Annotated in this window: 53 protein-coding genes, 2 tRNA genes and 1 pseudogene (1 of these 56 cut by a window edge); 18 read left to right on the forward strand and 38 right to left on the reverse strand. The window is 68.6% G+C overall.

Annotation, left to right across the window (positions count from 1 at the left end):
- Window positions 1-361: 361 nt before the first annotated feature.
- From murA to ACFYTS_RS34370, 5 genes and pseudogenes are all read right to left on the reverse strand, one after another.
- On the reverse strand, window positions 362-1624 hold the full coding sequence (murA, locus tag ACFYTS_RS34350; protein ID WP_357289633.1) for a UDP-N-acetylglucosamine 1-carboxyvinyltransferase: 1263 nt from the start codon (window positions 1622-1624) through the stop codon (window positions 362-364).
- Window positions 1625-1634: 10 nt separating this feature from the next.
- Window positions 1635-2228: a cob(I)yrinic acid a,c-diamide adenosyltransferase gene (locus ACFYTS_RS34355; protein WP_357289635.1), complete on the reverse strand. Its 594-nt coding sequence runs from the start codon at window positions 2226-2228 to the stop codon at window positions 1635-1637.
- A gap of 29 nt (window positions 2229-2257) precedes the next feature.
- Window positions 2258-2680 (reverse strand): DUF2550 family protein, encoded by a 423-nt coding sequence (locus tag ACFYTS_RS34360; RefSeq protein WP_387309461.1) that lies wholly within the window; start codon window positions 2678-2680, stop codon window positions 2258-2260.
- 266 nt (window positions 2681-2946) lie between these two features.
- Complete coding sequence (locus tag ACFYTS_RS34365; RefSeq protein ID WP_387309462.1) at window positions 2947-3300, reverse strand: MspA family porin; 354 nt, start codon at window positions 3298-3300, stop codon at window positions 2947-2949.
- A 29-nt stretch (window positions 3301-3329) separates the two neighbouring features.
- Window positions 3330-3788, reverse strand: a pseudogene (locus ACFYTS_RS34370) (MspA family porin); the annotation flags it as partial.
- Between the two features lie 262 nt (window positions 3789-4050).
- Between ACFYTS_RS34370 and ACFYTS_RS34375 the strand changes: the two are divergent.
- Window positions 4051-5142: an NAD(P)-dependent alcohol dehydrogenase gene (locus ACFYTS_RS34375; RefSeq protein WP_387309463.1), complete on the forward strand. Its 1092-nt coding sequence runs from the start codon at window positions 4051-4053 to the stop codon at window positions 5140-5142.
- A gap of 121 nt (window positions 5143-5263) precedes the next feature.
- Here ACFYTS_RS34375 and ACFYTS_RS34380 read toward each other — a convergent pair whose 3' ends face one another.
- The 11 genes from ACFYTS_RS34380 to ACFYTS_RS34430 all read right to left on the reverse strand — a co-directional run bounded on the left by ACFYTS_RS34380 (window position 5264) and on the right by ACFYTS_RS34430 (window position 15048).
- Complete coding sequence (locus ACFYTS_RS34380; protein ID WP_357289646.1) at window positions 5264-5644, reverse strand: F0F1 ATP synthase subunit epsilon; 381 nt, start codon at window positions 5642-5644, stop codon at window positions 5264-5266.
- 6 nt (window positions 5645-5650) lie between these two features.
- Window positions 5651-7081, reverse strand: coding sequence for a F0F1 ATP synthase subunit beta (gene atpD, locus ACFYTS_RS34385; protein ID WP_357289649.1), 1431 nt, complete (start codon window positions 7079-7081; stop codon window positions 5651-5653).
- Between the two features lie 18 nt (window positions 7082-7099).
- Window positions 7100-8071 (reverse strand): F0F1 ATP synthase subunit gamma, encoded by a 972-nt coding sequence (locus tag ACFYTS_RS34390; RefSeq protein WP_357289651.1) that lies wholly within the window; start codon window positions 8069-8071, stop codon window positions 7100-7102.
- Window positions 8072-8128: 57 nt separating this feature from the next.
- Window positions 8129-9766: a F0F1 ATP synthase subunit alpha gene (gene atpA / locus ACFYTS_RS34395; RefSeq protein WP_387309464.1), complete on the reverse strand. Its 1638-nt coding sequence runs from the start codon at window positions 9764-9766 to the stop codon at window positions 8129-8131.
- 89 nt (window positions 9767-9855) lie between these two features.
- Window positions 9856-10665, reverse strand: coding sequence for a F0F1 ATP synthase subunit delta (locus ACFYTS_RS34400; RefSeq protein ID WP_357289656.1), 810 nt, complete (start codon window positions 10663-10665; stop codon window positions 9856-9858).
- 19 nt (window positions 10666-10684) lie between these two features.
- On the reverse strand, window positions 10685-11242 hold the full coding sequence (locus ACFYTS_RS34405; protein ID WP_357289658.1) for a F0F1 ATP synthase subunit B: 558 nt from the start codon (window positions 11240-11242) through the stop codon (window positions 10685-10687).
- A gap of 26 nt (window positions 11243-11268) precedes the next feature.
- The gene (locus ACFYTS_RS34410) at window positions 11269-11514 is read right to left on the reverse strand and encodes an ATP synthase F0 subunit C (protein ID WP_357289659.1); all 246 of its coding nucleotides are present in this window, start codon (window positions 11512-11514) and stop codon (window positions 11269-11271) included.
- Between the two features lie 75 nt (window positions 11515-11589).
- Window positions 11590-12315 (reverse strand): F0F1 ATP synthase subunit A, encoded by a 726-nt coding sequence (atpB, locus tag ACFYTS_RS34415; RefSeq protein WP_357098873.1) that lies wholly within the window; start codon window positions 12313-12315, stop codon window positions 11590-11592.
- 419 nt (window positions 12316-12734) lie between these two features.
- Entirely contained in the window at window positions 12735-13172 is a 438-nt protein-coding gene (locus ACFYTS_RS34420; RefSeq protein WP_357289662.1) for a hypothetical protein, read from the reverse strand.
- A gap of 2 nt (window positions 13173-13174) precedes the next feature.
- On the reverse strand, window positions 13175-14371 hold the full coding sequence (locus ACFYTS_RS34425; RefSeq protein ID WP_357289665.1) for an MraY family glycosyltransferase: 1197 nt from the start codon (window positions 14369-14371) through the stop codon (window positions 13175-13177).
- Between the two features lie 11 nt (window positions 14372-14382).
- A complete protein-coding gene (locus tag ACFYTS_RS34430) occupies window positions 14383-15048 on the reverse strand; it encodes an L-threonylcarbamoyladenylate synthase (RefSeq protein ID WP_357289668.1) in 666 nt (221 codons plus the stop codon).
- A 452-nt stretch (window positions 15049-15500) separates the two neighbouring features.
- On the opposite strand from ACFYTS_RS34430, the gene ACFYTS_RS34435 reads away from it, so the two are divergent.
- Window positions 15501-15794 carry a DUF427 domain-containing protein gene (locus tag ACFYTS_RS34435; protein WP_357289670.1) on the forward strand — a complete coding sequence of 98 codons (294 nt, stop codon included), beginning with the start codon at window positions 15501-15503 and terminating at the stop codon, window positions 15792-15794.
- A gap of 3 nt (window positions 15795-15797) precedes the next feature.
- Here the strand turns inward: ACFYTS_RS34435 and prmC are convergent, their stop codons facing one another.
- The 9 genes from prmC to argS all read right to left on the reverse strand — a co-directional run bounded on the left by prmC (window position 15798) and on the right by argS (window position 27759).
- Window positions 15798-16676, reverse strand: coding sequence for a peptide chain release factor N(5)-glutamine methyltransferase (prmC, locus tag ACFYTS_RS34440; protein WP_387309465.1), 879 nt, complete (start codon window positions 16674-16676; stop codon window positions 15798-15800).
- Between the two features lie 196 nt (window positions 16677-16872).
- The gene (prfA, locus tag ACFYTS_RS34445) at window positions 16873-17952 is read right to left on the reverse strand and encodes a peptide chain release factor 1 (RefSeq protein ID WP_357289676.1); all 1080 of its coding nucleotides are present in this window, start codon (window positions 17950-17952) and stop codon (window positions 16873-16875) included.
- 81 nt (window positions 17953-18033) lie between these two features.
- Window positions 18034-18255 (reverse strand): 50S ribosomal protein L31, encoded by a 222-nt coding sequence (gene rpmE / locus ACFYTS_RS34450; RefSeq protein ID WP_357098869.1) that lies wholly within the window; start codon window positions 18253-18255, stop codon window positions 18034-18036.
- Window positions 18256-18898: 643 nt separating this feature from the next.
- Window positions 18899-20971, reverse strand: coding sequence for a transcription termination factor Rho (gene rho / locus ACFYTS_RS34455; RefSeq protein ID WP_387309466.1), 2073 nt, complete (start codon window positions 20969-20971; stop codon window positions 18899-18901).
- Window positions 20972-21271: 300 nt separating this feature from the next.
- Window positions 21272-22225 carry a homoserine kinase gene (thrB, locus tag ACFYTS_RS34460; RefSeq protein WP_387309467.1) on the reverse strand — a complete coding sequence of 318 codons (954 nt, stop codon included), beginning with the start codon at window positions 22223-22225 and terminating at the stop codon, window positions 21272-21274.
- Window positions 22226-22250: 25 nt separating this feature from the next.
- Window positions 22251-23342, reverse strand: coding sequence for a threonine synthase (gene thrC / locus ACFYTS_RS34465; RefSeq protein ID WP_357282059.1), 1092 nt, complete (start codon window positions 23340-23342; stop codon window positions 22251-22253).
- A complete protein-coding gene (locus ACFYTS_RS34470) occupies window positions 23339-24682 on the reverse strand; it encodes a homoserine dehydrogenase (protein WP_357282060.1) in 1344 nt (447 codons plus the stop codon). The genes thrC and ACFYTS_RS34470 overlap by 4 nt, the downstream gene beginning before the upstream one ends.
- On the reverse strand, window positions 24679-26100 hold the full coding sequence (gene lysA, locus ACFYTS_RS34475) for a diaminopimelate decarboxylase (protein ID WP_357097785.1): 1422 nt from the start codon (window positions 26098-26100) through the stop codon (window positions 24679-24681). The genes ACFYTS_RS34470 and lysA overlap by 4 nt, the downstream gene beginning before the upstream one ends.
- Entirely contained in the window at window positions 26101-27759 is a 1659-nt protein-coding gene (gene argS / locus ACFYTS_RS34480; protein WP_357282062.1) for an arginine--tRNA ligase, read from the reverse strand.
- A 122-nt stretch (window positions 27760-27881) separates the two neighbouring features.
- Between argS and ACFYTS_RS34485 the strand changes: the two genes are divergently transcribed.
- From ACFYTS_RS34485 to ACFYTS_RS34500, 4 genes are all read left to right on the forward strand, one after another.
- Window positions 27882-28841 (forward strand): DUF3105 domain-containing protein, encoded by a 960-nt coding sequence (locus ACFYTS_RS34485; RefSeq protein ID WP_387309468.1) that lies wholly within the window; start codon window positions 27882-27884, stop codon window positions 28839-28841.
- 11 nt (window positions 28842-28852) lie between these two features.
- Window positions 28853-29566: a DUF305 domain-containing protein gene (locus ACFYTS_RS34490; protein WP_357282065.1), complete on the forward strand. Its 714-nt coding sequence runs from the start codon at window positions 28853-28855 to the stop codon at window positions 29564-29566.
- 113 nt (window positions 29567-29679) lie between these two features.
- Window positions 29680-29755 (forward strand) — tRNA-Arg (locus ACFYTS_RS34495).
- Window positions 29756-30035: 280 nt separating this feature from the next.
- On the forward strand, window positions 30036-31313 hold the full coding sequence (locus ACFYTS_RS34500) for an alpha/beta hydrolase family protein (protein ID WP_387309469.1): 1278 nt from the start codon (window positions 30036-30038) through the stop codon (window positions 31311-31313).
- Between the two features lie 2 nt (window positions 31314-31315).
- Here the strand turns inward: ACFYTS_RS34500 and ACFYTS_RS34505 are convergent, their stop codons facing one another.
- The 6 genes from ACFYTS_RS34505 to ACFYTS_RS34530 all read right to left on the reverse strand — a co-directional run bounded on the left by ACFYTS_RS34505 (window position 31316) and on the right by ACFYTS_RS34530 (window position 37703).
- Window positions 31316-31915, reverse strand: a complete 600-nt coding sequence (locus ACFYTS_RS34505; protein ID WP_387309470.1) for a TIGR03086 family metal-binding protein — start codon at window positions 31913-31915, stop codon at window positions 31316-31318.
- Window positions 31916-31924: 9 nt separating this feature from the next.
- The gene (locus tag ACFYTS_RS34510; RefSeq protein WP_387309471.1) at window positions 31925-33313 is read right to left on the reverse strand and encodes a hypothetical protein; all 1389 of its coding nucleotides are present in this window, start codon (window positions 33311-33313) and stop codon (window positions 31925-31927) included.
- A gap of 176 nt (window positions 33314-33489) precedes the next feature.
- Window positions 33490-33843, reverse strand: coding sequence for a hypothetical protein (locus ACFYTS_RS34515; protein ID WP_387309472.1), 354 nt, complete (start codon window positions 33841-33843; stop codon window positions 33490-33492).
- 123 nt (window positions 33844-33966) lie between these two features.
- The gene (locus tag ACFYTS_RS34520) at window positions 33967-35100 is read right to left on the reverse strand and encodes an ABC transporter ATP-binding protein (protein ID WP_387309473.1); all 1134 of its coding nucleotides are present in this window, start codon (window positions 35098-35100) and stop codon (window positions 33967-33969) included.
- Complete coding sequence (locus ACFYTS_RS34525; RefSeq protein WP_387309474.1) at window positions 35097-36680, reverse strand: ABC transporter permease; 1584 nt, start codon at window positions 36678-36680, stop codon at window positions 35097-35099. The genes ACFYTS_RS34520 and ACFYTS_RS34525 overlap by 4 nt, the downstream gene beginning before the upstream one ends.
- Window positions 36681-37703: an iron ABC transporter substrate-binding protein gene (locus ACFYTS_RS34530; RefSeq protein WP_387309475.1), complete on the reverse strand. Its 1023-nt coding sequence runs from the start codon at window positions 37701-37703 to the stop codon at window positions 36681-36683.
- Between the two features lie 110 nt (window positions 37704-37813).
- Here ACFYTS_RS34530 and ACFYTS_RS34535 point away from each other — a divergent pair, with 110 nt between their 5' ends.
- On the forward strand, window positions 37814-38257 hold the full coding sequence (locus tag ACFYTS_RS34535; protein WP_387309476.1) for a hypothetical protein: 444 nt from the start codon (window positions 37814-37816) through the stop codon (window positions 38255-38257).
- 7 nt (window positions 38258-38264) lie between these two features.
- Entirely contained in the window at window positions 38265-39659 is a 1395-nt protein-coding gene (locus ACFYTS_RS34540) for a metallophosphoesterase (RefSeq protein ID WP_387309477.1), read from the forward strand.
- Window positions 39660-39724: 65 nt separating this feature from the next.
- Here the strand turns inward: ACFYTS_RS34540 and ACFYTS_RS34545 are convergent.
- Window positions 39725-39798 (reverse strand) — tRNA-Cys (locus tag ACFYTS_RS34545).
- 107 nt (window positions 39799-39905) lie between these two features.
- Here ACFYTS_RS34545 and ACFYTS_RS34550 point away from each other — a divergent pair.
- Window positions 39906-40448 carry a MarR family transcriptional regulator gene (locus ACFYTS_RS34550; RefSeq protein ID WP_357097750.1) on the forward strand — a complete coding sequence of 181 codons (543 nt, stop codon included), beginning with the start codon at window positions 39906-39908 and terminating at the stop codon, window positions 40446-40448.
- 76 nt (window positions 40449-40524) lie between these two features.
- A complete protein-coding gene (locus ACFYTS_RS34555; RefSeq protein ID WP_387309478.1) occupies window positions 40525-41577 on the forward strand; it encodes a hypothetical protein in 1053 nt (350 codons plus the stop codon).
- A gap of 187 nt (window positions 41578-41764) precedes the next feature.
- Here ACFYTS_RS34555 and ACFYTS_RS34560 read toward each other — a convergent pair whose 3' ends face one another.
- Genes ACFYTS_RS34560 through ACFYTS_RS34580 form a run of 5 tightly spaced genes read right to left on the reverse strand, consistent with a single transcriptional unit; the run spans window position 41765 to window position 47202 of the window.
- Complete coding sequence (locus tag ACFYTS_RS34560; protein WP_387309479.1) at window positions 41765-42541, reverse strand: enoyl-CoA hydratase; 777 nt, start codon at window positions 42539-42541, stop codon at window positions 41765-41767.
- Window positions 42538-43440 (reverse strand): 3-hydroxyisobutyrate dehydrogenase, encoded by a 903-nt coding sequence (gene mmsB, locus ACFYTS_RS34565; RefSeq protein WP_387309480.1) that lies wholly within the window; start codon window positions 43438-43440, stop codon window positions 42538-42540. The genes ACFYTS_RS34560 and mmsB overlap by 4 nt, the downstream gene beginning before the upstream one ends.
- Window positions 43440-44537 carry an enoyl-CoA hydratase/isomerase family protein gene (locus ACFYTS_RS34570; protein ID WP_387309481.1) on the reverse strand — a complete coding sequence of 366 codons (1098 nt, stop codon included), beginning with the start codon at window positions 44535-44537 and terminating at the stop codon, window positions 43440-43442. Before ACFYTS_RS34570 ends, mmsB begins: the two co-directional genes overlap by 1 nt.
- Window positions 44534-45673, reverse strand: coding sequence for an acyl-CoA dehydrogenase family protein (locus ACFYTS_RS34575; protein WP_357282084.1), 1140 nt, complete (start codon window positions 45671-45673; stop codon window positions 44534-44536). Before ACFYTS_RS34575 ends, ACFYTS_RS34570 begins: the two co-directional genes overlap by 4 nt.
- A gap of 5 nt (window positions 45674-45678) precedes the next feature.
- On the reverse strand, window positions 45679-47202 hold the full coding sequence (locus ACFYTS_RS34580; RefSeq protein WP_357282085.1) for a CoA-acylating methylmalonate-semialdehyde dehydrogenase: 1524 nt from the start codon (window positions 47200-47202) through the stop codon (window positions 45679-45681).
- A gap of 124 nt (window positions 47203-47326) precedes the next feature.
- Here ACFYTS_RS34580 and icmF point away from each other — a divergent pair, with 124 nt between their 5' ends.
- The 4 genes from icmF to ACFYTS_RS34600 all read left to right on the forward strand — a co-directional run bounded on the left by icmF (window position 47327) and on the right by ACFYTS_RS34600 (window position 53349).
- The gene (gene icmF, locus ACFYTS_RS34585; RefSeq protein WP_387309482.1) at window positions 47327-50536 is read left to right on the forward strand and encodes a fused isobutyryl-CoA mutase/GTPase IcmF; all 3210 of its coding nucleotides are present in this window, start codon (window positions 47327-47329) and stop codon (window positions 50534-50536) included.
- Window positions 50537-50728: 192 nt separating this feature from the next.
- Window positions 50729-51106 (forward strand): hypothetical protein, encoded by a 378-nt coding sequence (locus ACFYTS_RS34590; protein ID WP_357282087.1) that lies wholly within the window; start codon window positions 50729-50731, stop codon window positions 51104-51106.
- A gap of 112 nt (window positions 51107-51218) precedes the next feature.
- Window positions 51219-52295, forward strand: a complete 1077-nt coding sequence (locus tag ACFYTS_RS34595) for an amidohydrolase family protein (RefSeq protein WP_387309483.1) — start codon at window positions 51219-51221, stop codon at window positions 52293-52295.
- Between the two features lie 70 nt (window positions 52296-52365).
- A complete protein-coding gene (locus ACFYTS_RS34600) occupies window positions 52366-53349 on the forward strand; it encodes a methyltransferase (protein WP_357282090.1) in 984 nt (327 codons plus the stop codon).
- Between the two features lie 18 nt (window positions 53350-53367).
- Here ACFYTS_RS34600 and ACFYTS_RS34605 read toward each other — a convergent pair whose 3' ends face one another.
- A complete protein-coding gene (locus ACFYTS_RS34605) occupies window positions 53368-54036 on the reverse strand; it encodes a TetR/AcrR family transcriptional regulator (RefSeq protein WP_387309484.1) in 669 nt (222 codons plus the stop codon).
- Window positions 54037-54140: 104 nt separating this feature from the next.
- Between ACFYTS_RS34605 and ACFYTS_RS34610 the strand changes: the two genes are divergently transcribed.
- The 4 genes in view from ACFYTS_RS34610 to ACFYTS_RS34625 are tightly spaced (at most 22 nt apart) and all read left to right on the forward strand, a layout consistent with a single transcriptional unit that may run on beyond the window.
- Entirely contained in the window at window positions 54141-54977 is an 837-nt protein-coding gene (locus ACFYTS_RS34610; RefSeq protein ID WP_387309485.1) for an SDR family NAD(P)-dependent oxidoreductase, read from the forward strand.
- A 22-nt stretch (window positions 54978-54999) separates the two neighbouring features.
- Window positions 55000-55926, forward strand: coding sequence for a ferritin-like domain-containing protein (locus ACFYTS_RS34615; RefSeq protein ID WP_387309486.1), 927 nt, complete (start codon window positions 55000-55002; stop codon window positions 55924-55926).
- The gene (locus ACFYTS_RS34620; protein ID WP_387309487.1) at window positions 55923-56582 is read left to right on the forward strand and encodes a hypothetical protein; all 660 of its coding nucleotides are present in this window, start codon (window positions 55923-55925) and stop codon (window positions 56580-56582) included. Before ACFYTS_RS34615 ends, ACFYTS_RS34620 begins: the two co-directional genes overlap by 4 nt.
- On the forward strand, window positions 56576-56980 hold the beginning of the coding sequence (locus ACFYTS_RS34625) for a flavin-containing monooxygenase (protein WP_387309498.1). Its footprint extends 1134 nt past the window's final position; 405 of the gene's 1539 nt are visible here — the first part of the coding sequence; its start codon is at window positions 56576-56578; its stop codon lies beyond the right edge, outside the window. Before ACFYTS_RS34620 ends, ACFYTS_RS34625 begins: the two co-directional genes overlap by 7 nt.

Genomic DNA, 56980 nt, shown 5'->3' on the forward strand with positions numbered 1-56980 from the left:
CACCCTCACGGGGGTGAGAATGATTGGAACCAAATATATTATTTGGCACTGACATTCATCGACACACTATTGAGTTCTCAAAGAACACACGCACACACCAACATCCCGGAACTTTCATCCCGCTTGTCGGTGAGGCTGCTTTTGAAGCTTAGCTCAGCCTTCCCAGCAGAACCAAATCCGCTGATCTTGCAGAACCAATGTGATCATCAGGCGCTCCTCGTACTACCTCGTTTCCCTAGCCTCTGGGGCCCGGGTCGGTGTCCGTGTCGCTCTGACCTGGAATAAGTTACGTGTTGGTTGTTCTCATGTCAAATCGCCTGTTCAGGACGGGTTTTCGTGAACACGTCCCGACACCGGCCGTTCAGTCGGAGGTTCCGACGCGTTCGATTTCCGCTCCGAGCCCGCGCAGGTTCTCCACGAAAGACGGGTAACCCCGGTCGATGTGGAAGACATCGTGGACTTCGGTGACGCCGTCGGCCACCAGGCCCGCGAGCACCAGACCCGCGCCGGCCCGAATGTCGGAGGACCACACCGGCGCCGAGGACAGTCGCGGAATACCGCGCACCACAGCGTGATGCCCGTCGGTGCGGGCGTCCGCGCCGAGCCGGATCATCTCTTCGACGAAACGGAAGCGCGCCTCGAAGATGTTCTCGGTGATCATCGAGGTGCCGTCCGCGATCGCGGCCAGGCCGATGGCCATCGGCTGCAGGTCGGTGGGGAAACCCGGGAACGGCAGGGTCGAGAAGTTCACGGCGCGAGGGCGATCCGCCTGCACCACGCGAAAACCATCCGGTTCGAACGAGATTCGGGCGCCCGCCGAGCGCAGCTTGTCCAGCACCAGGGACAGGTGCTTGGGGTTGATGCCCGTCACCCGCACGTCGCCGGTGGTCATGGCGGCGGCGATGCCCCAGGTCGCGGCGACGATGCGGTCGCCGATCACCCGGTGGGTGGTGGGGGCCAGCTTCTCCACGCCCTGGATGGTCAGCACCGAGGTGCCGGCGCCGGCGATCTTCGCGCCCATCCGGTTCAGCATGTTGCAGAGATCCACGATCTCCGGCTCACGCGCGGCATTGTCGATGACGGTCTCGCCCTCGGCAAGCACCGCGGCCATCAGGATGTTCTCGGTCGCGCCGACCGAGGGGAAGTCCAGCCGGATCCGGGCGCCCTGCAGTTCCTCGGCCCGGGCCACCAGGCAGCCATGCTCGATCTCCGAGGTCGCGCCGAGTAGGCGCAGACCCTGCTGGTGCATGTCCAGCGGACGCGAACCGATCGCGTCACCGCCGGGCAGCGCCACCACGGCCCGCTTGCACCGCGCCATCAGCGGACCCAGCACGCACACCGAGGCGCGGAACTGGGTGACCGCCGGGAAGTCCGCGTGGTACTTCGGTTCCGGCGGGGTCGCGATATGGACCGTGCCGCCCTCGATGACCACATCGCAGCCGAGACCGCGCAACACGTCCGCCATCAACGGCACATCCAGGATGTCCGGGCAGTTCGTGATGGTGGTCGTACCCTCGGCCAGCAACGCGGCAGCCATCAGCTTGAGGACGCTGTTCTTCGCGCCGCCCACCGCGACCTCACCGACGAGCCTGCTGCCCCCGGTCACCAGAAACCGTTCACTCACGGGGGTCAGCCTAGTGGTCCTCTCCCGCACTCGCGGCGTCTCCGCCCGGCCGCCACAGTATGTCGCCGTCCGGGTTGGCGACCCGGCCGAGGATGAACAGCAGGTCGGACAGGCGGTTGAGGTATTTGGCGGGCAGAACGTTGGTGTCGTCCGGGTGCGCCGCCACCGCGGCCCAGGCCGCACGCTCGGCGCGTCGCGCCACGGTGCGTGCGGTGTGCAGCAGCGCGGCCAGCGGGGTGCCACCGGGCAGGATGAACGAATTCAACGGCGGCAGAGGCTCATTGAACTCGTCGCACCACTTCTCCAGGCGGTCGATGTAGTCCTGGGTGATGCGCAGCGGCGGGTACTTGGGATCGGCCACGACGGGGGTGGAGAGGTCCGCGCCCGCGTCGAACAAGTCGTTCTGTATCGAACGCAACACAGTCAGAATCCGCGTGTCCGGACTGCCGAGCGCGATGGCGACCCCGAGCGCCGCATTGGTTTCGTCACAGTCGGCATACGCGATCAGCCGCGGGTCGGTCTTGGCCACCCGCGAGAAATCGCTCAGTCCGGTGGTGCCGTCGTCGCCGGTTCGCGTGTAGATCCGCGTCAAGTGAACGCTCACAGGGTCACACTATCGCTCTCGGTATCGGGCTATCCGGCGCGGCGGCGGCGGATGCGCTCGGACGGGCGCGATTCCACCCAGGACAGGAAGGCCGCCATGGCGCCGCGGTCCAGGGCCAGCTCGTACTTGCCGTCACCGTCGGACACCATGACGATGACCTCGTCGGTCATGATGTCGTGCTCGTCGTCGGCCGGGGAGCGTCGCCGGCCCACCTCGATGGTGAGCCGCCGCATGGTGGAGTCCGGGCCGAGTTTCAGGCTGGAGAGTTTGTAGAAGAGGAGCGTGTCCTCGTCGTAGCGGATCAGGCCGTGCCGCCAGCCGCCGCCGTGTCCGCGCGCGGGCAGGACCCGCAGCAGGGCGGCGGTGCCGCCGCGACGCAGCATGACGAGGCGATAGGTCGAGGCCAAGGCCAATCCGACCAGCAGCAATACCAGAATGATCAGAAGCCACATCCCGGTTTGCAATGCCGCTCCGTCCCTTCACATCCGCGTTGCTGTCGATCACCGACCGGCCAGAAGCCGGGCCCCGCTTTCGGTCGATAGTAGCGACCGCGGAAACGCGGAGTCCGGCCATCCACCGAATGTGATGAATGCGCTGTTCAGCGAGGCGTCGAAGATATATGTCAGCCGATGGTGAACGGCTCCCCGTAGAGCACCGGATTGCCGATGAAGGTGGCGGTGTCGACCTCGGCCGCGACGTACGCCCGTGCCTGGGCGTATCAGCCGCAGCCGTCCACCGAGAAGGTCTCATCGGTCCAGCTCACGCTGGCGTGCGGACCCGGAACCTTCTTGTAGCGCTTGTGCGATTCCTGGCCGTAGTCATCGGGCCGTTCCAGATCCAGCATCGGGAGCGCGGCGGCCTGACCGGGTCCGAGCGTGATGCCGCTGCCCATCTGCTCGTTGGCGCCCAGCGTGCCCAGGGTCGTGCCGGTAAGGTCCGGGTTATAGCTCTCGCCGCCGTTATTGTTCGCGGTGATCCCGCTGATGTAGACCTGGCAGCCCACGATGTAGCCGGGGCTGATCTCGAGCGTCGAGTTCGAGGCGCTCGGGCCGTCGAGGTCGATGCTGGCCACCGCCCCCCCAGTGAGAGCGGGAAGCTGAATCCACCGGTCAGGGCGGGCGTGGAGCTGACGAGGACCGCGGCGTTCGCGCTCAACTGCCCCAGCGCGACCTGACAGCCGACGATGTAGCCGGTGGTGAGCTTGGACGATCCGTGCGTTCCCGAGTTGTTGGTGCCGGGAAAGTTCAGCGGACCGTTGTTGGGACCGATATCTCCCTCCGGGGTCTCCACCTCGGCGGTGACATTGCCCGTCACCCACGAGGTCCGGCCCGCGCCGTTGGAGGCCAGCGACGGCGAAATGATCGCGCGCTCACCGACACTCGTGATCTTGACCCCCGGGCCCTCGATATGCCCGTCGGGCAGCGGGACCGTGACATCCGCGACAGCTGTACCCGGTGCGAGGACTCCGACCACGACCGTGACGACGGCGACGGCGACGGCGACCCCCATGTGCCAATTCGAAGCCTGCTCATCAACCCCTCGCTCATCGTGCTGTTGCATCGTGGAGGTAAGGCTGAGAATGCGGGAATTGCCGACCCATTGCCGGGTGCTTCAGATCACAACCCGGTGACCGGCGATTGCATTCAACCACACCGGGTTGACGCGAGAGCTATTGCCGGGCGAACGGTCCGGAATCCGCAGCGCCTACAGGTCCGCCGTCCACGAGACCACCCACGGGACCACTGAGCGGGATCGCCGATGGCCGTAAACTGGAACACGTTCTTATGCTCCCGACAATTGGGATGTCTTGGAAGGAGATTCCGTGGAAATTACCGCTGCGGTGGCCCGAGGAGCCGATGCGCCCTTCTCGATGGAGACCCTCAGCCTCGAGGAACCCCGTCCGGGCGAGGTGCTGGTGCGCATCGTCGCGACCGGCGTCTGCCACACCGACCTGGTCTCCAAGAGCGTGTTTCCCGCCGAGCTGCCGATCGTCCTCGGACACGAGGGCGCGGGCATCGTGGAGCAGATCGGCTCGGAAGTAACCGGAATCGAAGTGGGCGATCATGTTCTGCTCACCTACGCCAGTTGCGGTACGTGTTCTCGATGCACCAACGGGCTTCCGCCCTATTGCGAGAATTTCGTCATTCTGAATACCTCGGGCGGCCGCTCCGATTTCACCTCGCCGCTGAGCAACAATGGCGAGCGCGTCATGGGCGCGTTCTTCGGGCAGTCGAGTTTCGCCACCCACGCGCTGGTGTCGGCGCGCAGCATCGTCGTCGTGGACAAGGATGTCGACCTGGTCGCCACCTCCCCGTTCGGCTGCGGCGTGCAGACCGGTGCCGGCGCGGTCGCCAATGTCATGAAGCCGGGCCCGAACGACTCGATCGCCATCTTCGGCGTGGGCGGCGTCGGCATGGCGGCGCTCATGGCGGCGCGGGCCATCGGCGCGGGAACCATTGTGGCGATCGACCTTTCCGCGGACCGCCTGGCCGTGGCCAAGGAGCTGGGCGCGGACGTCACCATCGACGGCGCGGCCGACGACGTGGTGGCACAGATCATCGCGGCCACCGGCGGCGGCGCGAACTTCGCGCTCGACACCACGGCGGTCAATGCCGTGATCGCCAAGGGCCTGGAAGCCTTGGCGCCCATGGGCACCCTGGTGCTCGTCGGACTCGGCGAGGCCAGCATGGACCTCGAGATCGGCCACCTCACCGGCAACGGCAAGGCCGTTCGCGGATGCATCGAGGGCAGCGGCGATCCGCAGCAGTTCATTCCGCAGCTGTTGCGGTGGCATGCCGAGGGCAAGTTCCCGATCGAGAAGATCAGCAAGACCTACGCGTTCAGCGACATCGACACCGCGCTGGCCGACGCCCACCACGGCACCACCATCAAGCCGATTCTCACCTTCCAGTGAGAAGCGGCACGCGCGCCCGGCTGATGCCGGGCGCGCGTGTGGTTCTCGGAATGTAGAAGCACGAAAACAGCGGCGGCCCCGGGGATTTCCCCGAGGCCGCCGCTGTTGTCTCAGCGTCGAGCTAGTGGGCCGCAGCGGCCTTCTCGACCGCCCGCAGCTGGCCCTGTGCCTTGGCCAGCGCGGCCGGGCTCGCGTCCGGATCGGCGGCGACGGCCTTGGCGGCCGCCTCGTCGATGTCGAAGGCGAAGTCGGCGGACTCGGCCAGCACGCGCACCGAAGTGGCGGTGACGGAGAAGAATCCGCCGTGCACGGCCACGACAACACGCTCGTTGTCGTCGGACACGATGGTCACGGTGCCGCCCTCGACCAGCTGGCCGAGCAGCGGCTCGTGGCCGGCGAGGATGCCGATCTCACCCTCCGTGGTCTGGGCCGACACGAAGGACGCGCGGCCCGACCACAGCAGTCGCTCGACGGCGACCAGGTCAACGGACATATCAGCCATGGGTGACTACTTCCCGGCGATCTTCTTCGCAGCAGCCTCGACGTCGTCCAGGCCACCGCAGGAGTTGAACGCCTGCTCGGGCAGGTGGTCGAACTCGCCCTTGCAGACCCGATCGAAGTCGTCGATGGTCTGCTCCAGCGGCACGACGGAACCCTCCTGGCCGGTGAACTTCTCGGCCACGATGAAGTTCTGGCCCAGGAACTTCTCCAGGCGACGGGCGCGACCGACGAGGACCTTGTCCTCTTCGGAGAGCTCGTCCATACCCAGAATCGCGATGATGTCCTGGAGTTCCTTGTACTTCTGCAGGATTCGCTTGACCTCGTTGGCCACCCGGAAGTGACGCTCGCCGACGATCGAGGCCTCGAGGATTCGCGAGGTCGACGACAGCGGGTCGACGGCCGGGTAGATGCCCTTCTGCGAAATCGGACGCGACAGCTCGGTGGTGGCGTCCAGGTGCGCGAAGGTGGTGGCCGGCGCGGGGTCGGTGTAGTCGTCCGCGGGCACGTAGATCGCCTGCATCGAGGTGATCGAGCGGCCACGGGTCGAGGTGATGCGCTCCTGCAGCTGACCCATCTCGTCCGCCAGGGTCGGCTGGTAACCGACGGCCGAAGGCATACGACCCAGCAGGGTCGAGACCTCGGAACCGGCCTGGGTGAACCGGAAGATGTTGTCGATGAACAACAGCACGTCCTGGTTCTGGACGTCGCGGAAGTACTCGGCCATGGTCAGGGCCGAGAGGGCGACGCGCATACGCGTGCCCGGCGGCTCGTCCATCTGGCCGAAGACGAGGGCGGTGTCCTGGAGGACGCCCATCTCTTCCATTTCGAGGTGGAGGTCGGTGCCCTCACGGGTGCGCTCACCGACGCCCGCGAACACGGACGTACCGGAGAACTCACGCGCGATACGGGTGATCATCTCCTGGATCAGAACGGTCTTGCCGACACCGGCACCACCGAACAGACCGATCTTGCCGCCCTTGACGTACGGGGTCAGCAGGTCGATGACCTTGATGCCGGTCTCGAGGATCTCGGTCTTGCCCTCGAGCTGGTCGAAGGCGGGCGGCTGGCGGTGGATGCCCCACTGCTCGCCGTCGCGGCCCAGACCGGGGGTGTCGAGGCAGTCACCGAGGGCGTTGAACACGTGGCCCTTGACGACGTCACCGACGGGCACCGAGATCGGCTTGCCGGTGTCGCGCACCTCGGCGCCACGGACCAGGCCGTCGGTCGGCTGCATCGAGATGGTGCGAACGATGTTGTCGCCCAGGTGCTGCGCGACCTCGAGGGTCAGGGTCTTGGCCACGGACGCGAGCGCGATGTCCACGTTCAGGGCGTTGTACAGGTCGGGAATCGAACCGCGCGGGAACTCGACGTCCACGACGGGTCCGATGACGCGGGCGACACGGCCAGTGCCGACCCGGGTTTCAGTAGCTGCGGTCATTGGTTCTCTTCCTGGGCCTTAGTCGAGGTCCGAGCTCGCCGCCAGTGCATTGGCACCACCGACGATTTCCGTGATTTCCTGCGTAATCTGCGCCTGGCGCAACGAGTTCGCGGTTCGGGTCAGCGAGTTGACCAGATCCGTGGCGTTGTCCGTCGCGGCCTTCATGGCGGTGCGGCGCGCAGCCGACTCCGATGCCGCTGCTTCGAGCAGCGACGAGTAGATCCGAGTGTTGACGTACTTCGGCAGCAGCGCGCCCAGCAGGCGATCCGCGTCCGGCTCGAACTCGTACTGCGGCTTGATCTCCGCAGACTCGGAGTCGGAGAAGCTGTCCGGACCCATGTCGAAGTTCTCGTCCACGAACGTCACCTGGATCGGGGCCAGGCGACGCACCTCGGGCTGCTGCGACAGCATCGACACGAAACGCGTGTAGACGATGTGCAGTTCGTCGACGCCGGCCATGGTCTCGCCCCCGCGGGGGTTGACGACCTCGCCGTCGGACCCGGCCATGAACGCTTCCACCAGGTGGTTGCAGGCGGCCGAGGCGTCCACGTAGTTGGGCTGCTGCGAGAAGCCCAGCCAGGACCCGTTCACCGTCCGCTTGCGGAAGGTGTAGTAGGTCAGGCCCTTCGCGCCCATCACATACAGCACCGGCTCCTTGCCCTCGGAGCGCAGGGTGGTCATGAGCTCCTCGGCGCGCTTGAGCACGTTGGAGTTGTAACCACCGCACATACCGCGGTCGGAGGTGATGACCAGAACGGCCGCGCGGCGGGCGTTCTCACGCTCGGTGAGCAGCGGGTGATTGAGATTCCCACTGGCGCTCGCCAATTCGGCGAGCACCTTGGTGATCTCCTCCGCGTACGGCTTGGCCGCGGCAACTCGGGCCTGCGCCTTGCTGATTCGCGAAGTGGCGATCAGTTCCTGAGCCTTGGTGATCTTCTTGATCGAGCTCACGGAACGAATGCGGGAGCGCAATTCGCGCACGCTTGGCATTAGCGGTTCACACTCCCTTCATTCGTCGATTCGGTCAGTCGCATGTGCTCGTCTCGATTACTTCTCGACGTGCTTGCGGGTGACCGAGAGGGACTCGACCTCTTCGTGGTCCAGCTGACCGGCCTCGGCCTCGACGACCCGCGAGCCGTCGGAAGCCAGGAAGCCCTGCTTGAACTTGTCGGTCGCGGCCTTGATGGCGTCGGCGGCCTCGCCCTCGAGCACCTTGGCGCCGCCCTGCAGGGCGTCGAAGGAGGACTGCACGGAGGCGTGCAGGTTCTCGAGCAGCTCGGCGTTGAAGCGACGGATGTCGCCGACCGGCACGGAGTCGTAGTAGCCACCGTCGACCAGGTACAGCGAGACGACCTGGTCCTCAACGGAAACCGGGGCGTACTGGTCCTGCTTCAGCAGCTCGACCCAGCGCGCGCCACGCTCCAGCTGAGCCAGCGAAGCGGCGTCCAGGTCGGAGGCGAAGGCGGAGAACGCCTCGAGCTCACGGTAGGAGGCCAGCTCCAGACGCAGCGAACCGGAGACCTTCTTCATGGCCTTGGTCTGCGCGGCGCCACCGACTCGGGACACCGAGATACCGACGTTGATGGCCGGGCGGACACCCTTGTTGAAGAGGTCCGACTCCAGGAACACCTGGCCGTCGGTGATGGAGATGACGTTGGTCGGGATGAACGCCGAGACGTCGTTGGCCTTGGTCTCGATGATCGGCAGACCGGTCATCGAGCCCGCGCCCAGCTCGTCGGACAGCTTCGCGCAACGCTCCAGCAGACGCGAGTGCAGGTAGAAGACGTCACCCGGGTACGCCTCGCGGCCCGGCGGGCGACGCAGCAGCAGCGAGATGGCGCGGTAGGCCTCGGCCTGCTTCGACAGGTCGTCGAACACGATCAGGACGTGCTTGCCCTGGTACATCCAGTGCTGGCCGAGGGCCGAACCGGTGTACGGGGCCAGCCACTTGAAGCCGGCGGAGTCGGAGGCCGGGGCCGCGACGATGGTGGTGTACTCCATCGCGCCGTGCGCCTCGAGGGCCGACTTCACGCCCGCGATGGTGGAGCCCTTCTGGCCGATCGCGACGTAGATGCAGCGCACCTGCTTCGACGGATCGCCGGTGGCCCAGTTGGCCTTCTGGTTGATGATCGCGTCGATGCAGACCGCGGTCTTGCCGGTCTTGCGGTCACCGATGACCAGCTGACGCTGGCCGCGGCCGATGGCGGTCAGGGCGTCGATGGCGGTGATGCCGGTGGCCATCGGCTCACCGACCGGCTGACGCTCCAGCACGGTGGCGGCCTGCAGCTCGAGCACGCGGCGCTCGTCGGCCTCGATCTCGCCCAGGCCGTCGATCGGGGCGCCCAGCGGGTCGATGACGCGGCCGAGGAACTTGTCGCCCACGGGGACCGAGAGCACGTCGCCGGTGCGGCGGACCTGCTGGCCCTCTTCGAGGGTGTCGAACTCACCCAGGACGACGGCACCGATCTCGGTGTCCTCCAGGTTCAGCGCCACGCCGAGGACGCCGCCCGGGAACTCCAGGAGCTCGTTGGCCATCGCGGACGGCAGGCCGCTGATGTGGGCGATACCGTCGCCGGTGTCGGTGACGACACCGACCTCTTCGATGGAGGTCTCGGGGGTGTAGCTCTGGGTGTAGCTCTCGATCGCGCTACGGATCTCATCGGGGGAGATCGTCAGCTCCGCCATGTTCTTCCTGCTCTCGCTGTGGTCTCGAATGTCGGTGTGTTACTGCGCTCTTCGGCGGAGCCGAAAATCAAACTCCGTGCGTTTGTCTCTTAAGCGAGAGACTGACGCAAGCGCTGGAGGCGGCCGACGGCGCTGCCGTCGATCAGGTCGTCGCCGACGCGCACGACGACGCCGGCCAGCAGGCTCGGGTCTTCCTGCACGTGCACCGTGACGGGCTTGTCGTAGATGCGCTGCAGCGAAGCAGCCAGGTGCTCGCGCTGCTGCGGCGTCAGGGCCACCGCGGCACGGACGTGCGCCACGATCTGCTCCCGGAGCGAAGCCGCCAGGTCGGACAGCTCGTCGATGGCGCCGCCGACATCGCCCTTGTGGCGCAGCACGGCCTGGTCGACCAGCTGCCGGGTGATGTCCTCGACCTTGCCGGCGAGCAGACGCTGCACCAGGGCCAGCTTGGCTTCCGCCGGCTTGCCGTGGTCCTGCAGCGCCTGCTCCAGGTCCGGGTTGTCGTCGATGATCCGGGCCAGCCGGAACAGCTCGTCCTCGACCGCGGTCAGGCGGCCACGCTCGTCCGCGGCGCGCAGCAGCGCCTCGCGTCCGAGCAGAACCAGCGTGTCGACCAGATCCCGGGCGCGCGACCAGTCCTGGGCCACGGCCGTGGTCAGCACGGCCAGCGTGGTACCGCTGATCTTGCCGCCGAAGACGCGTTCGGCCAGCTCGGCGCGCGCCGAGCTCGACACCGACTTATCCGCGAGCGCCACACGCAGCGAACGCTGGTCGTCGAGGACGGCGACAACGGCGAACAGTTCCGACCCCGTAGTAGCCGCGACGGTGTCGCTACCGGTCAGAGCGGCCCGAAGAGCTTCCCGCGCACGGGAACTCGCCTCGCGGCTCGCTGCGTACATGCTTCCCACTTTCGGTTCGTTACCTTCCGACCCCGATGCCGGCGTTCGCGTCCAGCTCCGCGAGGAACCGGTCGATCGACGCCGCCTGCTTGGCCTCGTCGGCCACCGACTGACCGATGATCTTCTCGGCCAGGTCGACCGCGGTACGGCCCAGTTCGGACCGCAGCTCGGTCACGATCTGCTGGCGCTGTGCCTCCAGCTGCGAGTGGCCGGCGGCCACGATGCGGTCGGCCTCGGCCTGCGCATCGGTGCGCATCTGCGACAGGATGGCCGCACCCTGGGTGCGGGCTTCCTCGCGGATGCGAGCGGCCTCGAGGCGAGCCTCGGCCAGCTGCTCCTGGTACTGCTGCAGGGTGGCCTGCGCCTCGGCCTGCACGGCCTCGGCCTTGGCGATACCGCCCTCGATCTTCTGCGAACGCTCGTCCAGCACCTGGGTCAGGCGCGGGACGACGTACTTGGCGAAGACGAAGGCGATAACGATGAAGACGACCGCAGACCAGAAGATGTCGTACGGCTCAGGGATGAGGGGGTTGACTTCGTCGGACCCCTCAGCCGCAAGCAGATAGGTGCTGTTCATCGTTGATTCCTAGTCTTTGGCCGGAATCAGAAAATGAAGCCGGCGACGAGACCGATCAGCGCCAGGGCCTCGGTGAACGCGATACCCAGGAACATGTTGGTCCGGATGGTGCCCATCAGCTCGGGCTGGCGGGCGATGCCCTCGATGGCCTTACCGACGACGATGCCCACACCGATGCCGGGGCCGATCGCAGCGAGGCCGTAACCGATGGCGCCGAAGCCCTTGGACTTGGACTCGGCAACTTCAGCAGCCAGGTACGAGAGGGTGCTCATGTGTGTTTCATTCCCTTTCTGTCGCCCACCCGCCGGGCGGCGTGGAAGGCAGGTTTATGGAGTTGGTGCGGTCGGTCAGTGAGAGTCGGCGTGCTGCGCCAGACCGATGTAGACAGCGGTCAGCAGCGCGAACACGTACGCCTGCAGGAAGACCACCAGCAGCTCGAAGAGGGTGAAGCCGAAGCCCGCGAGCAGCGAGAACGGCGAGAACACCTTCATCCAGGAGGCGGCATCGAACAGGAAGAACTGGGTGGCACTGAAGAACAGCACCAACATGATGTGGCCTGCCAGCATGTTCGCCATGAGACGGACGGTGAGCGTGAACGGGCGCAACACGAAGGTCGAGATGAACTCGATGGGGATCAGCAGCACGTGCAGCGCGGCCGGCACATTCGGCACCACGATGGACGAGCGCATGTATTTCAGGAAGCCGTACTTCTTGATGCCCACGTAGTTGAAGGTGACGTAGGCGACGACGGCCAGCACCAGCGGCATGCCGATGCGCGCGTTCGACGAGATGTTCAGACCCGGAATAACGCCCGAGATGTTCAGGAACAGCACGGTGAAGAAGATCGACGCGATGAGCGGGAAGAACTTCTTACCGGATTCCTTGCCGAGCACCTCGTCGCAGATCTGCTCCTTGACGAACACCAGACCGGATTCGGCGACATTCTGCAGTCCGCGCGGAACCAGCTGAGGCCGACGGAAAGCGGCGAACATGACTGCCACGAGAACGACCGACATCAGGATGCGAATGAGCATCAAACGGTCGAGCTCGAAAGGCGTCCCCTCGAACAGCACTGCTGGAGGGAAGAAGTCGTTGAGTGACGGCGCGTGGAACTCGCCTGCCAAAATGGTGACGCTCAGCGTTCTCTCCCGTGGTCGGCCGCCAGGAGATAGTTTTCTCCTGCGGTTCGATCGGACATTGACGATCTGGTGGGTCGACTCAGGTCGGCTCGAAGTTCGTCAGCAGCTGTGGCAGTCACGCCCTGGCGTCTGTACGCGCGTCGGCGACATCGTCGACGGTGCAGAACCGTGACCCGAAAGGGTCCGGTACGGCTGTAAGCATAACCTGCTCTCAGGCGGGTCTCAGACGACCCCCCCTGTTGATTCGGTTGGCTACAGGTAAAGAGTTTATCAAGTTATCTACGACAATGCGTAGGGGGTCGTGGAAACGCCGGATGAACGGTGTTTCGACGGCCGTGCCGGAGGGTCTCCGGCTACAGGTCGCGGTCGACGTGAACGGTCGGAACCCGTTGGCGCAGAAGGCCGTAGGTCTCCGCGCCGAGCACGATGAGCAGGGCGCCGACCACGGTCAGGAAGAGCGCGCCGCGGCTGTAGAAGTCGTAGTTCTGCAGCACTGCGACGACAATCACTGCCAGCAGCAGCTTTCCGACCCAGCTGCCCAGCAGCACCAGGCCCTGCAGGCCCGTTTCGATCTTGGCGCTGAACAGCACCGAGGCTGCGGTGGTCAGGATGAACGCGCCACCCAGGGCGGAGCCGATGAGGGCGCCCCACAGGCCGGGCAGACCGGCGAAGATCGACGACAGAATCGCCGAAACCACAACCAGCACAGCCAAACCGGCGATGCCGTAGCGCAGTGCCGCGCGCAGCGGGGCGTCAGGACCGGGATCGGAAGGCGTGCTCACGGACAGCAACTCTACCCGGCGGCGCGATCGCGCCCACGCGGCGGTTTGCGAACCGAGTTGATCCTCAGTTCCCGCCAGGACGGCACCGCGGTGACGATCAGCGCGAAAACCAGCCCGGCCGCGAACAGCAGCACCACCAGGCGGCGATCGGAGATCAACGAGGTGCCGACCGCGCCGAATGCGAACACGCTCACCCACAGATAGATCACCAGCACCACGCGGCGCTGCGAATGCCCGATCTGCAGCAAACGGTGATGCAGATGCATTTTGTCGGGGGTGGAGAAACTCACACCCGCGCGCACTCGGCGCACCACGGCCAAGACAAGATCAAGTACCGGAATGAACATCACCGCACCCACCAGCAACAACGGTGACAACAGACCCACGATGTCGCGCGGGCCGTAACCCTGCAGCGGAATTCGTCCGGACGCGCCGGTCGACACCGCCGCCAGCATCAATCCGATCAGCATGGATCCGGTATCCCCCATGAAAATGCGGGCCGGTGAGAAATTGTGTGGCAGAAATCCCAGGCACGCGCCCGCGAGGGCGGCCGCCAGCAACGCGGGCGGATACGTATCGGTGGAACCGCCCACCTCGTAGAGCAAACCCACGGTGAACACGAAAACCGCGACCGCCGCGATGAACCCCAGGCCCGCGGCCAATCCGTCCAGACCGTCCACGAAATTCATGGCGTTCACCACGGTCACCGTGATGCCCACCGTCACCAGACCGCCCTGCAGCGGATCCAGCACCACCGTCTCGTTGGTGAACGGGTTGTAGATGGCCACCCAGCTCAGGCCCATCACCGCCATCACGCCCGCCGCGGTGATCTGCCCCACCAGCTTGGTCAGCCAGTCCAGGCCCCAGCGGTCGTCGATGATGCCGACCAGCACGATCAGCGTCGCCGCGGCCAGCACCGCGGGAATGTCCTTGGGATAGTCGAAGCCCCGGCGCAACGCGGGCAGCTGATGCGCGAACAGGACGGCCGCCACCAGACCCAGATAGATGGCCAGGCCGCCCATCCGCGGAATCGGCTTCACGTGCACATCGCGTTCCCGCGGAATCGCCACCGCGCCGAAGGCGATGGCCAGCACCCGGATTCCGCCAGTGCTCAGGAAGGCGATGACCGCGGCGGCCAGCAGCACCAGCAGCAGCTCCCGCAGCGGGACGACCGCGCCCTGGCTGAATACGCCCTGACTCAGAAGCATCCAGCTGGCCGTCAGCGCGCGCCGGCCTGACGGAGTTCCTCGGGCGACATGCCGAGCACCTCCGCGATCTTCTCGATCGGCACCGCGCCCTCACGCAACACCCGCGGCGTGTCCGCGGTCAGATCCACGATGGTGGACGCCACCGCGTGATCGGCCGGACCGCCGTCCAGATACACGCCGACCAGATCGCCCAGCTGCGCCTGCGCCTCCCCCACCGTGGCGGCCGGCGGCTGCCCCGACACGTTCGCGCTCGACACCGCGAGCGGGCCCACCTCGCGCAGCAGCTCCAGCGCCACCGGATGCAGCGGCATGCGCAGCATCACCGTGCCGCGCGCGTCACCCAGATCCCAGGCCAGCGAAGGCGCTTGCTGCACAACCAGACTCAGGCCACCCGGCCAGAACGCGCGGATCAGTTCCCGCGCCTGGGGACGCACCGAATACACCAGCCCGTCGATCGTGGTCCAGGACCCGACCAGCACCGGCACCGGCATATCGCGACCGCGCCGCTTGGCGGCCAGCAACGCGCCCACCGCCTGACTGTCGAACGCGTCGGCAGCGATTCCGTACAACGTGTCGGTCGGGATGACGGCCAATCGACCGCTCTTCAGCGTGCTGCGCGCGGCACTCAGACCGGCGGCGCGGGAGTCGGGATCGGCACAGTCGTAGACGGTACTCACGGCTGACATCTTGGCATGAATCAACTCGCGACAGCTCGCGGCTCCCCCTCTCGGCCCCGGGGCAAGCCCGCCCCTGAAACCCCGAGCACTCCGGGGGCTGCGCCCCCGAACCCCCGCCAGGACTTCCCCGGTGCCGCGTACCAAGCCCCCGCCAAGACTTCCCGGGTGCCACACACCGAGCCCCCGCCAAGACTTCCCCGGTCCGGCACACCGAACCTTCGCCAGGACTTCCCGGGTACCGCGCCGACCTAACTGCCGAGAACTTCCCGGGCTCGACCAGGACCACCCGGACTCCGTCACCGTGCAGCGCGCCGTCGGGCACATGTTCGAGGCCCAACCTGACCGCCGCCGATATCACCGACCTCGCGCGGGACCCGGCGAGACCCGGCAACCGCCCGGGCGGCGGGCTCGCAACGGGCATAGGCTCGCGGGGACGAAGGAGGTACGGACTCATGATGCGTGCGATCTGGAACGGGACGGTCATCGCCGAGGCCGCCACGACCGTGGAGGTCGAGGGCAATCAGTACTTTCCGGTGGAGTCCCTGAAGAGCGAGTACTTCAGCGAGAGCGTCAAGCACACCGTGTGCCCGTGGAAGGGCACCGCGAGCTACTACACCGTCACGGTCGACGGCGCGGAGAATCCGGATGCGGCGTGGTACTACCCGCATCCGAGCCCGCAGGCGCGGAAGATCGAGAACCATGTCGCCTTCTGGCACGGCGTCACGGTCGAGGGCGAGCCCGGCTAGCGGTCAGTCCACGATGCGGCGGGCGACCACGAAACGGGGTTTGCCCGCGAGGTCGGGGTGCTCGATCACGTCGGTGAAGCCGCCGTGCGCGGTGAAGAGGGCGGCTACGCCGGAGCCGTTGGTGTCGTCGTGTTCGACTGCGGCCGCGCCGTTTTCGCGGAGCAGGCGGCCGATGGTGGCGACCATCGGGCGGATGACGTCCAGGCCGTCGGGGCCGCCGAACAACGCGCGGTGCGGGTCGTGGTCCATGACCTCGGGGTCGAGCCGGGCGTCTTCGGGGATGTAGGGCGGGTTGGAGACGACCACGTCGACGCGGCCGTTCAGGTGGTCGAGGATGTCCGGGTCCGTGACGTCGCCCGCGTGCAGGTCGATGGGGGTATCGCCCTCGTCGGCCAATTGCTGGGCGTTGCGGCGGGCCCACGCGAGCGCCTCGGGATCGAGTTCGACCGCGTGCACCTCGGCGTCGGGGCGGGCATGGGCGATGGCCAGGGCCAGGGCCCCGGAGCCGGTGCACAGGTCGACGACGATCGGCGGGTGCTCGTGGCCGATCTCCTCCAGCCGGGCCAGCGCCCAGGCGAAGACCAACTCGGTTTCCGGACGGGGCACGAAGACGCCGGGACCGACCGCCAGATCGATCTCCCCCATGGCGGCGGTGCCCGTGAGGTGTTGCAGCGGAACGCGTTCCGCGCGGCGTGCGACCAGCTTGCGGAATTCCTCGAGCTGGTCGGGGGTGAGCATGGGCATCAGGACCAGGCGGCCGCGATCGACGCCCAGCACGTGGGCGGCGAGGTGTTCGGCGTCGGCGTGCGGGCTGGGGACCCCCGCCGCGGCCAAGATGTCGACGGCCTCCCGGATGGCCGGCCGCAGTGGTGCACGACTCACTGTGCTCCCCCGCCTCTCCGGGACTGCAGCGGACGGCTGAGAGCCGTTGACCGCCATGCACCCGCGCCTGTGGTCGGGCGCCGAACCGATTCTGGACGTACCCGAGGGATTATCCCGACCGTCACGACATCAGTTGTCACGGTGGGAAACGATCCTCCGGTCACGGACTCCCGTCCATGGCGGTTCGGCGCGCCGCTCATTCAGCGGCCAGGCGGGCCGCGCGGTCGGCCTCGCCGAGCGCGTTGAACAGGTCGTCGAGGTTGCCGTCCAGCACGGAATCCAGGTTGTGTGCCTTGAAACCGATGCGGTGGTCGGCGATGCGGTTCTCCGGGAAGTTGTAGGTTCGGATCCGCTCGGAACGGTCCACCGTCCGGATCTGCGAAGCGCGTCCGGCCGCGGCGTCGGCGTCGGCCTGCTCCTCGGCCAGGGCCTGCAGGCGGGCCGCGAGGACCTGCTTGGCGCGGATCTTGTTCTGCAACTGCGACCGCTCGTTCTGACAGGTCACCACCAGGCCGGTGGGCAGGTGGGTGATGCGCACCGCGGAGTCGGTGGTGTTGACGCCCTGGCCGCCCTTGCCGGAGGACCGGTACACGTCGATGCGCAGATCCTTCTCGTCGATCTCGACTTCCTCGACCTCGTCGGGTTCCGGATAGACCAGTACGCCCGCGGCCGAAGTGTGAATGCGCCCTTGGGATTCGGTGACCGGCACGCGCTGCACGCGGTGCACGCCGCCCTCGAACTTGAGCTTGGACCACACGCCGTCGCGGGAGGCCTCCTTGCTCTTGATGGAGAAACTGGCGTCCTTGTACCCGTCCAGATCGGAGTAGGTGACGCCGAGCACCTCGACCTTCCAGCCGTGCCGCTCCGCGTACCGGATGTACATGCGGGCCAGGTCGGAGGCGAACAGCGCCGACTCCTCGCCGCCCTCGCCGGACTTCACCTCGAGGATGACGTCGTCGCCGTCGTGCGGGTCGCGCGGCGCGAGCAGGTCGGTGAGCTGCTTGTCCAGCTCCTCCACCTGCGCCTGCAGACCGGGCACCTCGGCCGCGAAGGACGAGTCGTCCGCGGCCAGCTCCTCGGCGGCGGCGAGGTCCTCGCGCGCGGAGGTCAGCTTGTTGTAGGTCGACATGATCGGGCCGAGCTCGGCGAACCGCTTGCCGACGCGACGGGCCGCGCCCGGGTCGTTGTGCAGCGAAGGGTCGGCGAGCTGGGTCTCCAGCCCCTGGTACTCGGCCAGGATGTCGTCGATCGCGTTGGGGGCCGTCTTGTCGGCCATCGCGGTTACTCCCGTCTTAGTAGGTCCATAAACGCACCAACGCCCGGCCTGCGGAGCGCAGGACGGGCGTCGGGGGGACAGCTACTTGGCAGCCTTGTCGCGCTTGCCGTAGCGGGCCTCGAAGCGGGCCACGCGGCCGCCGGTGTCCAGAATCTTCTGCTTGCCCGTGTAGAACGGGTGGCACTGGGAGCAGACCTCGACCGTGATCTGGCCCGACTCCTTGGTGCTCTTGGTCTGGAAGGTGTTGCCACAACCGCAGACCACGGTGGTGTCCACGTAAGTGGGGTGAATTCCTGCCCTCATTGGGTGTCCTTTCAATGGTCGCCGGGTCGCCTTCGAGAAGACGTGAACCGGAACCGACTAGAGGCATGGTTGCCGACGGAACAGTCTATGCGCTGCTCCCGCGTGGTCACCACGAGGGGTGACATGGGGCAGAACAGGCACCCCGAGCCATTTGTTCCCGACCGCGACGCGGAAGACCACGCGAGCAAACCCGAAAGTCGAGTAGCGCGCTACTCAGGAATGCGAACACCCGTGTTCATAGAGTTCTTGTCAGGTGAAGGCCACGCGAGCGACCGGAAGGCGACATGGTGACCAGGAAGGAAGCGACAGCTGGGGGAATCCTGGCGCTGCTCGGCTTGCTGGTTCTCGCAGGCTGGTGGATGGCTCCCGGAGAGTCCGGCAACGCGGTGGGATCCGTGAATCCGGCCCCACTCCCGCCGCGGGGGGACGACACCCTCACCTATCGAGCGGTCACGGCATCGGAGAACACCGGTGCCGTGACCGCGCTCGTTCTCGGCTTCATGATCGGCGGCGCGGCATTGATCGGACTGTTCTTCTTCGGTCCCGACCCGGGTCCGGACATACGGCGGCGGCCCCGCCGAAGCGGGGCCGCCGTCGTGGTTCGCTGCGGGCGCGAGGCAATCGATTGCCTTGCGCCACAGGCTTATTCGTCGATCGCGCCCGGGGCGGTCTTGGAGACCGTCATCAGGAACTCGATGTTGGACTTGGTCTTCTTCAACCGGTCCACCATCAGGTCGATGGCCTGATGCGAGTCCAGGCCGGACAGCACGCGACGCAGCTTGTGCAGCACGGCCGCCTCGTCCGGGGACATCAGCAGGTCATCGCGACGGGTGCTGGACAGGTTGACGTCGACCGCCGGGAACACGCGGCGCTCGGCGATCTTGCGATCGAGCTTGAGCTCGGCGTTACCCGTGCCCTTGAACTCCTCGAAGATGACCGTGTCACCGGTGGAACCGGTCTCCACCAGCGCGGTGGCGATGATGGTGAGCGAGCCGCCGTTCTCGATATTGCGGGCCGCGCCGAGGAACCGCTTGGGCGGGTACAGCGCGGTGGAATCCACACCACCGGAAAGGATTCGGCCCGAAGCCGGGGACGAGTTGTTGTACGCGCGGCCGAGACGAGTGATCGAATCGAGCAGCACGACGACGTCCTGACCGGCCTCGACCAGCCGCTTGGCCCGCTCGATGGCGAGCTCGGCGACCGAGGTGTGGTCGCTCGGCGGGCGGTCGAAGGTGGAGGCGATGACCTCGCCGCGCACGGAGCGCTGCATATCGGTCACTTCCTCGGGACGCTCGTCCACCAGCACCACCATCAGGTAGCACTCGGGGTTGTTGGTCGCGATCGCGTTGGCGATGTCCTGGATGACCATCGTCTTACCCGCCTTGGGCGGGGACACGATCAGCGCACGCTGGCCCTTACCGATCGGCATGATCAGGTCGATGATGCGCGTGGTCAGCTTGTTCGGCTGGGTCTCCAGCCGCAGGCGCTGGTTCGGGTACAGCGGGGTGAGCTTGTTGAATTCCGGTCGGCGCCTGGCGCTTTCGACGTCGCCGCCGTTGACCGTGTCCAACCGCACCAGCGGATCGAACTTCTGACGCTGGTTGCTCTGGTCGCCGTCGCGCGGGGCGCGCACCGCACCGACGATGTGGTCACCGCGGCGCAGGCCGTTCTTGCGGACCAGGTTCATCGACACGTACACGTCGTTCGGGCCGGCCAGGTAGCCGGAAGTGCGGACGAACGCGTAGTTGTCGAGGACATCGAGGATGCCCGCGACCGGCTGCAGGATGTCGTCCTCGCGGATCTCCATCTCGCGGGCCTCGCCGCCGCCACCGGCACCGCCGTCGCGGTCCCGCCCACGGCGACGCTCACGGAAGCGGCGACCCCGACGGCCGCGGCCCTCTTCGTCGTCACCACCGCGGTCGTTGCGGTCATTGCGACCGGCGCCGTTCTGCTGGCCGGCGTTCTGGTTGCGCTCGCCCTGGTCGCCGCGCTGACCGCGCTCGCCCTGGTTGCGCTCACCCTGGTCGCCGCGCTGGTTGCGCTCGCCCTGGTTGCGCTCGCGGCGACGCTCGCCGCCGTCCTGCTCGCCCTTGTCGGCGGCGGGGGCCTCGGCATTGTCGGCCGCGCCGCGCTGCTCGCGGCCCCGGCGCTGGCGGCCGCGGCCACGCTGGCCGCCGTCGCGAGTGTCCTCGCCACCCTCGGCGCGGGCGGTCTCGCCCTCCTCGCGCTTGGCCTCACGGGACTCCGCGCCCTTGGATTCGCGCGTCTCCGAAGCGTTTTGGCGGGACTCGGCCTTCTCGGCGCGGTCGGCCTTCGCCTCGGCCGGCGCCGCATCAGCGGACCGGGCGGACTTCTTCACGGACTCGGTGTCGGCGGCCGACACGGACTCCCCGGCAATCGACGCGTCCTCGGCCTTCGCCTTGGCCTTCCCCGTGGTCTTGCCACCACTGGTCGCGGGCGCCTTGGTGGTGGCCCCGACCTGGTTCTCCTTGATAGCGGCGATGAGATCACCCTTACGCATCCCGGAAGTGCCTCGGATACCGAGCTCTCCCGCAAGCGCACGCAACTGCGGCAACAACATTCCAGTCAGCCCCGATCGTGCGACGTCAGTTTGTTCGCTCATCTTCGAAATCTGTCCGGAGTCACTTTCGCGGCTCCCCGAGGACGCTGGATCACTGTCCACCCCGGGTGTCGCGAGCAGGTCCGTATCTGTCACGGAAATCCTTTCCTTCCCTCGACCGCCGTGTGCCAGTTCGAGGGTTCCTCCTGCAGTCCGGACTCCTGCCGGACTCGGATGCCGTATCGCCTGTCCCGCCGGACCGGTGGGCTCGCCAAATGGTGGGAGAGATCATTCCAGTTGACTGGCTACCCCCAAGTTTCGAGCCTCAAGCCTCGAGCCCGAGCAAGGAGCCTCTGGAGCGATTTGCCCTGATGAAGCACCGGCGTCTGACGCGCACGATGTACGGACTCGCTCAGGATAGCTCCCACCTTTTGCATCGGCAAGGCAGGCGCGCTGTCAATCCACCAAGACGCCGTCGGCGATGCCGGGCTCGAGCACGCGCAGTCCGTCGGCGATCGCGAGTTCACGCAGTTCCTCTGGGAATTCGCTGGTCGCGAAGGCCAACACGGTCGGACCGGCGCCCGACACGGTCGCCGGGATGCCGGCCGCGCGCAGCCGTTCGATCCACTTCGTGGTGAGCGGCAGCGCCGAGGCGCGGTAGCCCTGATGTAGCCGGTCGGCCGTGGCGGGCATCAGCAGGTCAGGGCGCTGTGTCAAGGCGACTACCGCCAGCGCGGCCCGGCTGGCGTTGAACGCCGCGTCGGCGTGCGGCACCGTGTCCGGGAGCAGGCCGCGGGTGTGCGCGGTGGAGGAACGCTCCTCGGGGATGAGCACCACCGGGCGCAACGAGGTGTGCGGTTCCAGCCGCACCGCGCGGTAGGCGCGGCCATGAAGCTCGGCCGTGCCGTTTCCGTCTGCGGGACCGTCGGTTTCGGACCAGGACACCACGATCCCGCCCAGGATGCTGGCCGACGCGTTGTCCGGGTGGCCCTCGAATTCCGAGGCCAGCTGCACCATCACGTCATCGCCGTAGGCCAGTCCGGCGTCGAATTTCGCGGCCAGGCCGCGGCCGGCGGCCAAACCGCCGACCACCGCCGAAGCCGACGAGCCCATGCCCCGCGAATGCGGAATCACGTTGCGGCACACCACGTCCAGGCCGTCCGCCCACACGCCCGCGGCCTGCAGGCCGCGTTCGATGGCGCGCACCACCAGATGCGAAGGGCCCCAGGGCACGTCATCGGCGCCCTCCCCCTCGACCCGGATGGTCAGGCCGGTGCCGGTGGTGGACACCATGATCTCGTCGTAGAGACCCAGAGCGATTCCCAGGGAATCGAATCCCGGACCCAGATTCGCGCTGGACGCCGGAACCCGCACGGTGACGGAGATTCCGGCGGGCAGCGTCCGCGTCATGAGCTGTGCGTCGCGCGCGATCAACTCAGGCCAGCTCGAGCTCGTGGGCCACGGCGACCGGGTCCACCGCGATCGGCTTGACCTCGGGCATCCCCTTGAGCGCGTTGTCCGGGTCCTTGAGACCGTTGCCGGTCACGGTGCAGACCACGGTGAGGCCGGAATCCAGCCAGCCCTCGGCGCGCGCGGCCAGCAGACCGGCGACCGACGCGGCGGAGGCGGGCTCCACGAAAACGCCCTCGGTGGCCGCGACCAGGCGGTACGCGGCGAGGATCTCCTCGTCGGTGGCCGCGCGGAAGGCGCCGCCCGACTCCTCCTTGGCGTTCATCGCACCGTTCCAGGACGCGGGGGCGCCGATCCGGATGGCGGTGGCGATGGTCTCCGGGTTCGACACCGGAGCGCCGTTGACCAGCGGCGCGGCGCCCGCGGCCTGCACGCCCAGCATGCGCGGGCGCGAGGTGGTGACGCCGTCGGCGAAGTACTCGCTGTAGCCCTTCCAGTACGCGGTGATGTTGCCCGCGTTGCCGACCGGGAGCACGTGCACGTCGGGCGCCTTGCCCAGCGCGTCGGCGATCTCGAAGGCGGCGGTCTTCTGGCCCTCGATGCGGGCCGGGTTCACCGAGTTCACCAGGCCGACCTCGGGGAAGTCGGAGGTGACCTTGCGGGCCAGCTCCAGGCAGTCGTCGAAGTTGCCGTCCACCTGGATGATCTTCGCGCCCAGCATGACCGCCTGGGCCAGCTTGCCCATGGCGATCTTGCCCGACGGGATCAGCACCGCGCAGTGCAGTCCGGCGCGGGTGGCGTACGCCGCGGCCGAGGCCGAGGTGTTGCCGGTGGAGGCGCACAGCACGGCGGTCTTGCCGTTGTACTTGGCGTCGGTCATGGCCATGGTCATGCCACGGTCCTTGAACGAGCCGGTCGGGTTCGCGCCCTCGACCTTGAGGTACACCTCGCAGCCGGTCAGTTCCGACAGGTGGTGTGCGGGCACCAGCGGGGTGCCGCCCTCGAAGAGAGTGACGGCCTTCCAGTCGGCGGGAATCGCGAGACGATCGCGATACGCGTCGATCAAACCCGGCCACGGCGTGTGCACAGGTGCAGCAGCGCGTGCGGTTGCACTCATTCCTCGGTGCCTTCCAATCTCAGAACACTGGTCACGGACGTGACGGAGTCCAGTTCGGCCAATGCGGCAACGGTATCCGCCAGCGCGGACTCCAGCGCGTGGTGGGTCACCACAACCAGGCGCGCACCCTCGTCGTGTCCCTCCTGGCGGACCGTCGAGATGCTCACACTGTGCTTGGCGAATTCCCCGGCGACCGCTTCCAGCACACCGGTGCGGTCGGCGACCTGCATGTTCACGTGGTAGCGGGTCGGGGTGTCGCCGATCGAGGCGATCGGCAGCTCAGCATAGACCGATTCGCCCGGGGCGCGGCCACCGTAGAACTTGTTGCGCGCCGCCATCACCAGGTCACCCATCACGGCCGACGCGGTGGGAGCGCCGCCGGCGCCCTGCCCGTAGAACATCAGGCGGCCGGCGTTCTCGGCCTCCACGACCACGGCGTTGAACGCGCCGCTGACCGAGGCGAGGGGGTGCTTGCGCGGGATGAGAGCGGGGTAGACGCGCACGGAGATCTTCTCCTTGCCGCCCTCGTCGGTGACGCGCTCGGCCATGGCCAGCAGCTTCACCGTGCAGCCCACGGCCGCGGCCGTCTCCAGATCCTCGGAGGTGATCTTGGAGATGCCCTCGCGGTAGACGTCGCCGGAGGTGACGCGGGTGTGGAAGGCGACCGAGGCCAGGATGGCGGCCTTGGCGGCGGCGTCGTAACCCTCGACGTCGGCGGTCGGGTCGGCCTCGGCGTAGCCCAGGCGGGTGGCCTCGGCCAGCACGTCGTCGTAGTCGGCGCCGGTCTCGGCCATGGCCGAGAGGATGAAGTTGGTGGTGCCGTTCACGATGCCCACCACGCGGTTGACCCGGTCGCCGGACAGCGACTGGATGAGCGGGCGGACCACCGGGATGGCGCCGGCGACGGCGGCCTCGAAGTAGAGGTCGGCGCGGTGATTCTCGGCCGCGGCGGCCAGCTCGCCGGTGTAGTCCGCGAGCAGCGCCTTGTTGGCGGTGACCACGGACTTGCCCGCGTTCAGGGCCGCGGAGATGAGGGCGCGGGCCGGGTCGATGCCGCCCATCACCTCGACGACGATATCGACGTCGTCGCGGGTGACCAGGGCCTCGGCGTCGGTGGTGAGCAGGTCGGCGGACAGGCCGCGGTCCTTGCTCAGATCGCGCACCGCGACCCCGCGCAGCACGACGGGGGCGCCGACACGGTTGCACAGGTCGTCGGCGTGGTCACGAATGATACGGACCACCTCGGTGCCGACCGTGCCCATGCCGAGGACCGCGACACCGATCGGGTGATCCGATCCCCACACGCCGTTCTTCGCAGCGTTGTTCGCCACCTCGGTCATGCCTTCACCTCCAAGCTGAGTAGGTCCTCCACCGTTTCACGGCGGAGGATCAAGCGCGCCTTGCCGTCTCGCACCGCGACCACCGGGGGCCGGGTGAGCATGTTGTAACGGCTCGACATCGAGTAGCAGTACGCGCCGGTCGCGGCCACCGCCACCAGGTCGCCCGGGCCCACATCGGCCGGGAGCCAGGTATCGCGGATGACGATATCCCCACTCTCGCAATGCTTTCCGACCACTCGGGCCACCACCGGACCGGCCTCGCTGGACCGCGAGACCAGACGGCAGTCGTACTCGGCCTGGTACAGGGCCGGACGAATGTTGTCGCTCATGCCGCCGTCGACGCTCACATAGCGTCGGCGATTGCCGCCGTCGAGCACAACATCTTTGATGGTGCCCACCTCGTAGAGGGTGACGGTGCCGGGACCGGCGATGGCGCGGCCCGGCTCGACGGCGATGGTCGGCATCGGCAGCCCGGCGCGCTCGGCCTCCTCGGCCACGATGCGGCGCAGGTTGGCGGCGAAACCGTCCAGGGCGGGCGGGTCCTCGTGCGGCAGGTACGAGATGCCCAGGCCGCCACCGAGATCCAGGATCCGCATCTGCTCGGCGCGCTCCATGCCGAACTTGTCGGCGACCTCGCGCAGCAGGCCCAGCATGCGGCGGGTGGAGATCTCGAAGCCGTCGATCTCGAAGATCTGCGAGCCGATGTGCGAGTGCAGGCCGAGCAGGCGCAGGTTGTCGGATTCGAAGACCCGGGCGATGGCCTGCATGGCGTCGCCGCCCGCGATGGAGAAGCCGAACTTCTGGTCCTCGTGCGCGGTCGAGATGTACTCGTGGGTGTGGGCTTCCACGCCGACGGTGACGCGCACCAGCACGTCGACGACCTTGCCCGCGCGCTTGGCGACGGCTTCCAGGCGCTCGATCTCGATCAGCGAGTCGACGACCACGTCGCCGACGCCCGCCTCGACCGCCATCTCCAGTTCGGGCACCGATTTGTTGTTGCCGTGCAGCGCGATTCGCTCGGCCGGGAACCCGGCGTGCAGCGCCACCGCGAGCTCGCCGCCGGAGCAGACGTCCAGGTGCAGGCCCTCGTCACGGATCCAGCGGGCGATCTCGCCGCACAGGAACGCCTTGGAGGCGTAGTGGACTCGCGCGCCGTCGCCGAAGGCGCGGACCATGTCGCGGCAGCGGGAACGGAAGTCGTCCTCGTCGATGACGAACAGCGGGGTGCCGTACTCGGCGGCCAGCTCGTGCACCGGCACACCGGCCAGCCGCACCACGCCGTCGGCGTCGCGGGAGGCGTTGCGCGGCCACACGTTCGCGGGCAGCTCGATCATCTGGGCGGGCGCGCTGGGGCGCTCGGCCAGGGTGGGCGCGTGCGGAATGTCCGCGTGGCGGGGACCGGCGGGGTGGGCACTCATCTACATACGCTCCGGAGCACTGACGCCTAGCAGGCCGAGGCCGTTGGCGAGAACCTGACGGGTGGCTTTGACCAGCTCGAGGCGAGCGGCATTGAGCGGGGTGACCTCGTCGTCGCCCTGCGGGATGACGCGCAGCGTCTTGTCGGACTGGAAGGGGTGGTACGCGCCGGCCAGCTCCTCGAGGTAGCGGACGACGCGGTGCGGCTCGCGCATGTCGGCGGCGGTGGCCACCACGCGCGGGTACTCGCCGAGGGTGCGGATCAGCTCGCCCTCGCGGTCATCGGTGAGCAGCGCGAAATCCGGTGCGACCGAGGCGTAGTCGAACGCGGCGGCATTGCCGATGATCTGGTTGGTGCGGGCGTGCGCGTATTGCACGTAGTAGACCGGGTTCTCGCTGTCCTGGCGGGTCCACAGGTCCAGGTCGATGTCGATGCTGGAGTTCACCGAGGAGCGCACCAGCGAGTAGCGGGCGGCGTCGACGCCGATCTGCTCGACCAGGTCGTCGAGGGTGACGACGGTGCCCGCGCGCTTGGACATGCGGACGGCCGCACCGTCTTTCACCAGGTTCACCATCTGGCCGATGAGCACCTCGACGGTGTCGGGGTTGTCGCCGAACGCCGCGGCGGCGGCCTTCAGGCGGCCGATGTAGCCGTGGTGGTCGGCGCCCAGCATGTAGATGCACAGGTCGAAGCCGCGCGAACGCTTGTTCTGGAAGTAGGCGATGTCACCGCCGATGTAGGCGGACTTGCCGTCGCTCTTGATGACGACGCGGTCCTTGTCGTCGCCGTACTCGGTGGAGGCGATCCACCAGGCGCCGTCCTTCTCGTACAGATTGCCCGACGCCTTCAACTCGTCGAGGGCCTTCTCCACCGCGCCGGAGGCGAACAGCGAGCTCTCGTTGAAGTACACGTCGAAGTCGGTGCCGAATTCGTGCAGCGTCTTCTTGATGTGCGCGAACATCAGCTCGACGCCCTCGCGGCGGAACAGCTCGTGGCGCTCGGTCTCCGGGAGTTCCAGCACGCCCGGGTTGGCCTTGACCACGGTGTCGGCGATGTCGTCGATGTAGTCGCCCGCGTAGCCGTCCTCCGGGGTCGGCTGCCCGAGCGCGGCGGCGACCAGCGAGTTGGCGAAGCGGTCGATCTGCGCGCCGTGGTCGTTGAAGTAGTACTCGCGGGTGACGTCGGCGCCCTGCGCGGCCAGGATGCGGCCGAGCGCGTCGCCGACCGAGGCCCAGCGGGTGCCGCCCAGGTGGATGGGGCCGGTGGGATTGGCGGAGACGAACTCCAGGTTGATCCTGGTGCCGCCCATGGCGTCCGCGGTGCCGAACTTCGCGCCCGCTTCCAGGATCTTCTCCACGATCGCACCCTGCGCGGCCTTGGCCAGGCGGATGTTCAAAAAGCCAGGTCCCGCGACTTCGGCGGCGTCGATGCCCTCGGCGGCGGTCAGCGCCTCGGCGAGCAGCGTGGCGAAATCGCGCGGGTTCATTCCCGCCTTCTTACCTACCTGCATGGCCACATTCGTGGCATAGTCACCGTGCTCGGGGTTGCGGGGACGCTCCACCTTGACCTCGTCGGGCAGGACCGAAGGGTCGGATCCACGTTCGACAAGTACCTTCGCCGCGGTAGCACGAAGGAGATCTGCAAGGTCAGCTGGAGTCACGAGTCACTATCCTATGGTCTGAGCAGGTGAACGCCGCGAGCGGGCACCACCGGGCAGGTGCCCAGCAAACGATGCGGCCGCGTCGTTTGATTGTCCGACACGTCGAAAAGAGCACAACAAGCATGCCGAGCAAGACCAGTGCCAAATCGGCCAAGGCCATCAAGGCCGCGGGCAAGTCCGCCGGGTCGTCCCGCAGGGGCGGTGGCGGCGGACTGGGCGGAAAGCGCCAGATCCCGTGGCTCATGATCGGGGCCGTCGTCTGCGTTTTCGCCCTGATCGGCGGCATCGCCTGGGTGCTCGTGCCGAAGATCCAGGACAAGCAGGAGCAGAACAAGTACACGCCGTCCGCGCAGAAGAAGGATCCCTCGGATCAGATCTCCGGCGTGGTGAAGAAGGACTACGCGGCGGGCCTGCACATCGCCGCGACCCAGCGGGTGGCCTACGACCAGGCCCCGCCCTTCGGCGGCCCGCACGACAGCTCGTGGGCGGCGTGCACCGGCGTCGTGTACCCGACGGCGATCCGCACCGAGAACGCGGTGCACTCGCTCGAGCACGGCGCGGTCTGGATCGCCTACAACCCGGACAAGCTCGACAAGGCGGGCGTCGACACGCTGTCGGCCAAGGTCAAGGGCAAGCCGTACACCCTGATGTCGCCGTACCCGGGCCTGGATTCGGCCATCTCGATGCAGTCGTGGGGCCACCAGCTCAAGCTGGACAGCGCCGATGACAAGCGCGTCACCCAGTTCATCACCGCGCTGCGGCTGAACCAGTACGCCTACCCCGAGGTCGGCGCGGACTGCGCGAACCCGACCTTCAAGACCGACAACCCGCCCGCCTTCGACCCGAGCGCCCCCGGTCCCGACGCGGTCCCGATGGACGGCACCGGCGCGACCAAGGCGCAGAACGAGATCGGCGGCACCCCGGGCATGCCCAGCATCCCCGGCTTCCCCGCCGGTATCCCGAGCCTGCCCGAGGGCACCCCGGCGCTGCCGACCGACGCCAATCTGCCCGGCGGCATCCCGACCATCCCGGCCCCGACCGACGGCCCGACGCAGCCGGAGCAGCCGGCTCCGACCCAGTAGTGCCGCCGTTCATGGCCGACGTCCCCGATCGCAGCTCCGAGCCGGATCCCGCCGCCGAGCCCGCCCAGCAGCCGCGCCGCAATCAGCGGCAGCTGCTGGCGATCCTCGGCGTGGTCGGGGTGCTGCTCGTCGGTTTCCTGGCCGGGCTCCTGGTCGGCAATCCGCTGCGGCATCAGACCGAAACGCCCGGCGCCGTGGATGTCGGCTTCTCCCAGGACATGTCGGTGCACCACACGCAGGCGGTGCAGATGTCGAGTCTGGCGCTGTCCGGGTCGGCCGACCCGGCGGTGAAGCGCCTGGCCTATGACATCCTGACCACGCAGGCCAATCAGGCCGGGCGCATGCAGGGTTGGCTGCAGCTGTGGGACAAGCCGCTCATCGCCCCCGACGGCTACATGGGCTGGATGACCGACATGTCGGCGCACCAGCATTCGGGCACGTCCATGCACGCGGGCGCGGTGCAGACCATGCCCGGTATGGCCTCGGATCAGGAGATGGCCGCGCTCGGCCAGGCCACCGGTCCGGCCCAGGACGCGCTGTTCCTGCAGCTCATGCTGCGCCACCATCAGGGCGGCATGCCGATGATCGAGTACGCGGCCCAGCGCGCCGACACCGACGCGGTGCGGTCGCTGGCGGAGAGCATGGCCAAAACCCAGCAGGGTGAGGCCGATCTGATGACGCAGATGCTCGCCGAACGCAAGGTCGCACCGCTGCCGATGAATTGAGGACCGGCGGACCGGGTGGATAGAAACGCCCGGTCCGCATCGGTTTTTGGCGCAGCGCGGCCGATGCGATACGCTTTCCCCGCCCGACCGGGAGACCGGACGGGACCATCCCCGCCCTCGTAGCTCAGGGGATAGAGCGTCTGCCTCCGGAGCAGAAGGCCGCAGGTTCGATTCCTGCCGAGGGCACCACCAAGGGCCCCGACCGTGAATGACGGTCGGGGCCTTTGTCGTTCGCACACAGCGATGCTGTCGTTCGCGCAGCACGGTGACGGCCGCGTCAGATGTCTGACTTATCGTGCCATCGTGACCGATCGGTATTCCGATTCACGGCCCTGGGCGGGAAGCTAGAGATGTGCATCGCGGTGTCCGGTTGTGCAGGAGGCAGCCGGACACCGCGAGCGCGTTCCGGGCAGACTGGTCGGCCCCGCCTTGCCGAGTGAAACACGCGCACGCCGGTATCTTCTGAGAGGTGCCGGAGAACGAGAGCGCCCGTCCAGGACAGCGGTCGCGGGGCGCTTCGCGCCCCGGAATCCGCCGCTTGTTCCCGCTGCTCGCGGCCGCCATCACCGGCTCGATCCTGGCCACACCGGCCACCGCCACACCCGTCCGGCCGGAGGAGACGACCCTCGCGTCGTTCTACGAGCCGGCCGCCGACCGGATTCCCGGGACCCACGGTTCGGTGATCCAGATCCGGCCGCTCACAGGCGAACCCGCGCTCGCCGGGGCGCGCAACTATCTGCTGATGTACCGCTCGATCGATATGCAGGGCAATCCGGTCGCGGTCACCGGCACGCTCGCGGTGCCCGACAGCACGCCGCCGCCCGGCGGCTGGCCGTTGATCTCCTGGGCGCACGGCACCACCGGCGTCGCCGACGCGTGCGCGCCCTCGCGGGACACCTCCCCCGACTTCCCCGCCCACGACTACACCTCGATGGTGCGGCGGGTGCAGGAGCGCTGGGTGGCGGCCGGGTACGCGGTCGCGCAGACCGACTATCAGGGGCTGGGCACGCCCGGGCCGCACGGCTATCTGATCGGCACCGCCGAGCAGCGCGCCGTCACCGACATGGCCAGGGCCGCACGGCAGATCGACCCCGATATCGGGACGCGCTGGGTGACGGTCGGGCATTCCCAGGGCGGGCAGGCGGCCGTCTTCACCGACGCGCAAGCCCAGCAGTGGGCGCCCGACCTGGAGCTGCTGGGCGCGGTGGCGCTGGCCCCGGCCTCACACCAGGGCATCGGCTTGCAGGCCTCGCAGCTGGCTACCACCACGGGCGTGGCGGGTACGCTGGCCCCGCTCACCGGCGGTGCGGTGTCGTTCCTGCCCTTGATCATTCGCGGCGCCCAGACGGTGGCCGAGGTGGATCCCGTCCGATTCCTCACGCCACGTGCGCAATCCATGCTGGATGAGGCCGACGATCGGTGCATCGGGCAACTGCGGCAGTCGGATTCGTGGGGCGGACTGAACGCCGACGATGTCTTCCGGCGCGACGGGGACACCGCCGCGCTGATCCGCGTGCTGAACGAGAACGACCCCACCGCCCTGTCCTTCACCCAGCCGCTGCTGGTGTTGCAGGGCCGCGCCGACACGACCGTGCCCGCACCGGGCACCGAGGCCATGGTGGTGCAGCAGCGCGCGAGCGGGCAGCCGGTGCAGTACCACGCCTATGCGGGGGTGGATCACCGCGGCGTGCTCGACGCGTCGTTCGACGACGCGCTGGCCTGGGTGAACCGCCGCTTCGGGCGCTGAGCTCAGACCGACGGCGTCCAGGCCGGATCGCGGCCGAACCAGGCGGCGAGGCGGTCATAGACGGAGGCGTCCGCGGCGATCGGCATCTCGGCGCCGAAAGCCTTTCCCGGGCCCCGGAATTCGGGCTTCAGCACCCGATGTGACCAGGCCAGGCCGTATTCGGCGAGTTCGGGGTCCAGGGTCCGGTCCTGGCCGGTGGCGCGGGCGAGATCCCAGGTGTGTGTGGCGAATTCGGCGATCTGCTGGTCGGCGCGGCCGCGCAGCGGGGCCTCCCCGCCCAGGCTGGGCACCGGCCGTTCCAGGTCGGCGGTCCGCCACTGGTCGAGCAGGGCTCGCGCGCGGGTCTGGAATTCGGCGGACCAGTCCGCGCCGACCTGCTCGGGCGGCGCTCCCCACTCGGGCATGTCGCCGCGGGCGGCGATGCGGAAGTCGCGCAGGATCTGACCGATCAGGTGGGTCACCAGTTCCCGCACGGTCCAGTCCTCGCACGGGGTGGGCTGGTCGGCCTGATCCGGGGTGACGGCGGCGATGACCTCGCCGGTCTGGGTGATCGCCCGGGCCAGGAGATCGACGGTCGGGTCCACCGGTGACGTATCGGTCATGCGGCCAGACTAGCTCCGGGGCATGACATTCCGCGGTTCATCGGCGTGGCGCGCGGCGAGCAGGGCGGCAGGCGCGGCGCCAGCCGGCCGGATCCGCCACAGCAGGTACACCCCGGCCGCACAGCCGAGAGTGACGATCAGCGCCGACCAGCCCGGCAGCGCCGAGACCACGCCGGTCGGATCCCGGTACCAGCGCGGCGAATACGCGACCCGGCCGAAGTCGCTGCCGCGCAACGCCACCACCAGGCAGGGCACGATCAGCACCGCGATGGCCACCACCGCGCTGCCCGCGCCCTTCGGCACCGCCGCGCCGAAGCAGCAGCCGATGGCGAATCCGGTGCCGACCACGCCGAGCACCGGGATCACCGAGTACTGGTGGGCCAGGTCCGCGGTGCCCGCCGCGAAGACGGCCAACGCTCCGGTCACCGCCAGCGCGAGCCACGGTGAGCGCCGCGCGCGTCCGGCGGCCAGTCCGGCCAGCAGGGCCAGCACCGGGAACGGCGCGGTCCAATCCGGCCGCGGCACCGCGATGATCGCGCTGCCCGCATTGGCCACCGCGACCGCCAGCAGCACCAGCGTGCCCTCGCGGCCCGGCAGCAGCAGGGCGGCCAGTACGGCCGCGCCGACGGTGACGGCGATCGCCGCGCCGATCTGCACGAGGGTCCCGGCGTGGCGCACGAACCATTCCGTGGACAACACGGTCGCGGTGATCACCACGAGCGCGGACAGGATGGTGCCGATGGCCAGGTCGGTGGTCTCCTCCTCGATCGCCGGATCGGGCTGTTGCAGCATGATTCCCGCGGCGAGCAGCGCGGTGGTGAGCAGCAGCAGCCATACCGGCGGGGTGCCGACCGAGGCCAATTGGATGAGCGGGTTGCCCTGGCCGTCGGCGGGCGGCAGCGAGGTCTGGTCGCCGACCAGGATCGAGCCGAGCGCGCCGATGAGGAAGGCCGCGGTCGCGAGCGGCTTGCCGAAGACCGCGACGGCCAGTGCGCCGAGCAGGATGCCCGCGAACATGGAGTCGATGTAATTGGCGGTGGTGAGGCTGTCCATGGTCGGCGCGCCCCGGTTCCAGAACTGGTCGACCAGCAGCATGACCGCGCTGCCGCAGGCGGTGATCCACGCGCTGCGTCTGCCGAGCGCGACCACCAGGGCCGCCGACACCACGGCCAGCGCGGCTCCGGCCGCCGCGGCGCGCGGCATATTGAGGACGAGCAGATCCAATTGCAGGACCGGTCCGGCGGTGGCGCCGCCGAGATCGAGGGGGGCCATCAGCAACAGTCCCGCCACGACCGCGCCGAGCAGGGCCGCGAGTGTCTCGATCGACACCGCGTAGCGCCGGATCGACAGGGGCACGGCCATGCCGGGCTGGTGTGCCAACGCGAACCTCGCGCCCATGTGTCACCTACTCCCTCGGTGATGCGACGCCTTCCGCGTACGGCGATGTCGAGCAGCTATGTGTGACCGAGGCTAACAGCCCCGAGCAGTGTGCATTCCGGGATGTGGAGTCGGTCACACGGGATCACAATCACACGAGACGTGAGGGAGATGAGAATGCGGTCGCGGGCGCCGGTTCAGGCGCAGCGGAAGCGGAACGCCGCGAGCGGGGTAGTGCCGGGCACCGAGGTGACCTCGAGCGCGGAATCGCCGTCGAGCATGCACCCGATGGGCGCGGCGACCTGAACCCGATAGCAGCCCGGCGCGCCCGCGTAGACGGCCGACCCGTCGGCGCCGGTGGTGATGGTGGCCAGGCTCGCGCCGCCGCCGCAGGGCGCGATGTCGGCGGCCACGCCCGCCATGGGGAACTGTTCGGTTCCGAAGACCGCCTGCACCTTCAGCGCCGGATCGGCGGCCGGTTCGGCGCCGGCCTGCGGGGCGAGCGCGCACGCGGCGGCGAGGGCGGACATGACGATCAGCGTGCGGCGCACCGGGTCTCCTTCGGCCTCGAGCCGAGGATTCGGCTTCCGCGCCAATATAGGTGCTTCCCAGACCATTCGGTCACATTCCGTCGACCCGGTGCACGGTGTGAGCCGACCGGGCGCACGGTGTGATCAGACCGCGGAGACGGCGTCCGGCACTGTGAACACGCCGGGCGCGGCGCCGTTGCGGGGTACGCGACCTGCGGCGGCGCACTGCTCGGAGGTGAAAGCGACCGCCGCGCCGAGGACTTCGAGGTCGACCCGGTCGCCGACCGTGGGCGCGCCGACGCTGACCCGGCGCACCTGGATCGGTTCCGGGGAGCCGTCGAGGTCGAGGGTGAGCATGACGTCCGCGCCGCGGAATTCGAGGGTGCGCACGGTGGCGCTCCCGGCGTCGCCCGCGGCAGTGGCGTGGGCCAGCAGCTGTTCGGGGCGCAGCATGATCGCGCCCTGCCCGGTCGGGGCGTTGTCCTGCACGGGAATCCGGCCCAGCAGGGTCTCGGCGGTCACCGGGCCGATGCTGGCGTCGAGCAGCACGGTGTCGCCGAGGAATCCGGCGGTGAACAGGTCCGCGGGCTCGGCGTAGACCTGCTCCGGGGTGCCGACCTGGGTGAAGCGGCCGGAGCACATGACCGCCACCTGATCGGCGAAGGACAGCGCCTCCTCCTGGTCGTGGGTGACCAGGATGCTGGTCATGCCCGCGGCGCGCAGGGTTTCGGCGACGGCCTGGCGGGTGGCGGCGCGCAGTCCGGTGTCGAGGGCGCTGAAGGGTTCGTCGAGCAGCATGAGGGCGGGTTTGCGGGCCATGGCCCGGGCCAGGGCGACGCGCTGCTGCTGGCCGCCGGAGAGCTGGTGCGGCCGCCGGTCCGCGTACGACGGGTCGAGGGAGACCATGTCGAGGAGTTCGGCCACGTGCCGCCGGTGTTTGCGGCCGGCCCCGAACCCGCCGCCCAGACCGTAGGCGATGTTCTGTCCCACGGTCAGGTGCGGGAACAGCGCGCCGTCCTGCGCCACGTAGCCGATGCGGCGGCGGTGCGCGGGCAGCGAGAAGCCTTCGCGGGTGACGGTTTCCCCGCCGATGGTGACCGCGCCCGCGTCGGGGTGCTCGAACCCGGCGATCACCCGCAGCAGGGTGGTCTTGCCGCAGCCGGAGGAGCCGACGACGGCGGTGGCGGTGCCGTCGGCGACGTCGAGGCCGATGCCGTCGAGGACCGGCGCTCCCGGCCCGAAGCTCTTGCGAACCTGGTCTACGACAAGCCGACTCACAATCCCGCCGCCTTCCTGGATTGGGTGAACAGCAGATAGGTGACCGGCACCGAGGCGATGATCATGATCAGCGCGTAGGGCGCGGCCGCGGCGTAGTCCAGTTCGCCCGACAGCTGCCAGAACTGCATGGCGAGGGTGTTGGTGCCGTTGGGGGCGAGCAGCAGGGTGGCGGTCAGTTCGGTGGCCACCGCCACGAACACCATGGCGGCGGCGGCCGCGGCGGCGGGCGCGGTCAGGCGCAGGGTGACGCGGAAGAACGTGGCGGCCGGGGACTTTCCGAGCGCCAGCGACGCCTCCTCCAGCCCGATCGGCACCTGCGCCAGCCCGGCGCGCACGCTGACCAGGGCGCGCGGCAGGAACATCAGGGTGTAGGCGGCCAGGATGGTGGCGGCGGTCTGATAGAAGACGGGCAGCCAGCGGATCGACACGGTCACCAGGGCCAGCGCGATCACGATGCCCGGCAGCGAACTGGTGATGTAGTTGGCGCCCTCGATGATTCGCGCGAACCGCGAGGTGGAGCGGACCGCGACCCAGGCCACCGGGAAGGCGCACAGGGTGGTGATCACCGCGGCGGTGGCGGCCAGACCGATGGTCTGGCCCAGGGATTCGCCGATGTCGACGGTGTTCCACACCGCCGAGCCGCCGATCTTCAGCCAGCGCCCGATGGTCCACAGCGGCACGCCCAGCGTGGCCGCCAGCGCCCCGAACAACACCAGGAGCATGGGAATCCGGCCCAGCCCCAAGCGGATCCGGTGGACACCGCGTTGCGCGCCGCCGCCGATCCGCGCGTAGCGGGCCCGCCCGCGCACGCCGGCCTCGGCGGCCAGCAGCACCAGGCACAGCACCACCAGCACGCCGGACAGGGTGCTGCCCGCGGCCCCGGCGAAGCTGGACTGGTACTGCTGGAAGATGGCGGTGGTGAAGGTGTCGAACCGGATCATGGCGAAGGCGCCGTACTCGGCGAGCAGGTGCAGCGAGATCAGCAGTCCGCCACCGAGAATCGCGAGTCGTAGCTGCGGCAGCACCACCCGCGCGAAGACGGCGAACGGTCCCGAGCCCAGTGCCCGGGCGGATTCCTCCACGGCCGGGTCGAGCCGGCGCAGGGTGGCCGCGGCGGGCAGGTACACCAGCGGGAAGTAGGAGACGGTGGCGACGAGCACGCCCGCCCACAGTCCGTGCAGCGAGGGGATGGCGCTGACCCAGCCGTAGCTGTTGACGAAGGCCGGAACCGCCAGGGGCGCGGCGAAGGCCGGTCCCCACCAGGCCGCGCCCGGCACGTCGGTGCGTTCCACGATCCAGGCCAGTCCGACGCCGAGGGTGACGCTGATCGGCACGGTGAGGACCACCAATTCGGCGGTGTTGCGCAGCAATTCGGCCACGCGCGGCCGGAAGACGAGTTCGGCGGTCTCGTGCAGGCCGGTGGAGACCAGGGTGGACACGATGTAGCCCAGTGGTACGAGCGTCGCCGCCACCATGAGCAGGGCGGCGACGGTGACGAGCGACCCGGGCCGCCAGGCGAGTGCCTTGGCGACCCGGGTCGACCCGGTGTCCCGGGTGGGTACAGCGGTCCGAGCGGTCACTTAGAGCAGGCCCGCCTGGGTCATCAGCTGGGTGACCTTCTTGGAGTCCAGCTTCGAGGGATCGATCTTGGGCGCGTCCAGCGAGGCCAGCGGCGGCAGCGCCGCGTTGGCGGCGACGTCGGAGGCCACGGGGTACTCCATGGAGTCGCCGTCGCGCAGCACCTCCTGGCCCTTCTTGGAGGTGATGTAGTTCAGGAACTTCTGGGCGTCGTTCTGATGCTTGCTCGACTTCAGCACGCCGCCACCGGAAATGGAGACGAAGGCGCCCGGGTCCTGGTTCTTGAAGTAGAACAGCTGGGTGTTTTTGCTGTTCTCCTTGGTCTTGGCCTGATCCTTGAACCAGTAGTAGTGGTAGATCACGCCACCGTCGAACTGGCCGGAGTTGACGCCCTTCATGACGGTGGTGTTGTTCTGCGAGATGACCGCGTTCTCCTTCATGCCCGCGAGCCAGGAGAGGGTCGCCTCCTCACCCTTCTGGGCGAGCAACGCGGCCACGATGGCCTGGAAGTCCGCGCCCGCGGCGGCGCCGCTCCAGCGGCCCTTCCACTGCGGCTGCGCCAGGTCCAGCAGCGACTTGGGCAGCTGGTCGGCGGGGAGCTTGCCGGTGTTGTAGACGAAAACGGTGGAGCGCGCGGCGATTCCGGTCCACTTGCCGGTGGAGGGGCGGAACTGCTCGGGTACCTGGCCGAGGGTGTCCTTGTCGACGTCGGCGAACAGGCCGGCGTGCTCGACCAGCGCCATGGCCGGGGAGTTCTCGGTGATGAAGACGTCGGCCTTGGAGTTCTTGCCCTCGGCGACGATCTGGTTGCCCAGGTCGGTGTCACCGCCGTTGCGGATGGTCACCTTGATGCCGGTGTCCTTGGTGAACGCGTCGATCCACTCCTTGGTGAGGGATTCGTGCTGTGCGTTGTAGACCAGGATCTCGTTGTCCTCGTCGGAGGAGCTGGAGCATGCCGTGGTCGCGCCGAGCACCGCGATCGCCGCCAATGCGCCGGACACCAGTTTCCATCGAGCCGCCGTCATGACCGTCCTTCCACTCGACGCTGAGGTTTGCCTAACCAACGTACCGTCCCACGTCACGGGTGGAAATGCCACCCCGCCGACGAAACCGAATCGCTGTAATCTGCCCCTCGATGACTCGGCACAGGCGCACCCCTCTCACCATCGGCATCGGCATCGCGGCCGCGGTTCTCGTCGGCGGCGGCATCGCTACCGCGATGACGTTGAACGGCAAGGACTCCGCGCCGAGCGACGCCAAGCGGATCGAGACCACGCTGCGCGATTTCTACGCAACCCTCTCCACCGGCGGCGCGTCCCAGGCTGTCGGCCAGACCTGCGCGGGCGACCGCGCCCAGTACCAGGGACTGCCCGAAGCCCAGCGCAAGGCCATGGACCAGGGCAAGGTCAGCATGAAGGTGGATTCGGTGGAGGGCGTCACCGTCACCGGCGACCGCGCCACCGCCGTCACCCTCGGCACCCTCTCGCTGCCCGGCGCCGCCGACAGCCAACGGTCCACCAACGAACACCTCCGCAAGGAAGACGGTGTATGGAAGGTCTGTTCCACCGACGCGAAGTAGGACCGGCATGAGCTGCTGCGGCCCGAATCGACGCCAGGCCCTGGGCCTGCTCGCGGCGGCCGCGGCGCTCCCGCTCGTCCACCCGGGTCCGGCCCGGGCCCACGCCGATTCGCCGATCGCGACCGATCTGGAGGTCGTCACGATCACCGAGCGGTCGGCGGTCCTGACCTGGACGACTTTCGGTGCGGACGGGCTGCCCGCGGAGACCGACGGCGAGGTCTGGCTCGGTCCGGCCGACGGTTCGGGCCTGCGGCGGGTCTTCGGCGACGCGCGGCCGACGGCCTACCACTACGCGGAGGTCACCGGCCTCGAGCCCGGCCGCGCGTATCGGTTCGAGGCCCGCTCGGCGGGCATTCCGGCCGCGCCCGCGCTGAATGTGGCCACCCGACTGCCGGATACGCCGGAATCGCGGGGCGTCTTCACCACGCTGGTGCCGCCACCCGGCCGGCTGCTGCGAACCCTGGCGCTGTCCAATGACATTCATCTGGGTGAGGAGGTCAGCGGGATCATCGCCGCGGGCCTGCCCCCGGGCCTGCGCCAAGAGCCCGGTCTCGCACCGTATCCCGAGGTCATGCTGACCGCGCTGCTCGATGATATGCACCGGCCCGATCGCGCGGTCGACCATCTGGTGCTGGCCGGTGACCTGACCGCGGAGGCCACGCCCGAGCAGGTGCGCGGCGTGCACGCCCACCTCGCGAAGTGGGGTGCGCCGGGCCGGGATTGGTTCGCGGCCCGCGGCAATCACGACCGCCCGCACGTCGGGTCCGATTACGCGGAGTGCGCCCCGTACGCCGACCACCACGACTGCTGGGCCGATTCCTTCGGGCCCCGGCAGCGATTGGCGGCCCACGAGGTCGGTGAACTGCGCCTGATCGCGCTGGACACCACGCAGCTCGACGGGTCCGGCGGCATCCTGGAGCGGCCTCAGCTCGACGAGCTGCGCGACCGGCTCACCGCCGATCCCGACCGTCCCACCCTGGTTTTCGGCCACCACCCGGTCACCACCGAGTCCGGCTGGTCGAATCTGGCGGGCCCGGGTTTCATCCTCGACGCCGCGAATGCCGCCGAGCTGCAATCGATCTACCGCGACGCCCCCGGCGTGTTCCTGCACCACGCGGGCCACACCCACCGCAATCGCCGCACCCGCCCCGACCTGCCGATCCCGGTCGACTTCCTGGAAGTGGCCGCGACCAAGGAATACCCGGGCGGCTACACCCTGCTCCGGCTGTTCGAGGGCGGGTACATGGCCAATTTCCACAAGACGCGGACCGAGGACGCGCGCCGCTGGAGCAGCCGGTCCCGGGGCGAATACTTCGGGCTGCTACCCGAGTACACGCTCGGTTCCACGGCCGAGCGCAACTACACCGTGCTGCGCGACCTTTCGGGTCTCAGCCGTTCCTGAGCGTCCGGCGGCAGGAGGAAAAGGGAACGCTTCCCTGGGCTGATTGCCCGGGAGGCGTTCTCCGATGGAGCGAGCGGCGGGAGTCGAACCCGCGTACACGGCTTTGCAGACCGCCACCTGGCCACTCGGTCACACCCGCATCGGCGAGGTCCATAGTGCGCCGGTTCGGGTCCGGGACCGAGGGTTTGAATCACCGTGATTGCTATGGGGCGGCCCGAGCGCTTCGCGACATGCGATGATCAGGGCATGTCGCGTCCCCGTCCGCTGCCGCTCGATCCGATCGAGGAGGCGCACCGCCAGTGGACCGAGCACGGCTGGGGCGAGGTCGCGGACGGGATGGCGGCGGTCACCTCGCTGGTGCGGGCGCAGCAGATCGTGATGGCGCGGGTCGACGAAGCACTGAAGCCGTCCGGTTTGACCTTTTCGCGGTATGAGCTACTGATGTTGCTGAGTTTCAGCAAAACCGGTGCGCTGCCGATGGCGGTGGCGAGCGCTCGGCTGCAGGTGCATCCGACCTCGGTCACCAATACGGTGGACCGGCTGGAGGCGGCCCAGTTGGTGAAGCGTGTGCCACATCCCAGTGACCGGCGGGCAACGCTCATCGAAATCACTGGGGCCGGAAGAGAATTGGTGGCCAAGGCCACCACCGAACTGAACCGGCGGGTTTTCGCCGAGACCGGTTTGGCGCCGGAACGATTGCAGCTGCTGCTGCAATTGCTGGCGGAGTTCCGGCAGAGCGCGGGCGACTTCGACCCCGGTAGCTCGCCCACCCGATGGGCCGGTCAGTAACCACCCAGCGACCCAGCAGCCAATTTCCTGCGTCATAGTCTTGGCTTCGGCCCGCAAAGGGTTCACCATTGAGGCCATGGTGCTGGTCCTGGGGGTGTCGGCGGGCGCTGCTGGCGCACGCGCCATGCTCACCCATTCCGACCAGCCTCACCTGCCTCCCATCGACCGGTGCAAGGTCCTACGCCGGGCCGGCGGCGGGAGCATGGCGGAGGCGGTCTTCGAGGCCATCCGCCTGATGCGGAAGTCGGCGGACGAGCGTGACGAGTTCATCACCGGTATCGCGGTCGCCTGCCGCAGCACCAACCATGCCGAGGCCGTCCGCACCGCCGCGGGCCGCAATCGCCTGACCGTCATCGACGAGCCGGTGGCTCAGCTCAGATATCTGCGCTTCACCAGGAAGCTCCCCACCGAGGGCTCGATCCTGCTGTACGACCTCGGCGCGTCCGGGCTGACCCTCACCCAGATCGACTGCCGAAACGATGCCGTCCTGGCCACCAAGCGCAGCACCGTCCTGGGCGGGGACGGCCACGACGCCCTGCTGCGCTGGCTGCTCACCCGCGGCGGCGTCACCCTGGACCTGGCCGATACCCGCCGTCAGAAGGAAGCCCTGGCCTCCGAACGCGTGCTGGCCGTCTGCGACCCGATCTCCGGGCAGCGCGCCGTGGTCACCCGCAGCGATTTCGCCGAGCTGGTCGAGGCGGGCATCCATCATTCGGCGTCGTTCGTCCGCCACATGATCGACGAGACCGGCATCCGGCCCGCGGGCCTGGCCCTGCTCGGCGGCTGCACCCGCAACAAGAGCATCCGCGACGAGCTGAGACTCCAGCTGGGCTACCCGATGATCTACGATCCGGAGCCCGATTTCGTGTCCACCCGCGGCGCGGTCCTGCTGGCCGCCGAACGCCCGTCGGCCCGCAGCATCCGCAGCGTGCACCTGGCCCCGGGCGCCACTCCCGTCGAGGCCCCTGTCGCCCCCGTCTCCCGCCGCAAACTCGTTGCGGCGGTGGCGGTTACCGCCACGCTCGGCGGCACCATCGTCGGCGGGCTGGCCATGAACCGGGACGGTGGCGGCCACACCGACGGCAAACCGCCGACCGTCGAGGTGGTCGGCCCACCCAAACACGGCTGAGGCCACCGGAATTCCCCCACGCCCGTTACCCCGGCCTGCGCCTGATCCCCGCCCGCCGGCCAATCCCCGCCCGCCGGCCGATGGCGCACGGCACGAGGCACGCCCGGCAATCCCCGCTCCCCCTCGACAACGTGCCCCGCTGCCGTGAGGCAGCGGGGCACGAGAGCTCCGAGAGTTGGTGCGGCGCTTACTTGTTGGTGAAGTTGGCCGGGCGCTTCTCGACGAAGGCGGTCATGCCTTCCTTCTGGTCGTCGGTCGCGAACAGCGAGTGGAAGACGCGACGCTCGAAGCGCAGGCCCTCACCGAGGGTGGTCTCGAAGGAGCGGTCCACAGCTTCCTTGGCGATCATCACCGACGGCAGCGACATGGAGGCGATGGTCTCGGCGACCTCCATGGCGGTGGCGACCAGTTCGGCGGCCGGGACGATGCGCGAGACCAGACCCGCGCGCTCGGCCTCCTCGGCGCCCATATTGCGGCCGGTGAGGATGAGGTCCATGGCCTTGGCCTTGCCGACGGCGCGGGTGAGGCGCTGCGAGCCGCCCATGCCGGGGATGACGCCGAGCTTGATCTCGGGCTGCCCGAACTTGGCGGTGTCGGCGGCGAGCAGCAGGTCGCACATCATGGCGAGTTCGCAGCCGCCGCCGAGGGCGTAGCCGGCGACCGCGGCGATCAGCGGCTTGCGGAAGGCGGCGACGCGGTCCCAGCCACCGAAGTGGTCGGTCACGAACATGTCCATGTAGGACTTGGTCTGCATCTCCTTGATGTCCGCGCCGGCCGCGAAGGCCTTCTCGGATCCGGTCAGCACGACCGCGCCGATCTCGTTGTCGTTCTCGAGCTCGTCGAGCGCCGCCGAGATGTCGGACAGGACCTGCGAGTTCAGCGCGTTCAGGGCCTTCGGCCGGTTGAGCGTGATGAGCGCGACGCGGCCCTTGCGCTCCAGCAGAATGGTCTCGAAGTTGGTCACGCCGTCTCCCCTTCAGATCGCTTACGGATATCGGTGACGATAGCCGAGAAGTCCTTGCCCGCTTCTTCCTGGTTGAAGCGGTTGTAGATCTCGGCCGCGAGCTGACCGATCTGCCCGTCCACGGCGTTGGCGCGCAGCGCGTTGGCGGCGAGCCCCAGGTCCTTGGACATGAGCGCGGTCGCGAAGCCCGGCTGGTAGTCATTGTTGGCGGGGCTGGCCGGAACCGGTCCCGGCACCGGGCAATACGAGGTCAGCGCCCACGACTGGCCCGAGGCGGTGGACACCACGTCGAAGAACTTGTCGTGGGTCAGGCCCAGCTTCTCGCCCAGCACGATGGCCTCGGACAGCCCGATCATGGAGATGCCCAGCAGCATGTTGTTGCAGATCTTGGCGGCCTGCCCGACGCCCGCGCCGCCGCAGTGCACGACCTTGCCGCCCATCACCTCGAGCAGCGGCAGCGCCGCGGCGAAGTCGGCGTCCGCGCCGCCCACCATGAAGGTGAGGGTGCCCGCCGCCGCGCCCGCCACGCCGCCGGAGACGGGGGCGTCGAGGGCCCGATGTCCCGCCGCCACAGCGAGTTCCGCGGCCTGCTTGGCGTCGCCGACGTCGATGGTGGAGCAGTCGACGAACAGGGTGCCCGGCTTGGCGGCCGGCAGGATGTCGCCGTAGAGGTCGAGCACGATGCGGCCGTTGGGCAGCATGGTGATCACGATGTCGGAGGCCGACACGGCTTCGACGGCGGTGGCGACCACGGTCGCGCCGTCGCGGCGGGCCTGGTCCTGCGCGGCGGGCACGGGGTCGAAGGCGAGGACGTCGTATCCGGCCTTGACCAGGTTGGCGGCCATCGGCCCGCCCATGTGGCCGAGTCCGAGGAACGCGACCTTGGTGTTGTTGCTCATCATTCGTCCTTAGCTGCGGCCAAACCCAATTCGCGATCGCCGAGCGCGCCGAAGTAGGCGTCGACGTCGGCGTCGGTGACGTCCGCCAGGGTGGCGGGCGACCACTGCGGGTTGCGGTCCTTGTCGATGACCTGGGCGCGAATGCCTTCCACCAGGTCGTGGGTGTTCAGGGCGGCGACGGAGACCCGGTATTCCTGGTTCAGCGCCGTCTCGAGGTCGGCGGCCCGGCGCGCCTCGCGCAGGGAGCGCAGCGTGACCTTCAGGGCCACCGGGGATTTCGTCAGCACGTCGGCGGCGGCCTTGGCGGCCTCGGCGCGGCCGTCGATCTCGAGCCGGTGCACGATCTCCTCGACGGTGTCGGCGCCGTAGCAGGCATCGATCCAGTCCTGCTGGGCCACGAACTCCGAAACCGGTGCGGGCTGCGCGAATTTCGCGATGGCCACCTCGACCTCGGTGGTCGCCAGCGCCTCCAGCAGTGCGGGCAGGTGTTCCGAGGGCACGAAGTGGTCGGCGAAGCCGGCCGCGATGGCGTCACCGGCGGACATGCGCGCGGTGGTGAGCGCGATGTGGGTGCCGATCTCGCCGGGCGCGTGCGCCAGCAGCCAGGTGCCGCCCACGTCGGGGATGAAGCCGATGCCGGTCTCGGGCATGCCGACCATGGACCGCTCGGTCACGATGCGGTGCGAGGCATGGCCGGACAGGCCGACGCCGCCGCCCATGACGATGCCGTCCATGATCGCGACGTACGGCTTCGGGTAGCGCTTGATCAAGGCGTTGAGGATGTACTCGTCGCGCCAGAACTTGCCGCTGGGCGAGTCGGCCGCGACCTGCGGCGAATCACCCCCGGCCACAGTGGCCTTGGCGTCATTGTGGATGGCGACGATATCGCCGCCCGCGCACAATCCGCGCTCGCCCGCGCCTGTCAGCACGACCGCGCGCACCGCGTCGTCGTCCGCCCAGGCCCGCAGCGCGTCCAGGATGGTCAGCGCCATCGGGTGATTGAGCGCATTGATGGCCCGGGGCCGGTTGAGCGTGATCAGGCCGAGCCCATCACGCCGCTCGATCAGAACCTCGGGTTCCTTCACGCCTTCGCTCATGCTGCTCCTACCACCGAGCGGGCGACGACCACCCGCATGATTTCGTTCGTGCCCTCGAGGATCTGATGCACCCGCAGGTCGCGGACGATCTTCTCGATGCCGTATTCGGCCAGGTAACCGTAGCCACCGTGCAGTTGCAGGGCCTTGTTGGCCACCTCGAACCCGGCATCGGTGGCGAACCGCTTGGCCATGGCGCACAGCTCCACCTTGTCGGGGGCGTCGGCGTCCAGGGCGGCCGCGGCGCGCCACAGCAGGGTGCGGGCGGCCTCCAGGGAGGTCCGCATGTCGGCCAGCTCGAATTGCAGGGCGGTGTTGTCGAGTAGTCGCGAGCCGAAGGCCTTGCGCTGGGCCATATAGGCGACTGTCCGGTCCAGCGCGGCTTGCGCGCCGCCCATCGAGCAGGCGGCGATGTTCAGCCGCCCGCCATTGAGCCCGTTCATGGCGATGCGGAAGCCGTCGCCCTCGGAGCCGAGCAGGTTGGCCACCGGCACCCGCGCGTCCTCGAGGATGACCTGCCGGGTGGGCTGGGCGTTCCAACCCATCTTCTTCTCGTTCGGCCCCACCGACAGACCCGGGGTGTCCGCGGGCACGATGAGCGCCGAGATCCCGCGCGCCCCTTCGGTTCCGGTGCGAACCATCATGACGTAGACGTCATTGGACCCGGCCCCGGAGATGAACTGCTTGGCGCCGTTGAGGATGTAGTCGTCGCCGTCGCGAACGGCCTTGGTGCTCAAGGCCGCCGCGTCGGATCCGACGCCCGGTTCGGTCAGCGCGTAGGACGCCAGCAGATCCATGGAGGTCAGGCCCGGCAGCCACCGATTGCGTTGCGTCTCATCGCCGTAGGTGTCGATCATCCACGTCGCCATGTTGTGGATGGAGATGTAGGCGGCGACCGACGGGCAGCCGGTGGCGAGCTGCTCGAAGATGCGCACGGCGTCCAGCCGCCGCAGCTGGGAGCCGCCCACGTCCTCGCGCACGTAGATGCCGCCCAGGCCGAGCGAGCCCGCCTTGCGCAGCACGTCCACCGGGAAGTGCTTGCGCTCGTCCCATTCCAGGGCATTGGGCGCGAGCAGCTCGTCGGCGAAGGAGCGGGCGGTCTCGACGATCGCCTTCTCGTCCTCGTCCAGTACGAACATCAGCGTCAGTCCATGGTCGGGATGACGAAGGCGTTGGCGGCGGAGCCGCCCGAGGACGCGGTCTCCTTTCCGCCTGCCGGCCAGCGCTGCGTCACCGTCTTGGTCTTGGTGTAGAAGCGGATCGAGTCCGGGCCGTGCTGGTTGAGATCGCCGAAGCCGGACCGCTTCCAGCCGCCGAAGGTGTGGTACGCGATCGGCACCGGGATCGGGACGTTGATGCCGACCATGCCGACCTGCACGCGGGCCGCGAAGTCGCGGGCGGTGTCGCCGTCGCGGGTGAAGATGGCGACGCCGTTGCCGTACTCGTGCTCGTTGGGCAGGCGCAGCGCCTCTTCGTAGTCCTTGGCGCGGACCAGGGCCAGCACGGGGCCGAAGATCTCTTCCTGGTAGATCCGCATCTCGGGGGTGACATTGTCGAACAGCGAAGCGCCCGCGAAGAATCCGTCCTCGCCGCCCTCGACCACCAGGCCGCGGCCGTCGATGACCAGCTCCGCGCCCTCGTCGACGCCGATCTGCACGTAGTTGTTCACGCGGTCCACGCCGTCACGGCCGACCAGCGGGCCGAAGTCGGCGCCCGGGTCGTCGGAGAGGCCGACGTTCAGCTTGCCGATGCGCTCGACGAGCTTGGCGCGCAGGCGATCCGCGGTCTCCTCGCCGACCGGCACCGCCACCGAGATGGCCATGCAGCGCTCGCCCGCGGAGCCGTAGCCCGCGCCGATGAGCTGGTCGGCCACATCGTCGAGGTCGGCGTCGGGCATCACGATGGCGTGGTTCTTGGCGCCGCCGAAGCACTGGGCGCGCTTGCCGTTGGCGGTGGCGGTCTCGTAGATGTACTGCGCGATCGGGGTGGAGCCGACGAAGCCGACGGCCTTGATCCGCTCGTCGTTCAGCAGCGTGTCGACCGCTTCCTTGTCGCCGTTGACGACATTGAAGATGCCCGCGGGCAGTCCGGCCTCGAGGAACAGCTCGGCCAGGCGCAGCGGCACCGAGGGGTCACGCTCGGAAGGCTTGAGCACGAAGGCGTTTCCGCAGGCGAGGGCGGGTCCGGCCTTCCACAGCGGGATCATGGCCGGGAAGTTGAACGGGGTGATGCCGGCGACCACGCCGAGCGGCTGGCGCATGGAGTAGACGTCGATGCCGGTGCCGGCGCTCTCGGTGTACTCGCCCTTGAGCAGGTGCGGGATGCCGACGGCGAATTCGATCACCTCGAGGCCGCGCTGGATGTCGCCCTTGGCGTCGGCGATGGTCTTGCCGTGCTCGGCGGAGAGCAGGGCGGCCAGCGAGTCCATCTCGTCCTGCACCAGGGTCAGGAACTTCATGAGCACACGGGCCCGCTTCTGCGGGTTGGTGGCGGCCCAGGCGGGCTGCGCGGCGGCCGCGTTCGCGATGACCGCCTCGACCTCACTCTTGCTCGCCAGCGGTACCCGCGCCTGGACCTGCCCGGTGCTCGGGTTGAAGACATCCCCGAATTTGCCGGAGGTTCCCGGTACGTGCTTGCCGTCGATGAAGTGAGTCAGTTCGCGAACCATGCCAGTCCTGTCTCGAAGCTTGCGCGCCATTTGCGCGGTATGTGGCGATCCTATAGTTGGACATCCAAGTATTGGCTGTGGGATAATTCACAGCACCTACAGGCTCTCCGTGCGGAGGATTGGCATGCCAGATCTGCATGTCCCGGTAAATCCAGTGCGGTTCGTGACCGCCGCTGCGCTCTTCGATGGCCATGACGCGGCCATCAACATCATGCGAAGAATCCTCCAGGCGCAGGGGGCGGAGGTGATTCATCTGGGGCATAACCGGGCCGTGCGCGAGGTCGTGGACGCGGCCGTCACCGAGGACGTGCAGGGGGTGGCCGTCAGCTCGTATCAAGGCGGGCACATCGAGTACTTCGAGTACCTGGCGCAGGCTTTGACAGAGGCCGGGGCCGGGCACGTGAAGATCTTCGGCGGGGGCGGCGGGGTGATCGTTCCCGAGGAGATCTCCCGGCTGCGGGAGTCGGGGGTGACCATCTTCTCCCCCGAGGACGGGCAGCGGCTCGGGCTGCCGGGCATGATCAATCAGCTGATTTCGGCGTGCGACGTGGATCTCTCACAGACACCCGCCCCCGTCGACGCAGTGCTGAGCGGCGATCGGGCGGCCTTGGCCCGCACGCTCACCTGCCTGCAACAGGGGACGCTGCCGCAAGACGACCTGGCCGCCCTGACGGCCGCGGCGGCGGCGCGGCAGGTGCCGGTGCTCGGCATCACCGGGACCGGCGGCTCCGGAAAGTCCTCCCTCACGGACGAACTCGTGCGGCGGCTGCGCACCGACCAGCAGGACAAGCCGCGGGTCGCGATCCTGGCGGTGGACCCCACCCGGCGACGCGGCGGCGGCGCGCTGCTCGGCGACCGGATCCGGATGAACGCCCTGGACGGGGAACGCGTCTACTTCCGGTCCCTGGCCACCCGGGGCGAGCGGGAGGTGCCGAAAAATATCGACGCCATGCTGATCGCCTGCAAGGCAGCGGGATTCGACCTGGTGATCCTGGAAACCCCCGGCATCGGGCAGGGTGACGCGGCCATCGCCGAGCACGTGGACGTGTCGCTGTACGTGATGACGCCGGAGTTCGGGGCGGCCTCCCAGCTCGAGAAGATCGACATGCTCGACTTCGCGGATGTGGTGGCCATCAACAAGTTCGAGCGGCGCGGGGCCGAGGACGCGCTCCGGGACGTATCGCGGCAGCTGGTGCGCAATCGCGAGGACTTCCACGCCCTGCCCGAGGACATGCCGGTGTTCGGCACCAGCGCGGCCACGTTCAACGACGACGGCGTGACGGCGCTCTACCACCATCTGACCGGGTTGCTCGCCGAGCGCGGGCTGCCGCTTCAGGAGGGCGTGCTGCCCCGGGTGGAGACCCGCGCCTCGACGCGATTCGCGCAGATCATTCCGCCCGCGCGGGTGCGCTACCTGGCCGAGATCGCCGAGACGGTCCGGGATTACCACGCGGCGACGGCCCGGCAGCTCGAGGCGGCGCAGCGGGTGCAGCGCGTCGAGCAGGTGCTCGCCGAACTGCCGGACGACGAATCCGTGAGCGATCTGCTCGCCCGGGCGGAGCGGGAGCTGGCGCCCGAGAACGCCGCCCTGCTGGCGGAATGGCCCGCCGTCGCGGAGTCCTATCGCGGCGAGGAGCAGGTGGTGCGGGTCCGGGACCGGGAACTGCGGACCACGCTGCGCCGGGAGACCCTGTCCGGCAGCTCGATTCCGCGGGTGGCGCTCCCCCGCTTCACCGATCACGGTGAACTGCTGCGGTTCCTGCGGTCGGAGAATCTGCCCGGGCGGTTCCCGTTCACGGCCGGGGTGTTCCCGTTCAAACGGGACAACGAGGATCCGGCGCGCATGTTCGCGGGCGAGGGCGACGCGTTCCGCACCAATCGGCGGTTCCGGGTGCTGTCCGAACACGCCGACGCCAAACGGCTTTCGACGGCGTTCGACTCGGTGACCCTGTACGGGCACGATCCGGCCGAGCGGCCCGATATCTACGGCAAGGTCGGCACGTCCGGGGTCTCCATCGCCACGCTCGACGATATGAAGGCGCTGTACGCCGGGTTCGATCTGGACGCGCCCAGCACCTCGGTGTCCATGACCATCAACGGGCCCGCGCCGACCATCCTGGCCTACTACCTCAATGCCGCCATCGATCAAGCGCGCGAGGAGTTCTCGGCCGAGCAGGGCCGCGAACCCACCGACGCGGAGGCCGCGGACCTGCGCGCCCGCACCCTGGCCACCGTGCGCGGCACCGTGCAGGCCGACATCCTCAAGGAGGATCAGGGCCAGAACACCTGCATCTTCTCCACCGAGTTCAGCCTGCGCATGATGGCCGATATCCAGGAGTGGTTCGTGCGCAACGGTGTTCGCAACTTCTACTCGGTGTCCATCTCCGGCTATCACATCGCCGAGGCCGGGGCGAACCCGATCAGCCAGCTGGCCTTCACCCTCGCCAACGGCTTCACCTATGTGGAGGCGTATCTGGCGCGCGGCATGGACATCGACGATTTCGCGCCCAACCTGTCGTTCTTCTTCTCCAACGGGATGGACGCCGAATACTCGGTGATCGGCCGGGTGGCGCGGCGCATCTGGGCGATCGCCATGCGCGACGAGTACGGGGCCGGCGAACGATCGCAGAAGCTCAAATACCACGTGCAGACCTCCGGGCGGTCGCTGCACGCACAGGAGATGAGCTTCAACGACATTCGCACCACCCTGCAGGCGCTGATCGCGATCTACGACAACTGCAACAGCCTGCACACCAATGCCTACGACGAGGCGGTCACCACGCCCACCGAGGAATCGGTGCGCCGGGCGCTGGCCATCCAGCTCATCATCAACCGGGAGTGGGGGCTGGCGATGAACGAGAACCCGCTGCAGGGCAGCTTCGTCATCGACGAGCTCACCGATCTGGTGGAGGAGGCGGTGCTGCGGGAGTTCGAGCGGATCAGCGAACGCGGCGGGGTGCTGGGCGCGATGGAGACCGGGTATCAGCGCGGCCGGATCCAGGACGAGTCCATGCTCTACGAGCGCCGCAAGCACGACGGGAGCCTGCCGCTGATCGGAGTCAACACCTTCCGCAATACGCACGAGGAAGAACACCGGGTACTGGAATTGGCGCGCGGCACGGAGGCCGAGAAACAGTCTCAGCTGCAACGAGTCAGCGAATTCACCGAGCGACATCGCGACGAGGCCCCGGCCGCGCTGGCCCGGCTCGCGGCGGCCGCGGCGAGCGACGAGAACGCCTTCGAGGTATTGATGGACGCCGCGCGGGTGTGCACGCTGCAGCAGGTCACCGACACCTTCTTCACCGTGGGTGGCCAGTATCGCCGCAACGTTTGACCACTCCCGGGCCCGCTGACCGACAGCGCCCCGCTATATCTCGAAATATAGCGGGGCGCTATTGCTTTCACCCGCGATCCCACACTGGCGAGTGCTAACACCGCCCAGGGTGTATGGCAATTTCCGATCGGCAGCAATTTCTCGGCTATACCGGAACTGTTCGGTTCGATTGCGGCTGACAGGAAGACGATCATGCGTAGAACGACCATGAGAACCACCGCCAAGCTCGCCACCATCACCATGTCGCTCGCCGCGGCAGCCACCCTGTTCGCCGGCGCGGCCAACGCCGAGGCCCCCGACAGCGCGCCGATCCAGGTCACCCCGGTCTCCGAGGGCATTCCGCTGGATCCGGTGGCCACCAACCCGAACGCGATGTTCCCGGACCCGGCCCTCAACGGCGCGGCCGCGGGCGCCCTCACCGGAAGCGCGGGCGGCGCGGCACTCGGCTCGGTCGTCGGCTCCATCCCCGGCGCGCTGGGCGGCTCCGCCCTGGGCGCCCTGATCGGCGGCGGCATCGGCGCGCTGGTCGGCCTGCTCGATCCCAACGCCATCCCGCAGGTGCTGCCGTAACGCACCGCCACACCTCCCCGGGCAAACTCCGTGCCGCGTTCGCTCGGGCGAGCGCGGCACGAGCGTCTCTGTGGAACAATCCGGACAGGCTGACCCCGACGGAAGGCACCCCATGGAGTTTGCGGGAATGACCGTGGTGGACGCGCACATTCACCAGTGGGATCCGATGACCACGCCGCGCGAGTTCAGCGGCCTGGCGAAGCTGTTCCGATACGTACCGGTGCCGGTCGACTGGGCCAAACGGCTCGCGCCGCGCCGCGATCGCGAGTTCGTGGGGGACCCCACGCCGTTCATGCGCCCCTATCTGCCACGCGACTACGACTCCGATGCGGGCGAGGTGCCGGTCGAGGCGATCGTGCACATCGAGGTGGAATGGGTCGGCAACGGCCCGCTCGGGCCCGTCGACGAGACCCGGTGGGTGGCAAGCCTGCCGTGGGGCGTGGATACCCCCGCCCTGGGCGCGATCATGGGCGCGGCCGACCCCGTCACTCCCGAATTCGCCGAGTTGCTGGACGCGCATCAGGCCGCGTCCCCACTGTTCCGGGGCGTGCGCACCCGCGTCGAATACCACCCGGATCCGGATGTGCGGGCGACCTGCGAGGCGCCGGGCAAACTCACCTCCACCGCCTTCCTCAACGGGTTCGGCGCACTGGCCGACCGCGGGCTCGCGTTCGAGGCATGGGTGTACTCCGGCCAGCTGCCCGAGGTGACGGCGCTGGCCGAGCGGTATCCGGGCACCACCATCGTGCTCAACCATCTCGGCACGCCCGCGGGCGTTTTCGGGCCGGTCGGGCGAGAGACCGGCAGGAATCCGGGCCGGCGGCGCGAGCTGTTCCTGCGCTGGCGCGACGACCTCACCGCGCTGGCCGCGCACCCCAATGTGGTGGCCAAGGTGAGCGGGCTGATGATGCCCATCCTCGGCCACCCGGTGCCCAAACGCGGCGAGCCGACGCCGGTTCCGGTACTGGTGGAACGGATTTCGCCGATGCTGGAGCACGCGCTGGACGTCTTCGGCTCCGACCGGCTGATCTGGGGCTCGAATTTCCCGGTGGACAAGCCGATTACGAGCATCCCGAACGCCGCGAACGCGGTGGCCACCGCGCTGGCCGGGCACGGGGCCGACGACAAGGCCATCGAGCAGGTGTTCCGCCGCAATGCCGAACGGATCTACGGGCTCGACATGCTCTGATCCGGTCGGGTGCTCCGAATTTGCCGGGTCCGGCCGTGGCCGAGCGTCACGCTGGCTATCGTGATGCGCCATGGAGCGGATCCTGCGGATCGGAATGGGTTTCTGGGAGTCCCGGACCTTGCTCAGCGCCGTCGAACTCGGGGTGTTCACGGTGCTCGGGCATCGCCAGCTGACCGCCGAGCAGCTGCGGCGCGAACTCGGCCTGCACCCGCGGTCCGCCCGTGACTTCTTCGACGCGCTCGTCGCCATGGAGATGCTGCGGCGCACCGACGGCCGGTACGCCAACACCGCCGACACCGCCACCTATCTGGACAGCACCGGCAGCGAGTACATCGGCGGCTTCCTGGAGATGGCGGCGGCACGGCTGTATCCCTTCTGGGGCCATCTGACCGAGGGCCTGCGCACCGGGCTACCCCAGAACGAGGCCCGCGAGGGCCGTGACTTCACCGAGCTGTACCAGGATCCCGAGCGGCTCTACGACTTCCAGCGCGCCATGACCGGGCTGTCACTGCCCGGCGCGCACGTCATCGCCGAGGTCTTCCCGTGGCAGCGCTGGAAGACCGTCGCCGATATCGGCACCGCCCAGGGCGCGCTGCTACGCACCGTCCTGGAGACCAATCCGCACCTGCACGGCATCGGCTACGACCTGGCCCCCGTCGAGCCGATCTTCACCGAGTACATTGCCCCGGTGGCGGATCGGAGCAGCTTCCGGGCCGGGGACTTCTTCGCCGAGGAGCTGCCCGAGGCCGATGTCCTGGTCTTCGGCCACATCCTGCACGACTGGGATCTCGACACCAAGCGCATGCTGCTGGAGAAGGCCTACCGAGCGCTGCCCGAGGGCGGCGCGATCCTGATCTACGAATCCCTCATCGACGATGATCGCCGCACCAATCTGCCCGGCCTGCTGATGAGCCTCAACATGCTGATCGAGACGCCCGGCGGCTTCGACTACACCGCGACCGACCTGCGCGGCTGGCTCGCCGACGCCGGGTTCCACGACCCGCAGACCGAGCACCTCGCCGGGCCGGAATCGATGGTGTGGGCCGTCAAGTAGCGGCCGCCGGGGTTTCGGTCAGGGCAGGGCCAGGTATTCCGCGCCGAGCAGATCGGCCGCGTGGCTGACGTGATCGACGATGCGGGCGGCGTCGGCCTCGATGATCCCGGCCCGCCAGGCGGTCAGCAGTTCGATGAAGCCGCCGATGCTCATCAGCACGCCCATGCGCAGGTCGGATTCGTCGACGCCCGGGCGCAGGTACGGGCGGGCGGTGGCGATGAGCAGGTCGGTGGCCTCGGTGAGCAGGGCGGTGCGGCGCTGCTCGAGCACGCGGCTGCCCGAGTGATCACCGAACAGGATGCGGGCCGGGCCCTCGGATTGCAGTTCCACGGCGCGGGCGATGGCCAGGTGCAGGATGCCCAGCGCCGGGTGCGCGAGATTGTCGGCGACCACGGCCGAGAGTTCGCCCAGCACCTGGAATCCGACCTCGTCCCAGACCGCGCCCAGCAGGTCGTCGCGGTCGGCGAAGTGCTCGTAGAAGTAGCGGTCGTTGAGGCCCGCGCGGGTGCACACGCCGCGCATGGTGACCGCGGCCCAGCCGTGCTCGAGCCAGATGTCCAGGGCCGCCGTGATCAGCCGCTCGCGGCGTTCGGCCCGGCGCTGCTCCTGCGTGCGGCCACCCCAGGTGCCGCCGCGCCGCCCGGGTGTCGCGGTCAGGTCGGTCGTCGCCGTCGCGGGCACGTCCATAGTTGACAAAATAGCGCATCCGGAGCCTAATTGGTGGCAGGTGCGGCCAGTGGTGGCACACGCCACCACTTGACTGCCCGGATGGCACGCTCCCGGGAGTTCCCATGCGACTCAATCCTTTCGGCGGAACCCACCGCACTCGGCAGGCGGACGCGGTGGTGACCGGTGCGGGCAGCGGCATCGGCCGCGCCTTCGCCCTCGAGATCGGCACACGGGGTGGACGCGTCGTCTGCTCCGACCTCGACCCCAACCGCGCCCGTGAGACCGCCGAACTGGTCGGCGACATCGGGGGCAAGGCCTTCGACACCGGCTGCGACGTGACCAGCCTGGCGCAGGTCACCGCGCTCGCGAACACCGCCGAGGAATGGTTCGGCAAGAGCCCGGACCTGGTGGTCAACAATGCGGGCATCGGCCGCGGCGGCACCGTCATCGGCGAGACCCCGCCCGAGGAATGGCATCAGGTGCTGGACGTGAACCTGTGGGGCGTCATCCACGGCTGCCACGTCTTCGCGCCGCGGCTGCGCACCGCGGGACACGGGTCCATCGTGAATGTCGCCTCCGCCGCCGCCTTCGGGTCCGCGCCGCGCATGGCCGCCTACAACGTGTCCAAGGCCGGGGTGCTGGCGCTGTCGGAGACGCTCGCCGCGGAGCTGTCCGGGACCGGCGTCACCGTCACCGTGCTCTGCCCGACCGGGGTGAGAACCAATATCCTGGAAGGCGTTTCGATCGGCGACGAGACCGTGCAGCTGTGGGGCGACCGCCTGCTGCGCTGGACCGGACGCCCGCCCGCGGCCATCGCCCGCGCCACCCTCGACGCCGTCGACCACGGTCAGCTCTACGTGGTCCCGCAGCTCGAGGCCAAGGCGATCTGGCAGTCCAAGCGACTGCTGCCCGAAACCTACACCCGCGCCGCCGGATTACTGGAGCGGCTGGTGCGGTAGCCATGCAGCGAGGAGCAGAACAATGGCGTTCGCGTATTCCGACATGCTCACCGTGGTCCGGGACCGGCAGTGGGCGCTGGCCGACATCGACTGGGACGCACCGGGAGCCGAGCTCATCACCGATGAGCAACGTCCGGCGCTGGCCACCTTCATGGCCGACCTGGTGTGGATCGAACACGTGGGCGCGCGCGGCTTCGCCGCCCTCACGCTGCACGCGCCGGACGGCCCGCTCAAGGAGATCTACCGGCACTTCCACGCCGAGGAACAGAAGCACGCCAATGCCGAACTGGCGTTGATGCGCCGCTGGGGCATGCTCGACGGGGACGCGATGCCGCTGCCCAACAAGAACATTCAGCTCGTCATCCACTGGCTGGACCGGTACGGCGACCAGCTGTCGCTGCCGGTGCTCGGTACCGTGATCCCCTCGCTCGAGTGCGCGCTCGACGGCGCACTGGTGAAGTTCCTGCTCGACGAGGTGCGAGACCCCCTGTGCCACGAGGTGTTCCGGCACATCAACAGCGACGAGTCCCGGCATCTGGCGGTCGGCTTCCAGGTGCTCGAGCAACTCGGCGCGGGACCGATGCGGCGCATCGCCATCGAGACGGCCGGTTTCGCGCTGCGCCCCACCCTGCTGATGGGGGCCCTGCTGTACACGCCGCTGCTGTCGCGCATGTCCACCAACATCATGGCCATGGGGCTCGACGAGGAGAAGCTGTGGAATGCCGTGCGGCGCTACGAGAAAGCCGGTGAACGCGGCCCCGATATCCAACGCCTGCCGCTCTACCATGTGGTCCGCCTGCACGGGAAGGCCACCATCAACCGCCTGCAGCCGATCCAGGGCATCAACGACGCGTTGAACAAGGCCATCGACCGCCTGCCCGAACGGCTGCTGCGCCGCCATACCCCGTCCTGGTCCAAGGCACTGACCTATGAGCCGGTGGCGAAATGAGCGCCCCGATCCGGGGCGGCGCGGGCGGCGGGGCCCGGGACGCCTACACCGGGCCCACCATCCATTGCGCGCATTGGAAGGATCAATACGCGCTGGACCGTCTGCACGTCGCGGTGGTCGGTGGCGGGGCCGCGCTCGCGACCGTCGTTCCCCCGGTGGCCGCGCGGGCGCGCAGAGTGACCGTCTTCCAGCATGATCCGGTGTGGATCCTGCCCACGCCGCCGCTGCCCGGCCTCCGGCTGCTGCTCGGCCGGGTGCCCGCCGGCGCGCTCGGAACGCTCCCCGCGGACTCGGCGCCACCGCTCCCCGGTGATCCCGTCACCCCCGCCGCCGCTGCGTCACGGGCGGCGCCCGGGCCCGGCGCGCCGGGGCGATTCGGCCTCGACGCCCTGCGCTGGGGCGGGCGACAGGTGCTGCGGCGGGTGGCCGCGGCGAATCTGCGTACGCAGGTCGGGGATTCGTGGGTGCGGCGGCAATTGACGCCGGACCAACGGGCGGCGGTGCGGGTGCACGGCCGCTACTACCGGGCCCTGCGGCAGCCGAACTGCACGCTCGTCAGCTGGCCCATCGCCCGGCTCGCACCGCTCGGGATTCGCACCGTGGACGGGATCGAGCATCGAGTGGACTGCATCATCTACGCGGAGGACCCATCGTGACAAGAACCGTCGTCGACCATCAGATCATCATCGTAGGGGCCGGTTTCTCGGGGATCGGGACCGCGATCGCCCTGCGCAAGGCCGGATTCGACGACTTCGTCATGATCGACGAGGCCGACGGGCCGGGCGGGACCTGGCATTGGAACACCTATCCCGGTATCGCGGTGGACATTCCGTCGTTCAGCTACCAGTACTCGTTCGAGAAGCAGAACTCGTGGTCGCGGGTGTACGCCCCGGGCCGGGAGCTGAAGGCCTACGCCGAGCGGTGCGTGCAGAAGTACGGGCTGCGGCCGCGGATCCGGTTCGGCACCACCATCGAACGCGCCGACTTCGACGACGACCTGCACCTCTGGCGGCTGCGCACCAGCGACGGCGACGAGCTGACCTGCCGATTCCTC

The sequence above is a fragment of the Nocardia sp. NPDC004151 genome (assembly GCF_042874235.1).
Classification (GTDB): domain Bacteria; phylum Actinomycetota; class Actinomycetes; order Mycobacteriales; family Mycobacteriaceae; genus Nocardia.

Bases quoted from the DNA above. Each gene is read 5' to 3' on its own strand.
- lysA (WP_357097785.1), bottom strand. From the start codon at position 26,100: ATGAGTGCCCACCCCGCCGGTCCCCGCCACGCGGACATTCCGCACGCG.
- ACFYTS_RS34400 (WP_357289656.1), bottom strand. From the start codon at position 10,665: ATGTACGCAGCGAGCCGCGAGGCGAGTTCCCGTGCGCGGGAAGCTCTT.
- ACFYTS_RS34380 (WP_357289646.1), bottom strand. From the start codon at position 5,644: ATGGCTGATATGTCCGTTGACCTGGTCGCCGTCGAGCGACTGCTGTGG.
- ACFYTS_RS34620 (WP_387309487.1), top strand. From the start codon at position 55,923: ATGAGCGCCCCGATCCGGGGCGGCGCGGGCGGCGGGGCCCGGGACGCC.
- ACFYTS_RS34595 (WP_387309483.1), top strand. From the start codon at position 51,219: ATGGAGTTTGCGGGAATGACCGTGGTGGACGCGCACATTCACCAGTGG.
- ACFYTS_RS34615 (WP_387309486.1), top strand. From the start codon at position 55,000: ATGGCGTTCGCGTATTCCGACATGCTCACCGTGGTCCGGGACCGGCAG.
- ACFYTS_RS34570 (WP_387309481.1), bottom strand. From the start codon at position 44,537: ATGAGCGAAGGCGTGAAGGAACCCGAGGTTCTGATCGAGCGGCGTGAT.
- ACFYTS_RS34490 (WP_357282065.1), top strand. From the start codon at position 28,853: ATGGCCGACGTCCCCGATCGCAGCTCCGAGCCGGATCCCGCCGCCGAG.
- ACFYTS_RS34425 (WP_357289665.1), bottom strand. From the start codon at position 14,371: ATGCTTCTGAGTCAGGGCGTATTCAGCCAGGGCGCGGTCGTCCCGCTG.
- ACFYTS_RS34405 (WP_357289658.1), bottom strand. From the start codon at position 11,242: ATGAACAGCACCTATCTGCTTGCGGCTGAGGGGTCCGACGAAGTCAAC.
- prfA (WP_357289676.1), bottom strand. From the start codon at position 17,952: ATGGCCGACAAGACGGCCCCCAACGCGATCGACGACATCCTGGCCGAG.
- ACFYTS_RS34390 (WP_357289651.1), bottom strand. From the start codon at position 8,071: ATGCCAAGCGTGCGCGAATTGCGCTCCCGCATTCGTTCCGTGAGCTCG.
- ACFYTS_RS34510 (WP_387309471.1), bottom strand. From the start codon at position 33,313: ATGGGCGCGAGGTTCGCGTTGGCACACCAGCCCGGCATGGCCGTGCCC.
- ACFYTS_RS34590 (WP_357282087.1), top strand. From the start codon at position 50,729: ATGCGTAGAACGACCATGAGAACCACCGCCAAGCTCGCCACCATCACC.
- ACFYTS_RS34540 (WP_387309477.1), top strand. From the start codon at position 38,265: ATGAGCTGCTGCGGCCCGAATCGACGCCAGGCCCTGGGCCTGCTCGCG.
- ACFYTS_RS34600 (WP_357282090.1), top strand. From the start codon at position 52,366: ATGGAGCGGATCCTGCGGATCGGAATGGGTTTCTGGGAGTCCCGGACC.
- ACFYTS_RS34610 (WP_387309485.1), top strand. From the start codon at position 54,141: ATGCGACTCAATCCTTTCGGCGGAACCCACCGCACTCGGCAGGCGGAC.
- ACFYTS_RS34485 (WP_387309468.1), top strand. From the start codon at position 27,882: ATGCCGAGCAAGACCAGTGCCAAATCGGCCAAGGCCATCAAGGCCGCG.
- icmF (WP_387309482.1), top strand. From the start codon at position 47,327: ATGCCAGATCTGCATGTCCCGGTAAATCCAGTGCGGTTCGTGACCGCC.
- ACFYTS_RS34470 (WP_357282060.1), bottom strand. From the start codon at position 24,682: ATGACCGAGGTGGCGAACAACGCTGCGAAGAACGGCGTGTGGGGATCG.
- ACFYTS_RS34605 (WP_387309484.1), bottom strand. From the start codon at position 54,036: ATGGACGTGCCCGCGACGGCGACGACCGACCTGACCGCGACACCCGGG.
- ACFYTS_RS34550 (WP_357097750.1), top strand. From the start codon at position 39,906: ATGTCGCGTCCCCGTCCGCTGCCGCTCGATCCGATCGAGGAGGCGCAC.
- ACFYTS_RS34360 (WP_387309461.1), bottom strand. From the start codon at position 2,680: ATGTGGCTTCTGATCATTCTGGTATTGCTGCTGGTCGGATTGGCCTTG.
- ACFYTS_RS34580 (WP_357282085.1), bottom strand. From the start codon at position 47,202: ATGGTTCGCGAACTGACTCACTTCATCGACGGCAAGCACGTACCGGGA.
- ACFYTS_RS34530 (WP_387309475.1), bottom strand. From the start codon at position 37,703: ATGACGGCGGCTCGATGGAAACTGGTGTCCGGCGCATTGGCGGCGATC.
- ACFYTS_RS34435 (WP_357289670.1), top strand. From the start codon at position 15,501: ATGATGCGTGCGATCTGGAACGGGACGGTCATCGCCGAGGCCGCCACG.
- thrC (WP_357282059.1), bottom strand. From the start codon at position 23,342: ATGAGTGCAACCGCACGCGCTGCTGCACCTGTGCACACGCCGTGGCCG.
- atpA (WP_387309464.1), bottom strand. From the start codon at position 9,766: ATGGCGGAGCTGACGATCTCCCCCGATGAGATCCGTAGCGCGATCGAG.
- ACFYTS_RS34575 (WP_357282084.1), bottom strand. From the start codon at position 45,673: ATGTTCGTACTGGACGAGGACGAGAAGGCGATCGTCGAGACCGCCCGC.
- thrB (WP_387309467.1), bottom strand. From the start codon at position 22,225: ATGACGCGGACGCTGCCCGCCGGAATCTCCGTCACCGTGCGGGTTCCG.
- mmsB (WP_387309480.1), bottom strand. From the start codon at position 43,440: ATGAGCAACAACACCAAGGTCGCGTTCCTCGGACTCGGCCACATGGGC.
- rpmE (WP_357098869.1), bottom strand. From the start codon at position 18,255: ATGAGGGCAGGAATTCACCCCACTTACGTGGACACCACCGTGGTCTGC.
- ACFYTS_RS34555 (WP_387309478.1), top strand. From the start codon at position 40,525: ATGGTGCTGGTCCTGGGGGTGTCGGCGGGCGCTGCTGGCGCACGCGCC.
- atpD (WP_357289649.1), bottom strand. From the start codon at position 7,081: ATGACCGCAGCTACTGAAACCCGGGTCGGCACTGGCCGTGTCGCCCGC.
- ACFYTS_RS34505 (WP_387309470.1), bottom strand. From the start codon at position 31,915: ATGACCGATACGTCACCGGTGGACCCGACCGTCGATCTCCTGGCCCGG.
- ACFYTS_RS34410 (WP_357289659.1), bottom strand. From the start codon at position 11,514: ATGAGCACCCTCTCGTACCTGGCTGCTGAAGTTGCCGAGTCCAAGTCC.
- ACFYTS_RS34535 (WP_387309476.1), top strand. From the start codon at position 37,814: ATGACTCGGCACAGGCGCACCCCTCTCACCATCGGCATCGGCATCGCG.